The following is a 48,350-nucleotide window of genomic DNA, read 5'->3' on the forward strand; positions in this document are numbered from 1 at the left end:
GTATACGGTGTCGCGACAGAGTTATAGACGTTTAATTTCGAAGAAGTCGTCACGAACGCCCCCTTATACGCGTATCCACTTTTTCCATCATACGAAATCTTATACCAATCACCGATTTGACCGGAGACAGTAACGACGAGGTTTTTCGGAATCGTCTTGATGACATTATAGGAGCTACCAACGTAAGACCGTAAGGCAGCGTCTGATGTTGCCCGTACATACATTTTGTCCTTTGATTCATATTTGATCGATGACGTATTTTGTCCGGTACGGATATAACCCGTTTTCCCGTCGATCGTTACTTTATGCCACGACGTGTTCGTGTACGACGTGATCAAAGCAGAAGTGTAATAGACATTTCCGAACGCGAGTGTCGTGACATTCGATGCTTGATCGTCCGGTGCTTGTTTGACGACGAGCGATTCATTCGCCAAGAAGCGTGCACCTGTGATCTTTTTCGTTTCGGTATACGGTGTCAGTGTTGATTTTAAGACATAGCCGTTTTTCCCAGCATAGCTGATCTTTAACCACTGATCAAGACTGCCTGTTACTTGAACGACGGCTGCTTTTGGCAGCTTCGTCACTGTCGCATAGGCTGAACCGGCATCTGATTGGATGGTCGTATCCGTCGTTGCTTGATAGCGATGGTTATTAACGCTCTCATAGGTGACCGGTGAACCTTGATTGATTTGAACGTAGCCGGTCTTCCCATCGACTGTCAGGCGATGCCATTGCTCGGAATGACCATTCGTGACGACTTGATTCGTCGTGTAGACGTCTCCAGAAGAAAGGCGAACGACGGTTTCTGCTGTCGCATGGTGCGATGCTTTCACTTCGACGCTACGGCCAAGGCGATAATAAGAAGAAGGAATCGATTGCGTCGTGATTTTTTCCTTAGCATAGCGTGAAGCGATATAACCCGTCTTCCCGCTGTACGTCACACGATACCAGTCGTCGATCATTCCAGTGACGGTGATGCTTGTGCCAGAAGGAATCGTTTTAACGGTCGCGTAAGTGTTTCCGGCATACGAGCGAAGTGGAGTCGAAGTCGTCGTCTGCATGACGATTCGGTCCGATTGGTACTGCACACTCTTGCCTTGGTTGACAGGGATGTAGCCCGTCTTTCCATCCTTACTGACACGATGCCATTGCTGTCCGTTTGACGTGACGAGCTGTGTCGTGTAATAGATGTCACCGCTCTGTAGTGTTGCAAGTGTCGATGCTTGTGCGTCGGGTGAAGATTTGATGGAAACCGTGTTTTCCAGTTCGAAGCGGGCGCCTGAAATCGTTTGTTTCGTCGCAAGTGTCGTAAACGTATTTGATGCGGCATATCCCGTTTTACCGTTATAACTGACACGGTACCAATTCCCGATCCGTCCAGAAATTTTGATGACGGTATTGCTCGGAATCGTTTGTACTGTTGCATACGATGGACCAGCATACGAACGAATCGCCGTCGATGCCGTCGTTTTTAAAGAGAGGTTTGATTCAGTTTCGTATGCAATCGCTGTCCCTTGATTGGCTGGTACGAATCCGATTTTACCTTCCTTCGATACTTGATGCCATGTTTCGCCGAGCGGATTCGTCACACGTGTTTTCGTATAATAGACGTTTCCGGCACTCAGTGTCGCAAGTGCTTCTCCATTCGCAGCAGGTGTCGTTCTGATGACGAGTGGTGATGTCAACAAGAAGCGTGAAGACGGAAGCTTTGTTTTTTCTGTGTATTCTGCCAACGTAGCGGATAAGACATACCCTGTCTTTCCGGCATATGTGACTTGGTGATAGATTGCCGTCTTAGCATTCGAGGTGACGACCGTACCTTTTGGTAGACTCGCTAGACTTTGTTTTGCCTCGGCTTGACTGTAAAGTGGTGTCACACTTTTTGTCTGATACCGTGTTTGTGGAATTAATGTCACATTTTGCTTTTCAGAAGAGGCGAACGCATCTTGATGCATGTAGCCTGTCTTCCCGTCGTACTGGATACTGACCCATTTTTCGATCCGACCGACGACTTTGACGTCTTTTCCAGATGGAATGGTCTGAACTTTGGGATAACCTGTTCCAGCGTACTGACGCAAGATGTAAGCATCGATCGTTTTTAACGTCGTGTTCGTCACCTTTTTATACGCGACCGCTTTTGCGCCAGCTGCGACATAGCCTGTCTTGCCGTCATATTTGACGCGGTACCATGTCTCGCCATATGGATTCGTCACACGTTGTGACGTGTAGTACACATCCTCTTCGTTCAACGTGCCGATCGTCGTTGCAGTATCCACTGCTGTCTTTTTGATCGGTGTCTTTTTGAGGACGAGGTAGCGCTGTCCTGAAACGGTTTGTTTCTTTTCATACAGCGTGAGGTATTTCGACGCGACATATCCCGTTTTTCCAGCATATGTGACCCTTCTGAACGAGCCAGAAGCATACGTGGATGAAACGACAGTTCCGGTCTTGATCGTCAACAAGCGTTTCCGAGAAGATGCCGTCTTATCGTACAGATAACTATCGGTAGACAGACGGTAGGTCGTCGCTTTCGTCGTTGCTGCTTCAGCCATCGGAAGAGATGTCAAAACGATGCTAAAAACGATGAGAAAGCTTGCGAACACCTTCAAGGTCTTCGAGAATGATGTCGTGTTCAAAGTATCTTTCCTCCTAGTAGATATTCGTCCGGATGGACGGAATCGGCTTCTAGGATGTCTAAGTCTAAGTTGTAAAATCTATTGCCTATCCTTACTATCGACAATATCGGATTTTTATGAACAAAAGATTGAATAATTTTGAAAAAAGGGGTCTGGTTTTTTGAAAAACCCTCCTGTTTTTTTAAACAAGAGGGGATATGGTTAGATATTGAGACGTGCGAGGATTTCCGTTAAACGCGTCGTCGGACGTTCGCAGGAAAAATCATGACAGAGATAAGCCGTTGGTGCGTCTGGTTCTGGATACTCCGCAAGCAGTGGGACGTGCGGAAGAAGGTCGCGCTTCGTACCGATCAACAAAGCAACTTCCGGTAAGCGTAACTGTTGCAGTTGCTTGATTTCGAGCGGGATGTCTACTTCTTCCGGAAGCAAGATAATCAATTCCTTCGGTTCCATCTGCCGGTAGGTGAAGGTACTGACAAGTGAGGCGAATCCAGTCGGTTGTTGCTCGACTTCCTCTATTAAAGTTGCGAGAGCCCGTTCAGCACTCTCTTGATAAACGAGACGACCAGTAAGACGACTGAGCGTGATGAAGGCGTTTAAGGCAACGCTATTTCCGGCAGGTGTGACGCCATCATACAGATCGAGTGGACGAACAAGTAGTTTGTCGGAGCGTGACGACGTCAGATAAAAATAACCATTCGCGGTCTGGAATTGGTCCTGTAGCACATCTGCAAATGCTAAAGCTTCCTTTAGATGGAGAGCGTGGTGTGTAGACTGGAATAGTTCAAGATGTGCATCAATCATGTACGCATAGTCATCGAGGAAACCGTGACCGGTCACTTGGCCATTGCGGTAATGGACTGCAAGGTGCTGTTCGGTACGAACGAATCGCTCGAGTGACGTCATTGCACGCGTTGCGACACGTGTATAATACGGTTCGCCAAACACACGACCGGCTTTAGCGAACGTCGAGATCATCATCGCATTCCACGATGTCAACCGTTTATCATCACGGAATGGACGCATGCGTTCATTTCGCGCACGAAGAAGAATTTGGCGCTCGTGTTCGAGTTGCGATGCTGTTTCAGCAAGCGATAAGTGAATAGAACGTGCGAATGCCTCGAGTGTTCGTCCTGTCCGGTAAAAGACGTTCCGTCCCTCAAAGTTTCCCGATGATGAAGCATGATAGAAGCGGGGGAACAGCGCGTTTGGTCCGAGCAAGTCGGTCAGCTCACGCTCCGTGAACGTATAAAAATGTCCTTCGCCCCCTTCGCTATCTGCATCCAGTGCGGCATAAAAGGTGCCGTCCGGTGCGGTCAATTCCTGTTCTACAAACGTCAGCACTTCTTCTGCGTAGCGACGGAAGCGAGTTTGACCCGATGCTTGATACGTTTCGATGCATACTGTCGCAAACCAGGCATTGTCATAGAGCATCTTCTCGAAATGAGGAATTTCCCACTTGGCATCGACCGTGTAGCGGAATAGACCGTAGCCGACTTGATCCGTCATCCCGCCGTCACGCATCGCGATCAGCGATCGCATGACCATATGAAGTGCCGTCTCGTCTTCTGCGAACTGATAATAATCGAGCAAGAAACGGAGTAGAGCAGGCGATGGGAACTTCGGCGCCTCTCCGAATCCGCCATGTTGACGATCAAATTGTCGCATCGCTTGATCGAAAGTGTCATGAATGATCGATTCATCCCAAGTACGGGTAGACGTCGCAGGCTGCAATACGTCGCGAAGCGTCTGCGACATATTCTGACCGACTTGTGCGATTTTCTCTGGTGAACGGCGGAATTGTTCGCTGAGCTGGAGTGTCACTTGACGAAAACTCGGACGATTGAACTGAGGCGTTTTTGGAAAATACGTGCCGATATAAAATGGCTGTTGATCCGCTGTCATGAAGACGCTCAGCGGCCAGCCGCCTTGTCCGTTCATGACTTGAGCAGCCGTCATGTACAAATGATCGATGTCGGGACGTTCTTCTCGGTCGACTTTGATCGAGATATAGCGTTCATTTAAGAGTCGTGCCGTTTCTTCATCTTCGAAACTTTCGTGTGCCAGCACATGGCACCAGTGGCACGTCGAATACCCGATTGATAAAAAGATTGGCTTACCAGTCTCACGCGCGGCAGTGAAGGCATCCTCACCCCAGGGGTACCAATCGACAGGGTGGTGGGCATGTTGCAATAGATAGGGACTCGTTTCATGGATAAGTCGATTCGACATGATGGATTTCCCTCGTTTCTTCTATAGTAATGAGTCCTCTTCACGATACTCGGCTTTTGTAGCAGGTGCAACTCTGATTCCAAGACGAGGAAAAACGATTTTCCAAAAGAAAGATTGACTTTATAAAAGAAAGTATGATAAATTAATATAAGTCATGAATCGGGGATGATCACTCATGTGAGAATCTTCAATCCATATCATACAATTAAATCGACAGGTCAGGATTTTTAGACCGCTACTGACAAATGAGTCAGACATAAGTCATCGCTTTTATTTTGTCCTTCTTCATACTACGGGAAGAAGTCGACCCAGCAAGATAAACCTTCCAATCGATACTTTTCCGCTCATTCCCGAGCTATTTCTAAAAATCCCAGTATCATGCGTCCGTTGCAGACGCATCACGATTCTTGCTAAAATGCTTGATTCAGCTGGCGCGGCCAAGGAGCCGTAACAACGAAAGAGAGGTAGGGCTTTCGTCGTTTCAGGTGTTTTGATCACCTGTAATCCTCGATTCTCATGACAACCAAAAACAACGACACGCTGATGAGGCGTTTTTTTTATGCCTTTTTTCGGGTAAAGCGGAAAGAAGGGGGTGACGACATGCCATGGAATGAGAACAACTATCCGGATTCATTCAAGAACTTTGATCCACCGCTTCGAAAAAAAGCGATTGAGATCGCGAACGCTTTGTTAGAAGAAGGGTATGAAGAGGGACGCGCTATTCCGATTGCGACATCACAAGCTGAAAAATGGTACGAAAGTCACAAAGACGAACAATAAAATGTTGTAAGCGATACCATTTCTTTCATTTACGAAGGATGGTATCTTTTTTTACGAAAAATATACACTCTTTTGAATATAATCTGATATTATAAAGAAGTGTCAGAAAATTCAATAGGGGGTCACATCATGAAATACGGCAGTACGTTTGGAAAGTGGGCATTGGCCGGAGTATTGACTGCAGGAATCCTTCCACAAGCGGGTCTTGTCGGGGCAGAAGGCGAAGGCGTCATCTTGTCTGAATACATAGAAGGAACAAGTAACAACAAGGCAATCGAGCTATACAATGGATCGGGGCAAATCATTGATTTAGCAGACTATACACTTGTTCAATACACGAACGGTGGACCATCTGAGTCCAAAATCACATTATCGGGGAAAGTAGATCCAGGTAAAACATTCGTTATCGCGAATTCAAGTGCGAATGCAGACATCAAAGCAAAAGCGCAAATGACGACGGGTTCGTTGAACTTCAACGGAAATGATCCGGTTGCATTAAAAAAGGGCGACGTTGTCCTTGATATCATCGGACCGATCGGTTCATCAGTTGATTTCGCAAAAGACACGACACTTGTTCGGAAATCAGGTGTTACATCAGGTGTTAAGACGTATGAACCATCACAGTGGACGAGCTTTCCTGTCGATACACTGACGAATCTCGGTAGCCATCAAACGGAAGCCGGCGATATTCTCGTTGCACCAACGGCTACTCCAGTCGGTGAGGTCGAGCGTGGGGATCAAGTGACACTGTCAGGTGAAGGAACGATTCATTATACAGTTGATGGTACGACACCGACTGTTGACAGTCCGGTTTACACATCACCGATTACGATCAATGACGAAGTGACGATTCAAGCGGTTGCTGTCAAGGACGGGAAAACGTCAGCTGTCTCGACATTCAAGTACTACATCGCACCACCAATCACTAAAATCAGCAGTATCCAAGGCGTCGCGCACACATCACCATACGCAGATCAACTCGTCCGGACGACGGGTGTCGTCACGTATGTCGTTGACGCGAACAACTTCTATATGCAGGATCCAAATCCGGATAACGACAGCCGGACATCAGAAGGTATTCTCGTCTACGCGAAAAACCACGGTGCTGCCGTTGGACAAAAGGTCGCGACGACAGGTTACGTCAAGGAATGGATCCTTGGCGGATACAGCGATAAATTCGATACGGATCTAGCCGTTACGGAAATCAGTACAGTCAATCTCGTAAAGGGTGCGCTCAACGAAGGGTTACCAGCGAGCATCGTCCTTGGTGATAAAGGCGTCTTGATTCCGACTCAAGTCGTCGATAACGATTCCTTCACTCAGTTTGACCCGGAAGAAGATGCGATCGATTTATACGAAAGCTTAGAAGGCATGCGTGTTGCTTTACCGAACGCGATCGTCACAGGACCACAAGCGAACCGGACGATCCCAGTCCGTACACAAACAGACGCAAACAAGGTCTATACGAAACGTGGCACACCGATTCTGACGAAGGACAACGTCAATCCGGAGCGCTTGTTCGTGGAGATGGGAAGTTCATCGTATCGTGCGAAAGCCGGAGACACATTCGATGGAACGATTGAGGGTGTCATGAGCTACAACTATTCGGCTTACAAAGTACTCGCAAAAGCAGCAGACCTTCCGAAACTCGTTACGAGCGAAGCGGAACGTCAACCGACGAACATTGAAACGGGTGAATCACGCCTGACTGTCGCTTCATACAACGTCGAGAACTTCGCGTCGACAGCGGATGCCGGAAAAGTTGATCGTGTCTCGGAAGGCATCGCGACATTCCTGAAGACACCAGACATCGTTGGTTTGACAGAGATGCAGGATAACGACGGCGCAACGGATAGCGGCACAGTCGACGCTTCGAAATCATTTGAGACATTGATCACAGCGATCGAAGCAAAAACAGGTGTCCGGTATGCGTATACGGACATCGCACCAGAAGATAAAAAGGACGGCGGGCAACCAGGCGGAAACATCCGTGTCGGGTTCCTCTACAATCCAGCACGTGTATCACTCGCACCAGGAGAAAAAGGTGGAGCGACGGAAGCCGTGGCAGTTGAAAATGGCAAGCTGACGAAAAACCCGGGTCGCATTCAGCCGACGGATCCGAACTTCGCGAGTTCGCGGAAACCGCTCGTCGCGGAATTCCTCTTCAATGGTGATTCATATCATGTCATCGTTAACCACTTCAACTCAAAAGGTGGCGATGGAGCTGACTTCGGTAAAAACCAACCGGTCGTTCGTAAGAGTGAAGTCCAGCGTCATGCGATTGCGAACATCGTCCAAAACTTCGTTTCTGAATTGAAGACGGAAGTCAAAGATTCGAATGTCGTCGTTCTTGGTGACCTCAACGACTTCCAGTTCTCAGAAACGTTAGACATCCTGAAAGGGAAAAATCTCTGGAATACAGTCGATGATCTTCCGAAATCTGAGCGTTACTCATACGTCTACAACGGAAATGCGCAAGTGCTCGACCATATCTTAATTTCGAATAACTTGAAGTCGTATACATCGTCGGATATCGTCAACATCAACTCGGATTACATGGAAGCAGACGGTAGCGCGAGTGACCACGATCCAGCGATCATCTCGATTCAAGGTGCACAAACGGCAGTACCGGTCAAAGGAACAGCAGAAGTCGGTATCTGGCGTGCTGTTCAAAAAGGAAAACATATCTTCATTGAACGTAAATTGGGTCGCAACTGGGATAAAGCCAGTGAAACACACGCCGATCAACAAGGTGAATTGCTCGCACTTCGCGTGTCTCAAGGGCGTCCATATATTCAAGTGAAGACAATCAAAGGCAAAACGATCTGGCTTGAATTGTCGAACAAATACAAACTAGCTGAAACAACGAAATACCAATAAAATCAAAAAAAGCGGACTTAGCGGTCCGCTTTTTTGCGTGCTGGGATAAAGAGTAAAAGAAGTGAGAGTGTACTGATCGAGAGTGTGGAAATTAAGGCAACGGGTAACGGGATGGCACGGAACATATACGTGAAGTGAATGATGATCAATAATAGAATGATAGCGAGACCAGGAATGAATTGTTTTGAGAGCAACATACCGGAACCTGGAACGAGTATTTCAAATCCAAGTCGTTGATTGAGACGAACATCTTCGTGGGCATTGGCTAAGCTAAAGGATACAGTCAAGGCGACAAGGATCATCCAGCCGGAGAATAAGTATTGTTGAATGGGTAAAAAGGCAATGGATTCATAAATGAAATACAGTAAAACCATAGGTCAGCTCCTTCATATCATTATGTTATTTAGAAAAGCATTAAAAGTTTGGCTTACGAATTTTAATGATACCGAGTCAAGATTCGGAGAGCAACCAAAATTCGCTGAGAATGAAATAAAAGAATGTTCACACATTTTAAGAAAAGGGGAATATACTTTAGTATCTGTACTAAATGTTTTCAAGAATCGTTTAAAAGAAAGCATTTCACTAAAGGAAGAGCGTTCTCATGAAATGTGTCAGGTTTGTGGACAGAAGATGTGATTTAGACAAATGAGAGCCAATGACTGTTCGGGGGAAACAATTTCTTTTAAAATAAAGGTAATGAGATTAAAGGAGGCGAAACGACGACATGAAAAAATGGTTGATCATCGGAGTAGCAGCGGTAGCCTTTTTCGGCTACGAAAACATTCCAATGGAACAGGCAGAAGCCGATTACCCGAAAAGTGGCGGCAAGCTGATTGATCGATATAGCAGTGAGTATCCCGGATATGACTGGGAAGTCAGACGGACTTCAACGGAAGAATTCGTCGCCTTAACGAAGGATGGTAAGGACTACGGAAAATATCGTTTCAAAAACGGTGTGACGACACAAGGTGCAGTATTGAATAAGGATACGGAATCCTCTTTGAAGAAAAAGGGGTGGTCTGCAGTGAAGTCCTATCGTAAAGGCAACACAAACTACATGCTGAATCTGGACCATGCCGCCGTTTATGAGAAGAAAGGCAACTATGTGACGTACTTTTTCGATCAACATGACGGCAATAAAGTCAAAGCGACACTTGCGATTCCGAAAGACGTCGAAGCGAAGAAAAAAGGCTTCTACGGTACGTCGTCAAATGCGCTACGGACGACGGATGAGAAATTGATGCTTCGCTTGATGAACTGGGAACGCGCTGACTNNGAACGTGCTGATTATAAGTTGAATCCGTTAGCACCGTACACAGCATTGAAGCCGGTCACCCGTGGTCATAGCGAAAACATGGCGAAACATAATTTCTTCTCGCATACGGATCCACAAGGTCGTGATCCGTTCGACCGGATGAAACGCGGAGGAATCACGTTCAGCTATGCTGGCGAAAATCTCTCGATGGGGTATCCGAACGTCTTTGCCGCGCATTGGGGTCTAATGAATTCACAAGGACACCGAGAAAATATTTTGAAAAAAGAGTACAAGCAAGCCGATGTCGGTGTGGCATTCCGAGACAACGCACCGTACTTCACGATTAATTTCCGAACACCTTAAGTATGTAAAAAAGAGGATGACATTTCACGATGTCGTTTTCTTTTTCATGAGATTGTTTGTTTTATACTAAAGGCAGGAGGTGGGGAGATTGGAAATCCGTCGATTGAATCCAGAAGATGCAGTACTCTATAAAGCATTGCGATTAGAAGCATTGCAGAATCACCCGGAAGCGTTCGGCTCCGATTATGAAGCGGAAAAAGATCGACCAGTCGACCAGTATGCTACGCGATTTCAGAGCGAACAGGCAGCGACGTTCGGTGCGTTTCATGAAGCGCAACTCGTTGGGGTCGTCACCGTTGTCTGCTCCGAGCTGGACAAGATGCGACATCGAGCCAATTTATTTGCGATGTACGTCACTCCAAGCATCAGAAAACAGCAGGTCGGACGGCAATTGGTACAAGAGGCATTACGGGCATTAGAGGAGCGTCCTTGGATCGAGCAGGTTCATCTCTCGGTCGTTCGGACGAATGAAGCCGCTAAAGCCTTGTATCGGTCGCTTGGCTTCGAATCGTACGCGATTGAACCGCGGGCGTTGAAAATCGATGGTACCTATCATGATGAAGAACTCATGTGGTATCGGTTCTAACACAAAACGACCGAAATTCAATGAGAGATGATCTCTTTTGAATTCCGGTCGTTTTTAAAATCAGTTTGCCCAATTTGGTTTGCTGAAACCTTTGAATGATTTTTCGATGACTGTGTTGAAGGCATCGGATTCGACAGCTGTCTTCAGGTCTTTTGCGACTTGTGAGTCTGCATCTTTCGTTTGGACAGCAATGAGGTTCCGGTATTGCTCGTCCATCGTCTCAAGTGCTAGCGCATCGAGTAAATCGAATTTCGCAGCAAGCGCGAAGTTCCCTGGAACTGCTGAGACATCAACGCTTTCGATGGCACGTGGCAGTTGCGCTGCTTCAAGCGGCTTGATGACGAGTTTCTTCGGATTTTTGACGATATCTTTCTCTGAGACGGTCAGTGGATCGACATCTGGCTTCAGTTCGATCCAGCCTTGTTCTGCCAAGAGGTTCAGCGCGCGTGCCTGGTTCGTTGGATCGTTCGGTGTCGCGACTTCAGCGCCCGTCTTGACGTCGTCAAGTGTCTTCGCCGTTTTACTATATAGTCCCATCGGTGCCGTCGGGACAGTGATGAGTCCTTTAAGGTCGAGGTTCTTTTCTTTAGAGAACGTCTTCAGGTAAATCGAGTGTTGGAACAAGTTAGCATCGATATTGCCGCTACCGAGTGCGATGTTCGGTTGGATATAATCGCTGAACTCGACGATTTCGACTTTATAGCCTTTCTTTTCGAGTTGCGGTTGAATCGCTTGTTTGACCATGTCACTATAAGGACCGCTTGTCGCCCCAATTTTGATCGTCTTGTCTTTTTCATCAGCACTGCTGTCTCCGCATCCTGCGAGGATTCCTGCACCGAGTAAGGCTGTAGCTAAAAAGGCATATCGTTTTTTCATGATTCAACTCTCCCTTTATATGTATGATTAGCGCTTGTCTGTTTTTCGCGCCAGTTGATTGCCAAGTGCTTGAATGCTTTGGACGATGACGATGAGGACGACGATCGTCACGATCATGATGAGATTATCATAGCGATAATAGCCGAAGCGGATTGCAAGGTCACCGACACCTCCACCGCCGACGATCCCAGCCATCGCCGAGAAGCCGATCAAACTGATCGTCGTTAGCGTGATGCCCTGAATGATGCCAGGGAGTGCTTCTGGTAAAAGGATACTGACGATGATCCGTAACGGTTTCGCTCCGCACGCTTCCGCTGCTTCGATCAAACCAGGTGGAATCTCACGCAGTGATGTTTCGACGAGTCGTGCGAGAAACGGAATCGCTGCGACACTGAGGCTGACGGATGCTGCTGTCGGACCAATCGTATTATCAAGCAAGAATTTCGTTAATGGAATGAGGGCAACAAGCAAGATGATGAACGGCAAGGAGCGGACGATGTTGACGACGAAGTCAAGGACACGTCGGACGGCAATGTTTTGAAAGAATAAACCGCGGTCGGTGACGAACAGGAGAATCCCGAGTGGAATCCCGACGACCAATGCGAAGGCAAGCGAAATGCCAACCATCCACGCCGTCTCACCAAGTGCCTTCAACAACTCGGGTAACATCGTTTGTATACGATCAAGCCACATCCTGAATCACCTCGAGTGTATGAAGTTCCGCCGCAAGCCAGTCGAGGGCAGGTGCGATTTGATCGGAGGATCCCGTCAAGCTGACGATTAGGACACCAAAAGCGACGTCTTGGATGTAATCGACTTTTCCGTGCAGGATGCTGACCGAGATATCGTATCGACGGATGGCTTCCGACAACGTACTTTCACCGGTCTTCTCGCCCGTGAACTGCAGGCGGATGATTTTTCCCGGTGTCGCTTGCAAAATGCGTTCCGGTAGTTCGATCTGGAGTGCCGTGTCGACGTAATGTTGTGTCACCGGATGTTTGGCTTGACTGAACAAATCGTATGTAGAGGCGACTTCGACGACTTCCCCTTGAGACATGACCGCGACACGATGGCAAATCTGTTTGACGACATCGATCTCATGCGTGATGAGGACGATCGTCAATCCAAGTCGTTCATTCAAACCTTTCAACAAATCTAAAATCTGCAGCGTCGTGACCGGATCAAGGGCAGAGGTCGCTTCGTCACATAACAAGACGGTTGGATCATTCGCGAGTGCCCGGGCAATCCCAACGCGCTGTTTCTGTCCGCCGCTCAACTGACTCGGGAAGTTCGTCTCGAATCCTTCGAGTCCGACGAGCGAGACGAGTTCACGGATCCGTTCCGGAAAATCTGCTCGTTTGACGCCAGCAGCTTTCAGTGCGAAAGCAATGTTATCTGCGACATTACGCGACTGGATCAATTGGAAATGCTGAAAGATCATTCCTGTCCGCAAGCGAAGTTGACGCAAATCTGCTTTTGACATTCCGCCGAGCGAGACACCGTCGACCTTTACCGTTCCTTGTGTCGGATGCTCGAGACCGTTGATCAGACGAAGCAACGTACTCTTACCGGCACCGGATTCACCGATGATCCCAAAGATTTCTCCTTTTTGAATCGTCAAATCGACATCTCGTAATGCAAAAATCGGGGTCCGGTCTCGGACGAACCGTTTCGTAATCTGTTTGAATTCAATCATCTGCTCATCTCCTTGTACAAAAAAAGTCGCTTTTTCCTAGTAGCAGAGCAACCAGAAAAAAGCGACGAAAGTGTAAGATTTCGTAACTTATCTCTCAGAATGAATCCATTCTGTAGGATGTGGCACCGTTCCTGATAGGTGGTTGCCGGACGTCGTTGGGCCTAATCCCTCGGTCGCTCTCGATAAGTAGTTATGCTGTTGGGATTTACTTTAACGGAAATGATTCCCATCTGTCAAATGTTTTTTCAGAATTATTCCGCAACAGGTGTCCGGAACAGGTTGAGCGTTCCGATTCGCCCGACGGCTTCTTCTAGACGTTCGACGTCAGCAATTAAGCTGATCCGTACGTAGCCTTCGCCGTATTCGCCGAAGAATGATCCAGGAGTAACGGCGACGTATGCTTCATCAAGCAGATGATCCGTGAAGCTTTGGGACGTGTATCCTTCAGGCACCGGAAGCCAGACGAAGAAGGAACCGCCCGGTCGTGGTCCGCTCCAACCGATTGCATCGAGTTTCGCGAACAAGGCATTACGTCGTGTTTCGTATAAGCTACTTAACTCACGGACACATGTTTGGTCACTCATCAGGGCAACGGTCGCTGCATGTTGGATCGGTGTGAAGGCACTGACGTAGAGATGTTCCTGATACGTCTCGATGCTTGAGATGACGGACGGATTTCCGATCGCGAAAGCGATTCGGAAGCCAGACATGTTGAAGCGTTTCGAGAGTGAGAACAACTCGATTCCGACATCTTTCGCCCCTTCCGTCTGCAAGAAGCTTCGTGTGGGACCATCAAAGCTGATGCCACCGTAGGCTAAATCATGGACGACACAAATATCATGGGCATCCGCGAAGGCAACTGTCTGTTCGAAGGCTTCTGCTGTCGCTGTCGCACCTGTCGGATTACTCGGGTAATTGAGGAACAACATCCGGGCGCGCTCGACATCTGTCGTATCAAGTAAATCGTAATCCGGCAGGAAGTTATTTTTCTCAAGCAATGGAAGTGTAATCGGGTAAGCACCAGCAAGTGCTGCTCCAGACAGGTAATCCGGATACCCCGGATCCGGGACGATGACACCTTCTCCAGGATTGACGATCGTTTGTGGTAAGGCAACGATTCCGGCTTTACTACCGAGAAGAATTGCGACCTCGGTTGCCGGATCGATCGTGACGCCGAATTCGTTCGCATAAAAGCTCGCGACGGCGTGCTTTAGAAAATCATGTCCACGAAATGGTGGATATTGAAGGTTTGTTGGCTCATCGATCGCCTGTTTCAAGGCGTCGAGAATATGTACGGGCGTGGTTTGATCGGGTGTTCCTTGACCAAGGGTAATGACATCATGTCCGGCAGCTTTCACAGCACCGATCCGGTTCGCAAGTTCAGCGAAAACGGGAGCAGGAAGCCGATCGATGGCGATGGATGGAGCGAAATGTTTCATGGATGTGTGCCTCCTTCGTAGTATTGTCGTCAAGGATAACGAATATTCAGTCAAAAGAAAAGAACTTTTTTGAAATTCAAAAAAATCGTCCAATAAACAGGTACAGATATGTGGAGCGGGAATAGAGAGTAGGGAGAGGAGTGAGGAGATGAAGCGAGCTAGCTGGAAAGAAGCGGTCGTCTATCAAGTCTATTGGCGCAGTTTTAAGGATTCGAATGGGGACGGCATCGGTGATTTGCGAGGTGTCATCGACAAGCTAGATTACATCGCATCGCTTGGTGTCGATATCGTCTGGTTAAATCCATGTTACCGTTCTCCAGACATCGATAATGGCTATGATATTGCCGATTATTACACGATCATGGACAAGGCGGGGACGATGGGCGATCTACAAGAGTTGATCACAGCGGCTCACGCACGCGGCTTAAAGATAATTCTTGATTTGGTCGTCAATCATACGAGTGACGAGCATGACTGGTTCCGTCAGTCGCGGGACCGAATCCACGACAAGGATGATTGGTACATCTGGAAAGATGGAACGAAAGAGACGCCCCCGAACAATTGGCGGTCGTACTTTGCGCCGAGCCCTTGGACGTGGAGTGAAGAGCGCGAACAATATTATTTCCATTCTTTTGCGAAAGAACAACCCGATTTGAACTGGGAACAACCGGCTGTCCGGCAAGCGATCTACGACATGATGAACTGGTGGATCGCTCAAGGGATTGACGGTTTCCGGATGGACGTCATCAACTTGATCAAAAAACGTTCGCTTGAGGATGTCGTCAATCCGTTTGATCTATCGTATCTCGGAAATCAACCAGGTGTGCACGACTTCCTTCAGGAAATGCATGCGAACGTCCTTGCCGGGAAAGACTTGTTCACGGTCGGTGAGATTCCGTTCGTTGGTCCGGAAGACGGTCTGTTATATGTCAGTGAAGAACGTGAAGAACTTCGGACGCTGTTTCACTTCGAAATCGCGGACGACATGGAGGCGATGGATCTTTTACGTTTCAAGGAAATTCAGAAACGATGGTATGACGTCTTGTATCCGTTAGGCGTCAATTCACAGTTTCTCAACAACCACGATCATACGCGACAAGTGACCCGCTTCGGCAGTGAACGATACCGAGTCGAGAGTGCGAAACTACTCGGTTTGATGTTGCATACATTACCTGGCATTCCATACGTGTATCAAGGAGAAGAGATTGGGATGACGGGGATTCGCTTCTCGGATCCGTCGCTCTATCAAGACGTCGCCTTTCGCAATCGATATGAAGAGCGCGTCGCTGGCGGCGAGGATCCGGAGGTCGTACTCTCGTCAATGCAGTTACTCGCACGCGATAACTCCCGCACGCCGATGCAGTGGGACGGTACGTACGCGGCAGGCTTTACGAGTGGGAAACCGTGGTTAGCGGTCAATCCGAATTACACGGACATCAACGTCGCGCAAGCAGAAGCCGATCCATCATCCGTACTTGCCTTCTACCGAGCATTGATTCAGATGCGAAAGGATCATCCAATCATGGTCTATGGTACGTATCGCGACTTAGCTCTTCATGATCCGTATCTCTACATCTATGAGCGGGAACTAGAGGGAGAAGTGTGGCGGATCGTTCTCAACGTGCATGACGAACCGATGCAAACTGCCTTCGTTTTATCACAAGATAAGTTGCTTGTGTCGAACTATCCAGATATCTCGGATGAACTACGTCCTTATGAAGCACGTGTATATCGATATACTGTTACAGAACAGAATTGAACTGCTGGACGAAAAAACATCCGCGACGTGTCAGGAACGCGTCGCGGATGTTTTTTCGTGTGTTATTTGAAAGGTGACGATTTTTTCGTCTGTAAGACTTGCGTGAATCGATCGACGGCTTGGCGCATCTCGTAACTTGGTCCAAGGATGAGGGGACCATGTCCGACGGCAAGAATATCTGGAGACAGTTCCGTTAATTGATCGGCGGAGCGAAGAGCAACGTCCGGATCCCATGTCGCAAGTGCTGGGAACGGAAATTGCCAACGGACGTCACCGGAGACAGCGAGTCCCCCTTGTGTCTGAAAGGCATCTCCGGCGATTAGCATCCGACTACCTTCATGCCAAAGAGAAATCGAACCAGGTGTATGACCTGGCGAGGCGATGACGCTGAGGCTACCGACTTGTTGACCACTTTCGAGCAAACGATCTGGACGTGTTTTGATGTTTTTCGGAATACCGCCTTTTAAAGGAGTCGTTTCGCCTTCGCGTAGCGTCTCGTCCCCACTGAGCAATGCGGCATCACGGTAACTGATGCAGACTTGAGCGAGAGGAAAGGCATTCGCAAGGAAATCGAGCGAGCCGACATGATCGGCATGTGCGTGTGTCAGGATAATCGCGCCGAGCGGTTTTTCTTGCTTTCGAATATAGTGATAAAGCGCCTTTGCGTTGATTCCGAGTCCGGCGTCAATCAATGTCAAACTGTCTGCTTCTTCAAACAGGTAGCAATTGACCGGGAAAAAGGATGGGGTCGTCTGCAATTGGTGTAAACGTTCGATGATCGTGACACGCATCGGCTTCACTCCTTCAAAAAGTAAATAGACTTCTTCTTTAGTATCGTCTGTTTTTGAATAGGCGTCTAGACGGATTATGTGTAAAAAGAGGCACCATCTATTACTAGATGATCCCTCCCATGCTAATTATTCAAATGTCACAGCGAAGACAGCACCGGCATGTGGTGCATCATCTCCGTTGGCAGCTGTCGTGACGAGTAATCGATCTTCGTAAAAAATCGGACATGTCGGATTCGAGACAGGGAAGTCGACATGATCCAGTTTTTCGCCCGTCGTAAGATTCCAACGTGTGATACATGATCCGGCGTAATGTGCGATCCAAGCATGACCTTCAGCATCCTTCGTCATACCATCCGGGAATCCTTCTTCCTCTTCGAGATCAACGGCGACGCGTTTATTCGAAAGTGGGGCATCGGGAGCGTAGTCGAAGGCATAGACTTTTTTTGTTGGTGTATCGATATGATAGAGCGTCTTGCCATCTTCTGACCAGACGAGTCCATTGGAGTTCGTCAAGTCTTCGTGTAAAACATCGATGGAACCGTCATGACGCAGACGGAACAGCCCAGCTGTTTTACCGTCTTCTTCATTAATGCTACCAGCGACATATTGTCCGGTCGGATCGAGCTTACCATCGTTCATCCGATCAGAATCCGGTAATGACAATTGATGTTCGAGAGACAGATGACCTTCCTTGAGATCGAACGTGCCAAAGCCATGTGCTGATGTGACACGCAATAAGTCCGGAGCGTCCGTCAAGGCAATCGATGTAATAGCGCTTGGCAACGTATATGGTTTAAGTGCTTCTGTAACAAGATCATATGAAAAGAGCAGTTGATTCGGAATATCGACGAAATAAAAGCGTTTTGTTTTTGCGTCGTAAACAGGAGATTCACCTGTCTTACACGTGATATCAATGAATAGGGAAACGGTCATGAGTACTCTTCCTCCTAAGCGGACGGCTCTACATGCTGTCCAAGTAATAACAATTTAGTATACCTGTTTTGATACGCAATCAAACCTAAGTCAAGGTGTACACTCGCATCGACTTTGGGAAAAGAAACGTTTAAAAAATAGCCTGCTTCCAAAGCAGACTATCGGTATGAACGTGACGTCAGCGGCTTTTCACCAGTAGGTTGACCGCTTCCTTCACGAGTTCTTCTGTTTGTCCATCGCCGTTTTGTTCTGCTTCCTTGACACACTCGATCAAATTCGAGCTAACGACGACGCCGATCGTCCGGTCAATCGCAGAACGGGCAGCGGAGAGCTGGGTGATGACATCGCGGCAATCTTGCCCTTCTTCCATCATCCGTAAAATACCTCGTAGCTGTCCTTCAATCCGACTAACACGGTTTTTCATCTTCCGATCATAATCCATCTTTATTCCTCCGATTCCCGTTGACCTGACGTCATGTAGTATCTTTATGCTATGCCCATTACGGTATCGCTGTCAATTCAGCAGAATTTTAAGCTATACTTTTAATAGAATGAGGGAATATGGATGTGGTGAAGTTTTTTACTTAGAAAATGGATGAAATCGAAAACGATTTGGTGTCAGCTTGCGTATACTATATGATAGGGCTGACGTCAGAAGGAGGAGAAGGATGCACACTCAATCCGATGAATCGCTTTATCATCTGATGCGTAGCGGTGACGAGCAAGCTCTCGAGACATTATACGATAAGTACGAGAGGTTATTGTTTTCATTCGCCCATCGCTTTACGAATAATGACCGGTTGTCCGAAGAAGTCATACAGGAAGTATGGATGAAGATTTGGAATGGTCGTGTTGATTTTGATACACAAAAAGGAAAGTTTTCATCGTGGATTTTAACGATTACACGTAACGCGGCACTCGATTGTCTCCGTCGTGAAAAGCGACAACCGACGATCGAAGTCGAAGAGCGGGATGGTGGATACGACGAGCCGGTCGAGCGGACGGTCATGCAGCGTGAAACGGCTGCTGAAGTACGCGGCGCGGTCAGTGAATTGAAGCCAGAACAGCAAGAGCTGATTGAACTCGTTTACTTCCAGGGGATGACGCAACAACAGATTTCAGAGCAGCTCGATTTACCTCTTGGAACGGTCAAGACGCGAATCAGGAGCGCGATTCAAGCATTACGAAAACGAATGGATGGGAGGGAACGAGATGGAAGAACGTTGTCATGACTTAATCGATTATTTTAATGGAACATTATCCGCAGCTGATCGCGACGCGTTCGAAGCGCATCTTTCGACGTGCGAAGAATGTCGTGAAGCGCTTTTAGAAATGGAAGAACTCATGCTTCCCATCGCTGAATCGCTTCCGGAGCGACCCGTTCCTGCAGGTATGAAAGCACGAATTCTTGGAGAAGTCCTTGGTTCAGCAGAGGCAGCGTCTCCGAAGGAAGCACCGATGACTACTCCGGTAGACATTAAACAAGCACGTCAGCAACAAACGAAGAAGAAGAGTGTGCCACTCGGTTGGTTGATGAGTATCGCCGCTGCCTTGATTCTCTCGCTTGGTGCGAATGCCTACTTCCTGTCACAGGAAGAGAGCACAGATACACCAGAGACGTTAGCCATGGATGAGATCAAAGGGATGGGGAACTTTGAAAGTACCGAGTCCATTAAAGGATCGAGCATGATTTTCACGCAAAACGATAAATCGTATATGCTCGTTCAACTGAAAGATTTACCACCGCTTCAAAAAGGTCAGCTCTATCAATTGTGGACGCTCGAAGGAGAGACACCTACTGCGAACGGTGTCATCGAAAAAGATGGAGAGGCAGCAGCTGTCTTCCCGCTTAAAGGAGACGGAAAAGTTGATGCCGTCGCCATCACGGTCGAACCCGAACCGGATTTAGAAAAACCGACGGGTGAAATCGTCGCATCGGTAGCACTCTAAAAATGATGTTTAACGGATCCGTCTCGAGCGGATCCGTTTTTGTGTAAGATGTCGAGTGGATTAGGTAAAAAAGTGATGGAATGATAAGAAATCAAACGAATTTCTAAATTTCACTGAAAAAAAGAGTCAGAGCAGACGATAGTTAGGAGAATGACATTTCATAAGGAGAGACCTCATACAATGAATGAATGGATCATCTTAACGAAACACTACGAAGTGACATTGGTCGTGTTATCGGTGCTCGTTGCCATCCTCGGCTCATATGGTTCACTGGAGTTAAATCGTCGTCTAGCGAAAGCGACTTCCTTAAAGAAGCGTGCCTTGTTCCTCTCGTCGTTGACGATGGGGTTATCGATCTGGGGAATGCATTTCGTCGGGATGGGAGCATTCGCTCTGTCCGTCACGGTTCGCTATGATTGGTTTTTAATGTTCTTATCCGTCATTCCCGCTATTTTGGCTGCTTTCATTGCCTTTCATTTGTTGTACTCGTCGACGATTACGCGAAAGAAGGTCATTTTAGCAGGGTCCCTGATGGGGAGCGGAATCGCTACGATGCATTACCTTGGCATGATGGCGATGGAGTTCGGTGGAGCCGTTCGGTATGAGAAGAGTTTATTTTTTTTATCCGTCCTGATTGCAGTCACTGTCGCCTATATCGCCTTGCTACTGCTTCATCGCTTGAGACATGTCGCTAAGAAACGGATCTTGATTCCCATCGCAGTCGTGATGGGGTTTGCCATCTCTTCGATGCATTATGTCGGAATGCTCGGCACATCGTTCTGTATTCCAGCCTCAGATGCCGGACTTATCGGTGATGCTCCAATCACGTCGAACATCTTGAATGAAGTCGCGATACCGGTCTTCTTGATTCTCGTGTTGATTGCAGGTCTCTACATTCACCTCGAACGTCGTGCACTGCAGATGATGGCGTATACCGATCATCTGACGGGATTACACAACCGACGATGGCTCGATCATCACATGACGAAAGTCGATGCCCAGTATGGTCGTGCTAAGCAGGAGATGGCGATGGCGTTACTTGATCTCGATGGATACAAATGGGTCAATGACACATTCGGATTCGATAAGGGAGATGCGGTCATCCGCCAATTCGCAGAACGGATGTTACAGACGTTGAAGGAAGATGAAGCGTGTATTCGTTATAACGGGACGCAGTTCTTCCTCATCAAACGTGTCTCACAAGAAGACATGACAGATGTCTTCGAACAAATTTTAGACGATGTACGTCTTCCGATTGATCTCGAAGATCAACCGGTTCATTTGACAGCAACGATGGGCGTGATCCTCCCGAATGCGAAGGAATCACTTGAGATGCGAATCGGTCAGATGGAGAGTGCGCTTCGGGCTGGCAAAAATGAGGGGCGTGATCGCTTCATCGTGTATGATGACTCACTACACTCGGATCGTAGAGAGCAATTGATTGTCGGATCCTTACGCCGGGCGATGACGGATTTCAAGGAGTTCGCCCTCGTCTATCAACCGAAGATCGCCCTTGCGACGGGAAAAGTTGATCAAGCGGAAGTCTTGATCCGCTGGAATCATCCGAAGTTTGGTTTCATCTCACCGGCGGAGTTCATCCCGCTTGCAGAAAAATACAGTTTGATTCACCGTTTAACTGAGTGGGTACTCAAAGAGACCGTCGCCCAGATGGAGATTTGGAAGAAGGAAGATTATTTCATTCGCCAAGTCTCGGTGAACTTATCGGCGATGCATTTCCGGTCCGAGTCACACAACTTAATGATTAAGGAAATCGTCCACCATTCATTGAAGAATGGGAGCGAACTACAGCTACAGCTTGAAATCACGGAAACATCCGTCATGGAGAACCTCGACCGGGCAATGATGATGCTCGGTGAACTGAAACAACTCAGTCTGACGATCGCACTTGATGATTTCGGAACGGGTCTATCATCATTGACACACCTGAAGCATCTCCCGATTGATATCCTGAAGATCGATAAATCGTTCATCGATGAAGTCCCGCATGACGAACGCGGAACGGCAATCACGGAAATGATCATCCAGCTTGCGAAGAGTCTCGGGATCGAAGTCGTCGCGGAAGGCGTCGAGACACTCGAACAGCATCTTTTCCTGAAACGTCTCGGTTGTGATTATGGACAAGGTTATTATTACAGTAAGCCGATGCATGTGAAGGATCTGAATCAGCGGACGATTGAAGAGACCGTTCTAAATGTCGGATAAAGCAATCCAAACACGACTTTCGTTCGTATACTAGATAAGCATGCGAGGATGATGCATGCGACGTCTGGGGGGACGCAAAGCGCTGGATTTTCTCACCAGCTTGTGCACGACGCAGACAGACATCTAGTACATTCAATCATACTCAGACCATCCAAGCTTTTAACGTAGCACCTGTCTGTTCGAACACAAACAAAGGCAACTTCCATCGCGGAAGTTGCCTTTTTCGTCTGTGCTTATGAACGAACTGTCAGGACACAGCCTGTCTGATCCGTAACGAGCACGTTCGTATTGAAGTATTGTCCATCGCTTTTAAGGATCAACGCTTTTTTCTCCGCGTTGTAATCGAGCGTCATGTCTTGATCGAGGAAATGACTCGACCATCGTTTGACAAGAACGGGTCCGACATTCGAGTCGATCGTCATGTCTTCCGGTGTCGCTTCATCGACGAGACGAATACTGAAAATACCAGAGTTTCCGCAACCGCAACCTTCTGTATCGTAGTAGAGGTGTAGTTGACCGGATACTTCACCGCGTAATTGATTGATTCGTTCCTGAGCAGATGGTGTAAATGTGATGTTCATGGTCATTCACTCCTTTTCTCTAGTATACGCCGTTCGAATGAGAAAGGAACGTCACTTGCTCACGCTGACTCGACGGCGCATCCGTACAAGAAGGAAGATATACCCGGCTAACAATAAGACGACGCTACCGAGAACCGCCGTATCGACGAGACCGTTATCCGACTCGAAATTGATTGCGATGTACGCCCAGACGAAGACGAGCGGATAAATCGGATCGCGGTTTGCGAACATGAAGAGAAGGGCGACGATGACACCGACGACAAGCATAATCATCGTCCAACCGGCATCTCCGATTCCAAGCCACGACGTCACGCCCTCTGCGTTGATCGTTAGGAAGATGTCGGCGATCGTTGCGACCGATACCCAGCCGAGATAAAGCGAGAAAGGTAGCTTGAAGCGTAAGCCTTTCGTCTCGCGGTCGATTTTCGAGTAGATGACGATCAATGACAGCAAGAGACCAACGATGACGACGACAGAGACGACGAACAATTCGAAGGTGAATGAGACAATCCAGCCAGCATTGAATAAACAGCTGATCAGGAACCATGGTCCGATTTTTTTCGCCAGTTCATGTTCCTTGAATTTTGGGATCGTTTGGAGAATCAACCAAATGAGTAAAATCGTATAGATCAATCCCCAAATCGAGAACGCATAACCAGCCGGTTTGAATAACGTAAAGATGGAGTCAGAAATCCGTCCTGTCTTTCCACCATCGAGGGCGTTCACAGCAATCGTAAAGATGAAGCCGACCCAGTTAAGCCAAATCCATTTATTTTTCAAACAAAAAACCTCCTTTATTCTCTAAAGAAGGTTTACCCAAAAATCATTTTCATTAGTCATCATGGTCGACGCGTCGGGTTCAAAAAGGACATGCCGATGGCAGGGTTTCCGGTATGTGAACCGAGAACCGGCGTTAAATCATCGATTCGGACCCGGACGTCGAACTGTGCTTCGAGTCGATTTTTCCAATCGAGCGCCAGTTCATACGCTGTCGCGTGGAACAACGAGATGTCCGTCACTTGACCGCGCTCGAGAATCAAAACAAGGTGATCAAAAATCTTCGAATGGGCTTTCTTGAACGTCCGAACGGTTTGGTATGGAACGATCTTTCCTTCTTCGAAGTGGAACAACGGACGCAGTTGCAACAAGTTACCGACGAATGCCTTCGTCGAGGAGATCCGTCCACCGGCTTGCAATTGATCGAGGTTCGCGACAGTGAATTCGATATGGTGGTCGAAACGACGCTCCAGAATGAACTGTTCGACGGATTCAATCGAATGTCCCGCTTCAACGAGCTCCATTGCCTCTGCTAAGAGCTGACCAGCCGGATAAATCCCACAACGAGAATCAATCGCGATCAAGCGGAAGCCGGCAATTTCTGCGCCTTGGACGGACGCGTTATACGTTCCGCTCAGTTCACTCGACAGGTGGACAGCAAAACCGATGTCATAATCTTCTTTTAGTCGTTCGTAGTGTTCGGTAAAACTACCGATGGAAGGTTGACTCGTCGTCACTTTATGTTTTGCATCAATCCAGCTATAGACGGTTTCCGCATTTACATCGGCCCCATCGATGAAACTTTCGCCATCCTTCATGACGAGTAAAGGGACAACCGAGAGATCGTCGCGCTTTGCAATCGTATCCGGTAAAATCGTCGTACTATCAGTGATCCAAGCAATCCGCATTACAAGTTCCTCCTCAAATTAGTACCTGATAATAATTGTAGGTGTAAGCGTTCTCGCTGTCAAATGAACATTAAAAAATATCAAACGTTTTAGTTGATTAAATAATGAAATACGCTATAATCGGTACGTGATTAGTAAACTTTTAGTCATCTTATACTAAACTAAGCCGATGAGAGGAGGACGTCGATTGTACTCAATCGGACAAAAAATCAAGAACCTCCGTCTTCAAAAGGGATTGACGCAAGAGGAACTCGGGGAAAGAACAGACCTGAGTAAAGGGTACATCTCGCAACTCGAACGGGAAATCAGTTCCCCATCGATCGAGACACTGTTTCATCTCCTTGAAGTCCTTGGCATCTCACCGAAGGATTTCTTTGATGAGGACGCACTTAATCAAAAAGTCGTCTATGGAGAAGAAGATGTCACAACATATGCGGACGAAGAACAAGGGTATCATGTCACATGGCTCATCCCGGAATCAAATGAAAAAGAGATGGAACCGGTCCTGCTGACACTTGCGCCAGGGGGAGCCTTCAAGACGTATGAACCGTCGGGGGCGGAGACATTTGTCTATGTGCTCGCGGGGAACGTCACGTTGACGCTCGGACGTCAGTCTTTTTTAGCGAAGCAAGGGGAGACACTTTACTATAAGGCTTCAGAAATTCATCAATTACGCAATGAGTCAATGCAAGAGACAAAGGTCCTCGTGACCGCAACCGACTCATACCTATAAAGGAGGAACTAGATTGGCAGATACTACGATCATTCAATTCAAGGACGTCACGAAACGTTATGACGATCAGACCGTTCTTGATCAAGTCAGCTTTGAAATCGAACGCGGAAAGTTCTATACGTTACTCGGACCATCGGGTTGCGGGAAAACGACGATCTTACGACTTATCGCCGGTTTTTCGGAAGCGACAGAGGGAGACATTATCTTTGACGGGAAACGGATCAATGATGTGCCGGCGAACAAACGTCAAGTTAATACCGTTTTCCAAGATTACGCACTGTTCCCACACTTAAACGTCTTCGAAAACATTGCTTTTGGTCTTCGGATCAAGAAGGTGAAGGAAGCGGAAATCGCACAACGTGTGACCGATGCATTGAAGTTCGTCAACTTGTCCGGTTATGAGAAACGGGAAATCACCGAGATGTCGGGTGGACAACGGCAGCGTGTCGCGATTGCCCGGGCAATCGTCAATGAACCGGAAGTCATCTTGCTTGATGAGCCGCTCTCAGCACTCGACTTGAAATTGCGGACAGAGATGCAATATGAGCTCCGCGACTTACAACGTCGTCTTGGGATCACGTTCATCTTCGTCACACACGACCAAGAAGAGGCACTCGCGATGTCAGATGAAATCTTCGTTCTCAATCACGGCGTCATTCAACAATCGGGAACGCCGACAGATATTTATGATGAACCGATCAACCGCTTCGTCGCGGACTTCATCGGCGAGTCGAATATCATTCCTGGACGTATGATCGAAGATTATCGAGTTTGGTTCGCAGAAAAAGAATTCGAATGTGTTGACCGCGGTCTTGAGCTGAACGAACCGGTCGAAATCGTCATTCGTCCCGAGGATCTTGAAATTACGAACGTGACACAAGGAAAACTAAAGGTTACGGTCGACTCACAGTTGTTCCGTGGGGTGCACTATGAAATCGCCTGTATGGATGAAGTCGGAAACGAATGGCTCGTCCACAGTACCAAAAAAGCGACGGTTGGTGAACAAATCGGTCTGACGTTTGATCCGGAAGCGATCCACGTCATGCGATTGAACGAGACGGAAGAAGAATTTGATAAGCGTCTGGAATCCTACGACGGGGTGTTATGATGCAGAAATCACGTAACTGGTATCTCATCCCGTATCTATTCTGGATTGCCTTATTCGTCATCGCACCAATTGTGCTCGTCGTCTATTATTCGTTCCTTGATCTTGATGGCAATTTTTCATTTGAGAACTACCGGAACTTCTTCACATCGACGTATCTAACGATGACGCTTAGTTCGTTCTGGTATGCCTTTTTGATCACCTTGTTTTCACTCTTGATCGGTTATCCGACGGCTTATTTGCTGACGAAGACGAAACATAAACAACTTTGGCTGTTGCTCGTCATCTTGCCGACGTGGATCAACTTATTGTTAAAAACCTACGCTTTCATCGGATTATTCAGTACGTATGGTCTCGCAAATCAAACGCTTGAAGCGATCGGAATCGGACGGAAGCAAATCCTGTTTACCGATTTCAGTTTTGTCTTCGTCTCGGTTTACATTTTCATTCCGTTCATGATCCTACCGATCTTTAACGCGATAGAAAAACTGAGCCCATCGCTCGTCTTCGCGGCACGTGATCTCGGAGCTTCAAATTTCACGACATTCCGTCGTGTCGTCTTTCCGTTGACACTTGACGGTGTGAAATCAGGCTGTCAGCTTGTCTTCATTCCGGCATTGTCACTGTTCATGATCACGCGTTTGATTGCCGGGAACCGCGTCATTACGCTCGGTACGGCGATTGAACAGCAATTCCTCGTGACACAGAACTGGGGCATGGGCGCTACGATTGCCGTCTTCCTCATCATCGCGATGGCAATCATCCTTGCCTTGACAAGTACGAAACGGAAGAAAGGAGCGACGACTTGATGAAACGACTGAAACTAGCAAATCTTTATTTGATCGGTGTCTTCATCATTTTGTATGCTCCGATTTTTTATCTCGCATTCTATTCGTTCAACAGCGCTGATAACATGACGAACTTCGATTCGTTCACGTGGGATTGGTACAAAGAAGTCTTCCAAGATTCACGCTTGTTAATCATCGTCTTGAACACACTCGTCATCGCGTTGTTGTCAGCTGCAATCTCGACGATTCTCGGAGTATTCGGAGCGATCGGGATCCAGGCGGTCCGCAAGAAACGTGTCGAGACGTCGTTGTTGACGCTCAACAGTATCTTGATCGTCAGCCCCGATGTCATCATCGGAGCATCGTTTTTGATCTTCTTTACGATGCTTGGAATCCAGCTTGGCTTTACGTCAGTCTTACTCTCTCATATCGCATTTTCGGTACCGATCGTCGTCATTCTCGTCTTGCCGAAATTACAGGAGATGAGTCCAACGCTCGTCGATGCGGCGCGTGACTTAGGCGCGAGTCGCTGGGATGTCTTAACGAAGGTCGTCCTGCCGTACATCACACCCGGTATCTTTGCTGGATTCTTTACGGCATTGACGTATTCACTTGACGATTTTGCGGTGACATTCTTCGTGACAGGAAACGGCTTTACGACGTTATCTGTCGAAATCTACTCACTTGCCCGCCAAGGGATTTCAATGAAGATCAATGCGTTATCAACCGTCATCTTCTTGTTTACATTCTTGCTCGTCATCGGCTACTACTTCTTGAACCAACGAGCTGCTACGAAGCTTTCGCGACCGGAGGTGAAATGACCGTTGAAAAAATTGATTCAATTATTCGTCGCGATTTTCTTGATCTCGGGTGTCATCCTCTTCACCTTGAATCAGTTAAACGAGACACAAGGGTATTCAGGTAAGAATGTCCTGAACATTTATAACTGGGGCGATTATATCGACCCGGCACTGATCAAACAGTTTGAAAAAGAGAGTGGCATCAAGGTCGTCTATCAGACATTCGACTCGAACGAAGCGATGTTGACGAAAATCGAACAGGGAGGAACGACGTACGATATCGCCGTTCCATCCGACTATGCGATCGCAAAGATGATCGATGAGAAGCTCGTCCTGCCGATTGATCATCAAAAAATCCCGAATCTCAAAAATATCGATTCACGTTTCTTGGATCTATCCTTTGATCCGAAAAATAAATATTCGATTCCGTATTTCTGGGGAACGGTCGGTATCGTCTACAACAAAGACTTGATCGGAAAAAAACCGACGAGCTGGAAGGATCTATGGGATCCGAAGCTGAAGAACCAGATTCTACTTGCCGATGGTGCGCGTGAAGTGATAGGTATGAGTTTGAACAGTCTCGGTTATTCCTTGAATGAGACGAATGAGTCGAAGCTACAGGAAGCAAAAGCGAACCTGATGCGTTTGACGCCAAATGTCAAAGCGATCGTCGGGGACGAAATCAAGTTATTGCTTGCGAACGAAGAAGCAGGACTTGGTGTCGTCTGGTCTGGAGATGCAAACGAGATCATGAGTGAAAACGACAAACTTGACTATGTCATTCCAAAAGAAGGCTCGAACGTCTGGTTCGATAATATCGTCATTCCAAAGACAGCTAAAAACGTCAAGGGAGCACATCAGTTTATCAACTTCATGTTACGCCCAGATATTTCAGCGAAAAATGCGGACTACGTCGGTTATTCGACACCGAACAAAGAAGGCTTAAAGTTACTCGACAAATCGGTTCGGACAGATAAACGATTCTATCCTGATAAACAAGTCACTGATACGCTTGAAGTCTATGAGAACCTCGGGAAGAAGATGCTCGCGCATTACAATGAGTTGTTCTTAGAGTTTAAGATGCATAAGAAATGAGGAAAAACCTAGTGCTAGGGGCACTAGGTTCTTTTTTTTATTTCTCTTCATAAAAATAAATATAAGTTCCCAAAAAAAAACTGTAAAAACTGAATAATTTTTTGAAATAGGGGAATCAGTTTATTATCAACGCCTTTTTACAGGCACCGGGGAGGACATCATCATGAAACAAGTTCTAGGAATCATCTTAACTGCCGCTCTCACTGTCAGCATCGTGTCAGGCACTTCATATAAACAGCAACCGGTCGAGGCGTCAAAACAATCAGACGTCAAATGGCTTCAAGAAATTCAAACACAAGCGAAACAAGCGCGCTCACTCGATGGAAAAGTCGTACTTGAAAAAACGACACTTGCACAAGTACATAAAGCGTACAAAGGGGAAAAGAACTCCAATTGGTGTCAAAGTGGAAATGGTCTTGCTTCAGCAGATCGCTCCCTTCATTACTGTTCAACGTATGGCGTGAAGGACACAAAAGCTAAAGTTAGCGCCATCGTCTATGATCCAAAGCAAATCAAACGGACGGTGACGGTCAAAGAAGCTAAAAAAGCATATCCGACAGCGAAACTCGATAAAACATTCAACGTCATGACTGTTTCCTTGAAACAGGTCAACATTTATCTAAATTTAAATTCCGACCGTACACAAGTCATGTCAATTCTAGTAAAATATAACTAACGAAAAAGGATGACCGATTCGGCCATCCTTTTTATTTAATCGTTTTATAGAGTGGTACGAGATGCGAATAGGTATTTCGAATCATTTCGAGTAATTCTTCGCGTGACAATTGATGAACTTGTTCTGCCGGAATATGGCGACCGACAAGGAACTCTGCTTTTTTGACGTCGTGGAAACGTTGTAAACCTTTTTGAAGATCCGTCGCGTGAACAGGAACCGCGTCTTTTTTCATATGGTCATAAGAAACGACGAAATCATCCGGAAGAGTCGTCAGCAGTTCCGTATGCTGTAACAGTTTTGATGCATATTGTTGTTTGTTCGGTAACTCATAAATATAAGCGAGCCAAATGAACAAGTGATCATCAAATAGACCGATTTGAAAGTGCGGATGTTTTTTATATCCACGTTTATCGGGTGAGAATGCCATCCATGTATCTTTCGGAGGATTGACCTTCCGCCGAGCATGTTGCGCGATGTGGACATGGACATCTTCTGCTGTTGCGACCGTCAAGTCAGGTGCGACTTCTTGACCGATGTCGCGGAAGACAGGCTGAATCCGTTCACGAATCGCTTCCATCCGGGGTTCTAATCCATCAATCTGAAATGTATCGAATGCATGTTGCGTGAATGTGTTTGTCATGAAAAATATCACCTCACATCAATTGTATCAAAGGATACTATCGAAGTTCGACATTTTGCTTGAAAAGTAGAATAATGGACATGTCTATTTCCAGTAATATACAAATACATACTTAAGAGGAAGGGGAATGTTTTGTGCGTCGTTTTCAACAATATCTCCTCCGAAGCTGGGTCGTTTTTTTCGTAATCGTCATTGGCATCGATCTTTTTGCGAAGTCAAAGGATTATAATCTCAGCATCGATTTGTTTACGTTCTTATTGATTGCCGCCTTGTCGACGATTTTCGTCATCGATCCTGTCCGCCGTCGTCATATGAGTTTTACCTTTCATTTTGGATTTGTTCTCTTTACGTTCTTATCATATGGTTTGTTATCAGCGATTTTCGTCGGTCAACTGACGATGCTCATCTATCAGTTGCGGACGATCCATACGCCGATCGGACGTCGTCGGATGTTGCACAACTATCCGTTCAATGTCGCGCTCGAGTTGTTTCTGATCGTGCCAGCAGGTCTTGCCTATAATGCCCTAGGTGGAACACACGGAGACGCATTCCTGTTGACAGAAAACATCGTTCCGTTACTAGCGATGGTCGCGATCCTTTGGATCGTACTCTTGTTACAATACCAGTTATCTCGATTTCTTCTCGGAGAAAACATTCCGAGTGACGTCATGTTCCAGCTCTTACGTTTTGAAGCAGTCGTCATCACGGCAGAACTGTTATATGGGATCTTCAGTACACTCGTCGTCCAAGGGAATGGGAATAGTGGACTCGTCATGGCAGCATTTGCATTGTTCATCATCAAACGAGCACTCGGGAGTTCGGTCGAAGCGTCTGATCGTATCGAACATTGGGAGCAGATCGAGCGATTGAAAGAAGCAGCTTGGAAGGACGGCGATGCACAGTTCATCATCGAGCGATATCTGCGACAGCTCAATCAATTCGTCAAACCGGATATCGCTTGGATTAAGTTTGATTTTGAAGAAGGCAAGCAGACTGTCTACTATTCGTTGAAGGATGGACGAAAGTTAAAAGCAGATCATGTCGAAGGACGAATCATTGAAGATATCATCGAAAAAGAAGAAGTCCTTCTTTACGGCATGCAACAGGAATGGGATATTCGTCTGTACGATTGTCTGCCAGAAGAAACACAATCTGTCCTCTTCATCCAACCGGAGGCGACGGAGACGATTAACTGCTCCTTATTCCTTGCGTCCCATGCGAGTGGAGAGTTCACGAAGGATTTCGGATACGAGTTATACCGCGCTTTACGTGTTCTATCATGGGCCGTTGAACGAGCGCACGAGCGAGAGCGGTTATTGACGGATAGTCGAACAGATGCGATGACAAAATTGCCAAACTATCGTGCGCTACAAGAGTGGGGCGATCGTCGTATTAAACAACGCGATCTGTATCCGTTCTCTGCATTGATGATTGATTTGGATCACTTTAAACAAATCAATGATACGTATGGTCATGAAGTCGGAGATGTCGTTTTATTTGAAGTCGCGAAGTTATTGATGCAAGCAACACGTATCACGGATCTCGTTGCGCGTTACGGGGGAGAGGAATTCGTCATTTTGCTACCAAATACGGATATTGATTCCGCACAAATCGTTGCAGAACGGATTCGTGAGACGTTACATGCGCATCCTATTTTAGTTGAAGGTCACACCCTTCAGATCACAGCAAGTATCGGAATCGATACGTTAAAGGAACTTGGGGATCTCGCGAGTCTGATTCGAAATGCGGACCGGGCGATGTACGTCGGTGCCAAGTTCCAAGGACGCGATCGTGTCGCATCGTATCAGGAGTGGAAAGAGAAGGTCATTTAAAGAAGCGAATAGAAGGTGGCGGATGCGTCACCTTCTTTTTTGATGTAAAAAATCCTTCCAGTTCAAATGAACGAGAAGGATTGAAGAAGGTATAAGTTCATTGGGCTTGTTTTTTACTAAGGCGAATCTCGTTTTCGATCGCATGGATCGCGGCTGACCAAGACCCATAGCGATGAAGTAAGGCTTTCGTCGATGGTTTGTTGTTTCGCTTTGCCCATTCTCGATATGCTTCAAAGGAGAGGGAGAAGCCAACTTCTTCGATTGCTTGACGCAGGGAAGCAGCAAGTTCTGCTTTTGAATAGGTGACACTTGCTTCAAGTCCTGCTGCGGTACAGGCGTCATGCCATGAACCGAACATCTTGACGATATGATAGTGACTCGGGGCATGATGGACGGATTTACGCCACATTTGATACTTTTTGAGCGTGATCGTCGAGCCGACGTCTTGTGCATACCGTTCGAATGACTTTAAGATCTCGTCTTTCGTGTATTTAGGTGCACGCTCGAGTTCCTCCGGCTGTTGATCGACATTCCACTCGTATCCAGCAGCAGATAAGGCTTCTGGCCATGAACCGAATTGACGAATGATGTTTTCTGGCTGAGGCCAGTCATTCACGAGAGCATAACGGCGATAGACAGTGCGGCGTGGACGATCCTGGATGAGTTCACCGACCGCGCGGATGGCTTCAATCATCTCAAGTTGCTCTTCTGTATAACTCTGTTGACTCGTAAGTACACGTTGCTTCATGAGTGAGTCCTCCTTCCTAGTTCGATGTAATATTGAGGCAAAAGTCCTCTGTATTAGATATATCGGTACATTTCCATTAATTATGAATAATTCCCGCAAAATATTGTAAATAAAGTGAATCGGATTCTTTGCTTAGTATAAATGGAAGTCATGGAAATGAAAACAGAATGACACGAAATTTTAATTCTATTCAGAAAAATAGGACAAACGGCTCATATGGAAAAAAAGACCAGACACGCTCGTCAGCGAATCTGGTCTTCGGATATAACTTATTTTCCTTCAATGGAAGCCCATTTGTACGAAGTATCCGCACCAACTTTGTGGTTGACGACTCCTTTGACATACGGTTTACGTAGGAAGGATGCTCCACGTTGGTACATGACTGAGATGGCTTGATCATCCTCAAGGAGTGTTTTCTCAGCATCTTTCAGTGACTGCCAACGTTTTGCTGCATCGACTTCTTTTTGAGCCGATTTGATGAGTGAATCATACTTATCGCTTGTGTACTTACCACGGTTGTATGGTCCACCTGTTACCCACATATCGAGGAACGTCATCGGATCCTGATAGTCAGGTCCCCATCCTGCGAATGACAGTTCGAACTCACCTTTTGATTCAAGATCCAATTTGTTCTTGAACGGTTGTTGTTTGATCGTGACTTCAAGACCTGGAAGGTTTTTCTCCCACTCGCCTTTGAGGTACTCAGAGATTTTCTTCGAGTTGTCATCATCGTACGAAAGAAGCTCGAGTTTCACCGATTTCTTACCGACTTCTTTGAGACCTTTTTCGAACGATGCTTTGGCTGAAGAAGCGTCGTATGAACCGAAGCCTTCGTTGCCGTCACGGAAGTCTTTACCGTCTGGACCTTTTGCGAAGTCTTTTGGTACATAGTAGTACGCAGGGATCGAACCGTTGTTCAAGAGGACTTTCGCCATCTGCGCTTTATCGTATCCCGAATCGATCGCTTTACGGATATCCTTGTTTTTCAAGAGTTCATTCTTGAAGTTCATTTGGATGTAGTACATTGACGCATCAAGACGCGTATCGAACTCTTTGCTATCTTTGTACTGATCAACGAACTCACTCGTCAGACCGACTTGGTCGACATCACCTTTTTCGTAAAGGTTGACGCTCGTTGAGACTTCCTTAACGATCTTGAAGTTGATGTCATCGAGCTTGACGTTGTCTTTATCCCAGTACTGGTCGTTCTTCTTAAAGCTCCAGCCGACTTCCGTCTTCCAATCCGAGAGGGTGAATGGTCCGTTGTAGAGGAATGTATCCGGCTTCGTCGCAAAGTTTTTCCCTTGTTTTTCGACGAATTCTTGCTTGAGCGGCATGAATGAACCAAAACCAGTCAATGATTTGAAGTATTCAGCCGGTTGCGTCAACTTGACTTCGAGTGTTTTGTCGTCGACCGCTTTAACTGCAACGTCATCTGCTTTCCCTTTACCCGTGTTGTACGCTTCCGCACCGTCGATGATATACATGATATACGCATATTGCGAACCGCTCTTCGGATCGAGGACGCGTTTCCACGCATATTCGAAGTCTTTTGCTGTGACATCGCTGCCATCCGACCATTTTGAATCACGAAGTTTGAACGTGTATGTAAGTCCATCTTCCGAAACATCTACACTCTCAGCAACACCTGGTGTTGCTTCTTGTTTGTCGTCAAGACGGAACAGACCTTCTTGAACGTTGTTCAATACCGTGAAGGATACAGAGTCCGTTGCGACTGTCGGGCTAAGAGCCGGAATGTCTGAACCGCTCGTTAAGTTCAAGACTTGTTTGTCTGAAGTTTTGTCGCCTGACGTCGAGCCGCCTTCTTTTTTACCTTCATCTGTCGTCGAACATGCCGCAAGACTTGATCCAGCGATTGTCAGTGCTCCGACGAGTGCGAGTGCCTTTTTCTTCTTCATAAAGTAAATCCCTCCCAAAAGAAATAGATATATATGGTGAAACGAAAAGAACCGATAGGATAGCGATCCGGTGTCCGACTAAAAATAAGAGGGGTCATCGCCTTTTATTCTTAAGCTATGGAAAGCACCGGATCAACTTGTTATCAATAATAAATACAATATTCAGAAAAATCAATAGAATATTTTCAGATTATTTCAAAATCATTAAATTTGTGTGTGATACCAACGTTTCCTTACATGAAATTATTTTTATGTAAGGATAAAATTAGGAATATTAATAATCTGCACATACAAAAAGAACCAGTTGAATGATTCAACTGGTTCTTCGAATTATTTCTGTTCTTGTACGTATTGAAGTGCTTCTGCGACGTGATCTTTTACTTTCACACTACGCCATTCCTTGACGATTTCACCGGATTCATCGATTAAGAAAGTCGAGCGTACGATTCCATAATATTCCTTACCGTAGTTCTTCTTTAATTGCCAGACGCCATATTGTTCACAGACTTCGTGATTGACATCTGATAACAATTGAAACGGTAATTCGTATTTCGCGATAAAGTTCTGATGACGCTTCTGGCTATCGGCGGAGACGCCGAGAATGACGGTGTTGTTCTCTTCAAAAGCTTGCGTCGCATCTCGGAAATCACATGCCTCGGTCGTACAACCCGGCGTTGAATCCTTTGGATAGAAATAAAGTACGACTTTTTTTCCGCGATAATCCTCAAGGGAGATTGGTTCTCCTTGTGCATTTGGAAGGGTGAATGTTGGTGCTTGCATGAAAAATTCCTCCTTATCCTAATTCCATGTTTAATTGATCCGCATATTTTTCAAGCTTCTTTTGAAGACTTTCTTTTAATGGATCGAGTGCGATCAAGTACTTCTCATAATCCGTACCGGCTTTCGCTGTCTTCATGAGGAGAGGCTGTTCTTCCTCATACCAATCCGCATAGTCTTGATAGTAATCAACAAGCGTCTCAGGGTTTCCTTCATTCTTCAGCGCCTCACCGTAAATCATCAGAATGTTACTGTTCATCTCAAGCGCCATATAATCCGTTTGTGCATTGACGCGAGAGAAGACGGCATCCTGTTCTTTTTCATCCGTTTTCCCGATTTTGTCTGCTGCTTTCGCATTGACACCATACTCATCGGCGTTAAACCCAGTGAACAGATCACCAAGCGTCGAGAAGACGGCCGGGTCGAACGTCGTCGGTGTCAGAACGATCTTCCACTCATCGTCTTTCTTCAATAACAGCTTCGATCCGCGGTTCGGGAGAATTGCTCCCTTCGCATCCTTGAATTCATGGATGATATAAGCGACGTCACCCTTTTGGAACGACCTGACGATTTTACCAGGAATGACGTTCAAGTTCTTCGCACCAACGGCGAGGGGTTCAAGTTGTTTTGCGTCACCTGTATATTCAATCGATGCGAGGTCTTTCGCATCTGCTCGTCCCGATTGACCGAGCGTTTTTTCATAGGTTTGATAGATATCGAGAACGGCTTGTTCAGCCTTCTGTTGTTTCGTTTCCGTCGTCTTCGGGGATTTGGTATTTGTAGAAGACGGGGAATCGTTTCCGCAACCGACGAGTACGAGACTGGTCGCAAGCAGCACTACGAGCGATCGTTTCATTCGAATTCCTCCTAGATGGGTGTTCCTTGATGATTTCATAGCTAATCTTGTCTCTACCATACAGGAAATTCGCTTTTTTGAGTAGGATATCGGTACACTAAACGAAAGGGGAGTGATAGATATGAAAATTCATATTACAGACGAGGCATTGCAATACTTTAAAAATGAGATGGAAGCACAATCGGGCGATACGATTCGCTTTTTCGCAAAATATGGTGGATCAACGGATTTAACGCAAGGTTTCTCCGTCGGCGTTCATATGGAAGAAGTCGAACGGGCAGCGGTCGAGGAAGTCGTCGACGGTATTCATTTCGTCGTATCTGACCAAGATGACTGGTTATTCCAAGGACAAGACGTCAAAGTCTCGATCGAAAACGAAGAGATTGTTTTTTCACAAGCGAAGGAATGATAGAGGAACGAGGAGAGACCGAATCGGTCGCTCCTTTATTTTTTTGACTAGAATAATTGTAAGCGGACTCATGCTTCTGTACAATGGAGAATGTAAGCGATTTAAAGTAGAGATTAAAGGGGGAATAGAGATGATTCCGTACAAACACGAACCATTCACGGACTTCTCACAAGAAGCAAACAAGAAAGCGTTCGAAGAGGCACTTGCACTCGTCACGCAAGAACTCGGCAAAGATTATCCGCTCGTCATCGGTGGAAAACATGTGACGACGGAAGATAAAATCGTCTCCGTCAATCCGGCCAACAAAGAAGAGATCGTCGGACGTGTCTCAAAAGCGACACAGGAACATGCAGAAGAAGCGATGCAAGCAGCAGTCACAGCCTTCGAAACATGGAAATTCGTCAATCCGTCTGTACGTGCGGACGTCCTATTCAAAGCAGCGAACATCATCCGTAAGCGGAAGCATGAGTTCTCTGCCTACCTCGTCAAAGAAGCAGGGAAGCCTTGGAATGAAGCGGATGCGGATACAGCAGAAGCAATCGACTTCCTCGAATACTACGCACGTCAGATGCTCGTCTTAAAAGACGGTAAGAAAGTCGAGAGTCGTCCAGGCGAATACAACCGTTACGATTACATTCCACTCGGTGTCGGTGTCATCATCTCACCATGGAACTTCCCACTCGCGATCATGGCTGGAACAGCCGTCGCAGCAATCGTGGCAGGGAACCCGATCCTCTTGAAACCAGCATCGACGACACCGGTCGTCGCAGCGAAATTCGTTGAAGTGATGGAGCAAGCTGGTCTTCCGGCAGGCGTCTTGAACTTCGTACCCGGTTCAGGAGCAGAAGTCGGCGACTACCTCGTCGATCACCCAAAAACACGTTTCATCAGCTTCACGGGATCACGTGATGTCGGTCTTCGCATCAATGAGCGAGCATCAAAACTGAACGAAGGTCAAATCTGGCTCAAACGTGTCATCGCGGAAATGGGCGGAAAAGATACGATGGTCATCGATGAGTCGGCTGACCTCGATTACGCAGCGGACATGATCACGAAAGCGGCATTCGGATTCTCAGGTCAAAAATGTTCAGCTTGTTCACGTGTCGTCGCACTCGACTCTGTCTATGACGAGTTGCTCGAAAAAGTCGTCGCGAACACAAACAAACTCAGCATCGGTAACCCGACGGATGTCTCAAACAATGTCGGACCAGTCATCGATGCAGCAGCCTTCAAGAAAATCACGTCGTACTTCGACGTCGCAAAAGAAGAAGGACGCATCGTCGCAGGTGGTACGGCTGACGATTCAACAGGATTCTTCGTCTCACCGACAGTCGTCGCGGACGTTCAACCAACGGATCGTTTGATGCAAGAAGAAATCTTCGGACCAGTTGTCGCCTTCACGAAAGCGAAAGATTTCAAAGAAGCAATCGATATCGCAAACAACACGGAATACGGATTGACAGGTGCTGTCATCACGCAAGACCGGACGAATCAAGAGTACGCACGTGCGAACTTCCACGTCGGTAACCTCTACTTCAACCGGGGTTGCACAGGCGCAATCGTTGGCTACCAACCATTTGGTGGGTTCAACATGTCAGGTACGGATTCGAAAGCGGGCGGACCGGATTACTTGACTTTACATCTTCAAGCAAAAACTACTTCAGAAATGTTCTGAAATGGTGTTTAATAGATGAAACGGGTGTGCGACCTGCACACCCGTTTTTCTTATATCACGGAAAAAGGGGGAGCAAGGATGAACGGAATGTGGTTCGCGATTTTGCTATATCTCGGCCTGATGGTCGCACTTGGCGTCATTGCGTATTATCGGACGAAGAACATGAATGACTATATGCTTGGAGGACGTACGATCGGTCCCGTCGTCACGGCGCTCTCTGCAGGAGCAAGTGACATGAGTGGGTGGCTGTTGATGGGTTTACCGGGTGCGATGTATGCAACTGGTCTGTCCAGTGGATGGATTGTCGTCGGATTATTACTTGGCGCTTATGCCAACTGGTTACTCGTCGCGCCTCGTCTGCGTGCGTATACGGCACATGCAGGGGATGCAATCACGATTCCCGATTACTTTGAAAAACGATTCCACGATAAAAGTGGTGTTTTGCGTACCGTTTCAGCTGGAGTTATTTTAATATTCTTTATAATGTACGCATCAAGTGGTTTTGTCGCAGGTGGTCGTTTATTCGAAGCTGTCTTTGGTCTTGAATATACAACAGGTCTTTGGATTCTCGCAGGCGTCGTCATTGCGTATGTCTTCCTCGGTGGTTTCCTTGCCGTCAGTTGGACGGACGTCGTGCAAGGGATGATCATGGTCATCGCATTGCTGATCGTACCAGCTGTCGCGCTGACTTTAAGTGGTGGGATTAATGATACACTGGAGACGATCCGGTCGACAGGCGGCTCGAAACTGGAACTGTTCAAAGGGACGACGACGATCGGTATCATCTCGCTTCTCGCGTGGGGACTCGGCTATTTTGGACAGCCGCATATCATCGTTCGTTTCATGGCGATTCGTAACTTACATGAGATGAAGTCGGCGCGTCGTGTCGGGATGATTTGGATGACGTTCTCGATCGTTGGTGCAATGGTGACGGGCTTGATCGGATATGCCTATTACACGCAACAAAGTGCGGGATTAAAAAATCCAGAGAATGTCTTCATTCAATTATCACGTGACCTTTTCCCAGGGTTCATTACAGGGTTGTTGCTTGCAGCCTTACTTGCTGCGATCATGTCGACGATTTCAACGCAGCTGCTCGTTTCTTCAAGTGCGGCAACGAATGATTTCTATCACCGTTTCTTTAAACGTGATGCTTCAGACCGTGAATTGATGTTGATGGGGCGTGCTATGGTTCTTGTCGTAGCATTACTTGCAATTCTCTTATCGTTCGGAGCACAGAAGTCGATCTTGACGCTTGTCGGATACGCGTGGGCTGGTTTTGGTTCAGCATTCGGTCCGGTCGTGCTGTTCAGCTTACTGTGGCGCCGGATGAACAAGACGGGAGCACTTGCTTCAATGATTACGGGATCTGTCGTCGTTATCGCTTGGATCCTCATTAACCAAAATGTAGATGGATTACCATCGTATATTTCGGAAATGTACGAGATGATTCCAGCATTCATCGCTTCGACGATCGCGCTCGTTATCGGTAGTCTCGTGACGAAGGAACCAAGTCAAGCAATCTATGATGAGTTCGATCAAGTACAAGCACAACTAAAAGGTGCAGAGCCTGAGCGAAAAATCGTCTAAATAACGGAAAGGGGTGTTTCCTGAGTAAAGGAGACACTCCTTTTTTTGTTTACTTGATACGTTATTATTTACCATAAACATATTTGTTGCGCTTACGCAAAATGAGCGTATAATAAAAACAAAAAGTGAGGTGAATGAGATGGTGACACAGCCACTTACACAAGACGTACCCAAAAAACGGACATATATCGGACCGGCGTTCGTTGCTGCCGTCGCGTACCTCGATCCGGGAAACTTTGCAACGAACATGACGGCAGGTGCTCAATATGGCTATTTACTGCTCTGGGTCATCGTTGCCTCGAACTTGATGGCCGTCGTCATTCAGTTCCTATCAGCCAAACTTGGAATCGTCAGCAATCTTAGTTTAGCGGAGGTGATTCGAGAAGAGTTATCGCCGGTCTATCGCTTCTTTTACTGGGTACAAGCGGAACTCGTCGCAATGGCGACCGATCTCGCGGAGTTCGTCGGAGCCGCACTCGGATTTCATTTACTGTTTGCGATCGACTTACGCATGGCGGCGCTGTTGACGGCAGTTTTATCATTCGTCATCCTCGGATTCGAGCAAAAGGGACTTCGACATTTCGAAGCCGTCATCGCGGTGCTCGTTTTAATCATCGCTGCTGCTTTTGCAATTGAAGTATTTGAAGTCCATCCGGTCTTTCGCGATCTATCGGCAGGATTGGTACCGGGATTTGAAGGTACGTCGAGTATCGTGCTTGCTGCCGGGATGCTCGGAGCAACCGTCATGCCACATGCGATCTATCTCCATTCCGATTTAACGAAGCGACGGATGGGACATGTTGCAAACAAAATACCGCTGTTACGAATCCAACGCTTCGATATTTGGGGAGCGATGCTGATCGCCGGAGCGGTCAACGGAGCAATGCTCGTCATCGCGGCCAGTGTATTTTACGGTACGAAATATCAAGCTGGTTCACTTGAAGCGATCTATGAGGGACTTCATGTCACGCTTGGTGGCATCGCGCCGTATCTGTTTGCAATTGCCTTACTCGTTTCAGGTCTTGCATCATCGAGTGTCGGTACGATGTCAGGTGACGCGATCATGCGCGGATTCCTCCATCTTCAATTGCCGTTGTTCGTTCGACGGACTGTGACGATGTTACCGGCGATTTTGTTGCTCTTCTCCGGTTTTGATCCGACACGAGCACTTGTCCTGAGTCAGGTCGCTTTATCGTTCGGGATTCCGTTCGCGCTAATCCCTTTGATTCGGGCGACAGCGAGTGAACGGTACATGGGGGAATATCGAAACAGTCATTTCATGAACGCGTTGGCATGGATCATCGTCTCGATCGTCATCGTCTTCAATATCTATTTACTCTTCGATGTCTTAGTATGAATATTCAGTATTTTTGTTTCGTCTGATTTAAACCGGGTATTTCATAACTAGAAGCTTTCCGCCCGGAAGCTTTGCTACCCCTATAAGGACGATGGTGCGGACCTCCCCCCGATGCACCATCGTCTTTTTTGTCTGGACAAAAAGTGCTATGATTAGAAATAGTGTAAAATATATCGCAAAAGTTCCGGAGGTGGAATGACATGGCAAAGATTAATGAGGAGCAAGTCCGCCACGTGGCGCATTTGGCACGCCTTGCCGTGACAGATGAAGAAGTAGCACAATTCACAGGACAACTCGAGAAGATTCTTGGGTTCGCTGAACAATTAAATGAACTCGATACGACAGGCGTCGAACCGACGACTCATGTCCTCGATTTAAAGAACGTCCTACGTAAGGACGAAGTACGTCCATCACTTCCGCGTACGGAAGTAGAACGACTCGCACCCGATTGGGAAGACGGACAAGTCCGCGTCCCAGCGGTGTTCGAATAAGGAGGAAATGACCCGATGTCACTTTTTGAACATGGTGTCAAAACATTACACACACTCATTCAGGATGGCGAAGTCAAAGCTTCTGAACTCGTCAAGGAATCCTTTGATCAAATCGACCGCGTCGACGGAAAAATCGGTGCGTTTCTCTCATTGAATGAAGAAGCGTTCGAGCAAGCGAAACGAATGGATGATGTCGCGAAACACGAAGCGAACCCACTGTTTGGTCTTCCAATCGGCGTCAAGGATAACATCGTCACGAAAGGAATGACGACGACATGTGGTTCGAAATTCCTTGAGAACTTCGTACCAGCACATGATGCGACGGTCGTCGAGCGTCTGCATGAAGCAGGGGCAATCACAATCGGGAAGTTGAACATGGATGAGTTCGCAATGGGTTCTTCAAACGAGAACTCAGCGTACAAACCGGTTCGCAATCCATGGAATACAAAACACGTTCCAGGCGGTTCTTCGGGTGGTTCAGCAGCTGCTGTCGCAGCAGGCGAAGTCTTGTTCAGCCTCGGTTCGGATACAGGTGGTTCGATTCGTCAACCGGCTGCCTATTGTGGTGTCGTTGGGTTGAAACCGACTTACGGTCTCGTCTCACGTTTTGGTCTCGTTGCGTTCGCGTCGTCCCTTGACCAAATTGGTCCGTTGACACGAACAGTCGAAGATAACGCGTATCTTTTGAGCGCGATCGCAGGACACTGTGAGATGGATTCGACGTCTGCGAACGTTGCAGCAACGGATTATACACAAGCGTTGACTGGTGATATCAAAGGTTTGAAGATCGCTGTTCCGAAAGAATACTTCGGCGAGGGTGTCAGTGAAGGCGTCAAAGCCAACATCCGTGAAGCGATCCAAAAACTCGAAGCACTCGGTGCAACGGTTGACGAAGTCTCACTTCCGAACTCGAAATATGCGCTTGCGACGTACTACTTACTCGCTTCATCAGAAGCATCTTCGAACCTCGCACGCTTTGACGGCATTCGTTACGGTGTCCGCGCGGAAGCGGACGCACTTGAAGATGTCTTCAAGTATTCCCGTTCACAAGGATTCGGAGACGAAGTCAAACGCCGGATCATGCTCGGAACGTATGCACTCAGCTCTGGTTACTACGATGCCTACTATAAAAAAGCACAACAAGCTCGGACGTTAATCAAAAAAGATTTCGAAGATGTCCTTGCGAACTATGACGTCATCATCGGACCAACAGCACCGACACCAGCATTCGAACTCGGTGCACAGCTCGATGACCCGGTCACGATGTATGCGAATGACATCTTGACGATTCCGATTAACTTAGCAGGTGTCCCAGCGATCTCGGTTCCAGCTGGATTCGTCGACGGTCTTCCGGTCGGCTTACAAATCATTGGAAAACATTTCGATGAGGCGACGATCTATCGCGCTGCGCATGCGTTTGAGCTTGCGACAGGTGGATTCGCGCTTCCGAAGTTATAAGGAGCGAATGTATCATGAACTTTGAAACAATCATCGGGATCGAGGTCCACGCCGAACTGAGCACGAACACGAAGATGTTCTGTGGTTGTGCGCGGGAATATGGCGCAGAGACGAACACGAAAACGTGTCCGATTTGTCTTGGACACCCGGGCGTCTTGCCGAAAATCAACGAAAAAGCCGTCGAACTCGCCGTTCGTGCAGCGATGGCACTCAACTGTCAAGTAGCCGATCAAACAAAATTCGACCGGAAGAACTATTTCTATCCGGATACGCCAAAAGCGTATCAAATCTCGCAGTTTGATCAACCAATCGGCTTTGATGGCTACATCGATGCGGAAGTCGATGGCGAAACGAAACGCTTCCGAATCGAACGTGTCCATCTGGAAGAAGATGCCGGTAAGATGAACCACACGGGTGCCAACCACTCGGTCGTCGACTTCAACCGGACAGGCGCACCGCTAATTGAGATCGTCAGTGAAGCGGATATGCGTTCACCGAAAGACGCAGTCGCCTACCTCGAACGTCTCAAAGAAGTCTTGCAATATGCAGGCGTCTCAGACGTCAAGATGGAAGAAGGATCACTCCGTTGCGACTGTAACATCTCGGTGCGTCCATACGGACAAGAGAAGTTCGGTACGAAAACAGAGCTCAAGAACTTAAACTCATTCGGAAACGTCTTAAAAGGGCTTGAGTTTGAAGAAGATCGTCACCGTAAACTATTGCTTGCGGGTGGTGTGATGCGTCAAGAAACACTCCGTTTCGATGAGACGAAAAAACAAACCGTCCTCATGCGTGTCAAGGAAGGGGCGTCGGACTATCGTTATTTCCCAGAGCCTGACCTCGTCAAGCTCGTACTGGATCACGATTGGAAAGAAGCGATTCGTGCCGGTATCCCGGAACTTCCAGATGCACGCCGTGTTCGTTATCAAGAAGAACTCGGTCTTTCAGCGTATGATGCGAAACAATTGACGGTCACACGTGAAATGGCAGAGTACTTCGAAGCGACACTTGCAGCTGGTGCAGAGCCAAAAGCAGCAGCCAACTGGACAGTCGGTGAGATCCAAGGTCACTTGAATAAATCGACGGAAACGTTCGAAACAGTCAAGATGACACCAGCGCGTTTGGCAGAGATGATCGACTTGATCGCAAGCGGCACGATTTCTTCGAAAATCGCCAAACAAGTCTTCACGGCAGTCATCGAAGAAGGTGTCGAGCCGCGTGCATACGTTGAAGCAAACGGTCTTGCACAAATTTCGGATGAAGGATTGTTGCGTGGTCTCATCGTCGAGATGTTCGAAGCGAACCCAGCCGTCGTCGAGGAGTTACTCGGTGGACGTGATCGGAAGAAAGGCTTCGTCATCGGTCAGATCATGAAGAAAACAAAAGGAATGGCAAACCCTGCTCTCCTTGATCAACTCTTCTACGAAGAGCTCGAAAAACTGAAATAAGTTCCACTTAAGATAGCGTCCGTCTCTCCCTCGCTGAGGTGAAGAAACGGACGCTGTCTTTTTTGGCTTTGTAATGTCTCGAGAGTTCATGTAGAATAAAACAGTTATGTATCAAATGAACGGTTGAGTCAAAAAGGAGAAAATCTTATGAGACCTAGAGCGCGCGTGATTTATAACCCGACTTCCGGGAAAGAGATGGTTAAACGAAATTTACCGTATATCCTCGACCGACTCGAAGCAGCGGGTTATGAGACATCTGTCTACTCGACGAAAGCGGTCGGCGATGCGACGTATGAAGCAGCACGAGCATGCGAAGCAGACTTTGATCTTGTCGTCGCTGCAGGCGGCGATGGTACGTTGAATGAAGTGATCAGCGGAATGGCAGCTTATAGCAAACGTCCAAAGCTTGGTGTACTACCTGTTGGAACGACGAATGACTTTGGTCGAGCGATGCGTATTCCATTGACGATCGAAGGGGCGATGGATGTCATCTGCACAGGACATACGATGCCGGTCGATATCGGTAAGATCGAAGGGTCGACAGGCGTCCATTACTTCATCAACATCGCTGGTGGCGGCATCATGACAGAACTGTCGTACGAAGTGCCTTCAAAGCTGAAGACGGCACTTGGACAGCTCGCGTACTATGTCAAAGGGATGGAGAAACTTCCGCAAATCCGACCAACATATGTCGAACTGGAGCATGAAAAGGGTATATTCAAAGGAGAAGTCATGTTGTTCTTGACATCCAATACGAACTCTGTCGGTGGATTCGAGAAGTTGTCACCGAACGCGTCACTTAACGATGGTCGGTTTGATCTCTTCATCCTGAAGAAATGTAACCTCGTCGAATTAATTCGTGTCATGCGTCTTGCCTTGAAAGGGGATCATTTCTCGGACCCTTGCATCGAGCATGTCACGACCTCATTCGTCCGTATGAAGAATACATCAGAGATGAGTTTGAACATTGATGGTGAGTTTGGCGGCATCTGCGAAGGTGAGATGACGAATCTTCGCTCTCATTTCGAAGTCATGACACCAAAGTTCCGGATCGAAGAAATGGAACAGATCAATACACAACTACAAGAAGCAGAAATGAACCTCGCGTGAAGCGAGGTTTTTAAGGAGGATATTCATGATTCCAGTACAAAAGAACGATGAACACGTCGTCGAGATCGTCGACCTGACACATGAAGGGTCAGGGGTCGCGCGCATCGATGGATATACGGTCTTCATCCCAGGCGCATTGCCAACGGAGCAGGTCAAGATCAAGATCACGAAAACGACGAAGTCTTACGGATTCGGTCGCATCATCCGTCAAAAGACGAAGAGTGCCGATCGTGTCGAGCCACCTTGCCCAGTTTACAACCAGTGTGGCGGTTGCCAATTGCAACATTTGTCATACGACGCAGAACTCAAGTTCAAGCACAACCGCGTTCGTGACGCTTTCGCGCGCCTAGCAGGCCTCGAGATTCCGGTCCACGAGACGATGGGTATGGAAGATCCATGGGGTTACCGCAACAAGGCACAAGTACCGGTCGCGTTCCAATCGAACAAATTGATGGCTGGCTTCTATCAAAAACGGAGCCACCGGATCATCGATATGGACTACTGCTTGATCCAAAACAAAGAAAACGATGAAGCTGTCCAAGCGGTTCGTAAAGTCCTCGCTGACTTAAAAGTCCCAGCATACGACGAGAAGAAAAAAGCAGGTGTCATTCGTCATATCATGGCACGTCATGGCTATCATACGAACGAGTTGATGGTCGTTCTCGTCACGAAGGTCAAACAACTTCGCGGTATCGATAAAATCGTCGAAGGAATCTTAAAGGCGTTACCGAACGTCACTTCGATCCAGCACAACATCAACCCGGATGATACGAACGTCATTCTTGGGAAAAAGAACGTCGTCTTGTACGGACCGTCCGTCATTCGCGATCAAATCGCTGGTTTGACATATGAGATCTCACCGCATTCGTTCTTCCAAGTCAACCCGTTGCAAACAGAGAAACTCTACGCGAAAGCGCTCGAGTATGCTCAGTTGACAGGAGATGAGACAGTCGTTGATGCATACTGTGGAATCGGTTCGATTTCATTGTCACTCGCAAAACAAGCGAAGCACGTCTACGGTATCGAAATCGTACCGCAAGCAATCGATGACGCACGCCGGAACGCACAAGCGAACGGGATCGAGAACGTGACGTTCGAGTACGGTGCAGCTGAGAAGGTCATGCCTGATCTCGTTAAAGCAGGTATCCAACCGGACGTCATCGTCGTCGACCCACCACGTAAAGGCTGTGACGAAGAGTTCTTACGTGCTGCAGCAGATGTCGCACCGAAGCGGATCGTCTACGTCTCATGTAATGCGTCGACACAAGCACGTGACGCGAAGTTGTTGACGGAGCTCGGTTATACACTCGTTGAAGTGACACCAGTCGATATGTTCCCACATACGACACACGTTGAGAGCGTTGCCTTGTTCGTCCGTAACTAAATCGTTTTGAATGCCTCTTTCCATTAAGGAAGGAGGCTTTTTTGTCTTTACGCTTAGCAATTAATGGGTGGGAACAAAAAATGAGAAACGGCTTTATTAAGCCATTTCTCATTTTGATAATCGTCATTCTGTTTCTGTTGTTTCATCCTCAATCGTTGACTGTGCTGTGCTCGGGAACAACTCAGCAAGAACACGTTCACTTGCTGTGCCGTCATCCAAGCTACAGAACCGTTCGAGGAAGCGATCATATTTTTCTTGGTAAGCGACAGACTTCGTATCAATCTGTTCGATATAATCGATGACTTGATCCGTTTCTTTTAGGAGTGGTCCCGGAACGACTGCTTCGAAATCGAAGTAGAATCCACGTAACGTCGATGCATATTTCTCTAAGTCATACGTAAAGAAGATCATCGGACGTTGTAAGTGCGCATAATCGAAGAAGACAGACGAATAGTCGGTGATTAGCACGTCACTGACTAAATACAACTCTGCGATATCACCGTATGACGACACGTCATAGGCAAATCCTTCATGTCCACTGATGTCCATGTTTTGTGCAATCAAGTAATGCATCCGGAGTAAGACGACGTAGTCGTCACCGAGTCGGGCTTGCATCTCGTTCAAGTCGAGTTGGAGATCAAAGCGGTATTTTCCACGCGCAATGAACTCGTCATCCCGCCATGTCGGTGCGTACAAAACGACTTTCTTGTCGGCTGGAATATCCAGACGCGCTTTGATTTCGCTGATTAAACCAGCTTGATCGTCCGCATACAAGAGATCGTTTCGCGGATAAC

At 47.3% G+C, this 48,350-nt stretch carries 43 protein-coding genes and 1 riboswitch; of the genes, 24 read left to right on the plus strand and 19 right to left on the minus strand.

The window, feature by feature from the left end; all coding sequences use genetic code 11:
* Together B2751_RS10510 and B2751_RS15325 are read right to left on the minus strand one after the other, a co-directional pair.
* The coding region (locus B2751_RS10510) for an SH3 domain-containing protein (protein ID WP_290774672.1) at positions 1 to 2,636 on the minus strand (2,636 nt) is incomplete at its 3' end.
* Between the two features lie 201 nt (positions 2,637 to 2,837).
* A complete protein-coding gene (locus tag B2751_RS15325) occupies positions 2,838 to 4,868 on the minus strand; it encodes a thioredoxin domain-containing protein (RefSeq protein ID WP_290774674.1) in 2,031 nt (676 codons plus the stop codon).
* Positions 4,869 to 5,468: 600 nt separating this feature from the next.
* On the opposite strand from B2751_RS15325, the gene B2751_RS10520 reads away from it, so the two are divergent.
* On the plus strand, positions 5,469 to 5,648 hold the full coding sequence (locus B2751_RS10520; RefSeq protein ID WP_035410333.1) for a hypothetical protein: 180 nt from the start codon (positions 5,469 to 5,471) through the stop codon (positions 5,646 to 5,648).
* A gap of 129 nt (positions 5,649 to 5,777) precedes the next feature.
* Complete coding sequence (locus tag B2751_RS10525) at positions 5,778 to 8,528, plus strand: FN3 associated domain-containing protein (protein ID WP_290774676.1); 2,751 nt, start codon at positions 5,778 to 5,780, stop codon at positions 8,526 to 8,528.
* A gap of 17 nt (positions 8,529 to 8,545) precedes the next feature.
* Here the strand turns inward: B2751_RS10525 and B2751_RS10530 are convergent, their stop codons facing one another.
* Positions 8,546 to 8,902 (minus strand): hypothetical protein, encoded by a 357-nt coding sequence (locus tag B2751_RS10530; protein WP_035410328.1) that lies wholly within the window; start codon positions 8,900 to 8,902, stop codon positions 8,546 to 8,548.
* Between the two features lie 878 nt (positions 8,903 to 9,780).
* Between B2751_RS10530 and B2751_RS15330 the strand changes: the two genes are divergently transcribed.
* Together B2751_RS15330 and B2751_RS10540 are read left to right on the plus strand one after the other, a co-directional pair.
* Entirely contained in the window at positions 9,781 to 10,146 is a 366-nt protein-coding gene (locus B2751_RS15330) for a CAP domain-containing protein (RefSeq protein ID WP_422653600.1), read from the plus strand.
* Positions 10,147 to 10,234: 88 nt separating this feature from the next.
* Positions 10,235 to 10,732 carry a GNAT family N-acetyltransferase gene (locus tag B2751_RS10540; protein ID WP_290774680.1) on the plus strand — a complete coding sequence of 166 codons (498 nt, stop codon included), beginning with the start codon at positions 10,235 to 10,237 and terminating at the stop codon, positions 10,730 to 10,732.
* Positions 10,733 to 10,792: 60 nt separating this feature from the next.
* Here the strand turns inward: B2751_RS10540 and B2751_RS10545 are convergent, their stop codons facing one another.
* The 4 genes from B2751_RS10545 to B2751_RS10560 all read right to left on the minus strand — a co-directional run bounded on the left by B2751_RS10545 (position 10,793) and on the right by B2751_RS10560 (position 14,743).
* Entirely contained in the window at positions 10,793 to 11,608 is an 816-nt protein-coding gene (locus tag B2751_RS10545; protein WP_290752652.1) for a MetQ/NlpA family ABC transporter substrate-binding protein, read from the minus strand.
* A gap of 27 nt (positions 11,609 to 11,635) precedes the next feature.
* Positions 11,636 to 12,301 carry a methionine ABC transporter permease gene (locus B2751_RS10550; protein WP_290774682.1) on the minus strand — a complete coding sequence of 222 codons (666 nt, stop codon included), beginning with the start codon at positions 12,299 to 12,301 and terminating at the stop codon, positions 11,636 to 11,638.
* The gene (locus B2751_RS10555; RefSeq protein ID WP_290774684.1) at positions 12,291 to 13,304 is read right to left on the minus strand and encodes a methionine ABC transporter ATP-binding protein; all 1,014 of its coding nucleotides are present in this window, start codon (positions 13,302 to 13,304) and stop codon (positions 12,291 to 12,293) included. The genes B2751_RS10550 and B2751_RS10555 overlap by 11 nt, the downstream gene beginning before the upstream one ends.
* An 84-nt stretch (positions 13,305 to 13,388) precedes the next feature.
* A riboswitch (SAM riboswitch) is annotated at positions 13,389 to 13,493 on the minus strand.
* 62 nt (positions 13,494 to 13,555) lie between these two features.
* Positions 13,556 to 14,743, minus strand: coding sequence for an aminotransferase class I/II-fold pyridoxal phosphate-dependent enzyme (locus tag B2751_RS10560; protein WP_290774686.1), 1,188 nt, complete (start codon positions 14,741 to 14,743; stop codon positions 13,556 to 13,558).
* 148 nt (positions 14,744 to 14,891) lie between these two features.
* Between B2751_RS10560 and B2751_RS10565 the strand changes: the two genes are divergently transcribed.
* Positions 14,892 to 16,502 carry an alpha-glucosidase gene (locus B2751_RS10565; protein WP_290774688.1) on the plus strand — a complete coding sequence of 537 codons (1,611 nt, stop codon included), beginning with the start codon at positions 14,892 to 14,894 and terminating at the stop codon, positions 16,500 to 16,502.
* 62 nt (positions 16,503 to 16,564) lie between these two features.
* Here the strand turns inward: B2751_RS10565 and B2751_RS10570 are convergent, their stop codons facing one another.
* The 3 genes from B2751_RS10570 to B2751_RS10580 all read right to left on the minus strand — a co-directional run bounded on the left by B2751_RS10570 (position 16,565) and on the right by B2751_RS10580 (position 18,668).
* Positions 16,565 to 17,293, minus strand: coding sequence for an MBL fold metallo-hydrolase (locus B2751_RS10570; RefSeq protein ID WP_035410300.1), 729 nt, complete (start codon positions 17,291 to 17,293; stop codon positions 16,565 to 16,567).
* Between the two features lie 126 nt (positions 17,294 to 17,419).
* Positions 17,420 to 18,226, minus strand: coding sequence for an SMP-30/gluconolactonase/LRE family protein (locus B2751_RS10575; protein WP_056063188.1), 807 nt, complete (start codon positions 18,224 to 18,226; stop codon positions 17,420 to 17,422).
* A gap of 178 nt (positions 18,227 to 18,404) precedes the next feature.
* A complete protein-coding gene (locus tag B2751_RS10580) occupies positions 18,405 to 18,668 on the minus strand; it encodes a metal-sensitive transcriptional regulator (protein WP_035410294.1) in 264 nt (87 codons plus the stop codon).
* A 226-nt stretch (positions 18,669 to 18,894) separates the two neighbouring features.
* On the opposite strand from B2751_RS10580, the gene B2751_RS10585 reads away from it, so the two are divergent.
* The 3 genes from B2751_RS10585 (at position 18,895) to B2751_RS10595 (ending at position 22,399) form a co-directional block, all read left to right on the plus strand.
* Complete coding sequence (locus tag B2751_RS10585) at positions 18,895 to 19,458, plus strand: RNA polymerase sigma factor (RefSeq protein WP_029342596.1); 564 nt, start codon at positions 18,895 to 18,897, stop codon at positions 19,456 to 19,458.
* Positions 19,439 to 20,176: an anti-sigma factor gene (locus B2751_RS10590; RefSeq protein ID WP_290752633.1), complete on the plus strand. Its 738-nt coding sequence runs from the start codon at positions 19,439 to 19,441 to the stop codon at positions 20,174 to 20,176. Before B2751_RS10585 ends, B2751_RS10590 begins: the two co-directional genes overlap by 20 nt.
* Before the next feature lie 180 nt (positions 20,177 to 20,356).
* Positions 20,357 to 22,399: a bifunctional diguanylate cyclase/phosphodiesterase gene (locus B2751_RS10595; RefSeq protein ID WP_290774690.1), complete on the plus strand. Its 2,043-nt coding sequence runs from the start codon at positions 20,357 to 20,359 to the stop codon at positions 22,397 to 22,399.
* Between the two features lie 233 nt (positions 22,400 to 22,632).
* On the opposite strand, the gene B2751_RS10600 is transcribed toward B2751_RS10595, so the two are convergent.
* Genes B2751_RS10600 through B2751_RS10610 form a run of 3 tightly spaced genes read right to left on the minus strand, consistent with a single transcriptional unit; the run spans position 22,633 to position 24,665 of the window.
* Positions 22,633 to 22,980: an iron-sulfur cluster biosynthesis family protein gene (locus B2751_RS10600; RefSeq protein ID WP_035410282.1), complete on the minus strand. Its 348-nt coding sequence runs from the start codon at positions 22,978 to 22,980 to the stop codon at positions 22,633 to 22,635.
* Positions 22,981 to 23,031: 51 nt separating this feature from the next.
* A complete protein-coding gene (locus B2751_RS10605) occupies positions 23,032 to 23,760 on the minus strand; it encodes a tryptophan-rich sensory protein (RefSeq protein ID WP_214852355.1) in 729 nt (242 codons plus the stop codon).
* A gap of 59 nt (positions 23,761 to 23,819) precedes the next feature.
* On the minus strand, positions 23,820 to 24,665 hold the full coding sequence (locus tag B2751_RS10610; protein ID WP_290774692.1) for a DegV family protein: 846 nt from the start codon (positions 24,663 to 24,665) through the stop codon (positions 23,820 to 23,822).
* Positions 24,666 to 24,834: 169 nt separating this feature from the next.
* On the opposite strand from B2751_RS10610, the gene B2751_RS10615 reads away from it, so the two are divergent.
* From B2751_RS10615 to B2751_RS10640, 6 genes are all read left to right on the plus strand, one after another.
* Positions 24,835 to 25,398 carry a helix-turn-helix domain-containing protein gene (locus B2751_RS10615; RefSeq protein WP_035410275.1) on the plus strand — a complete coding sequence of 188 codons (564 nt, stop codon included), beginning with the start codon at positions 24,835 to 24,837 and terminating at the stop codon, positions 25,396 to 25,398.
* 13 nt (positions 25,399 to 25,411) lie between these two features.
* Positions 25,412 to 26,506, plus strand: coding sequence for an ABC transporter ATP-binding protein (locus B2751_RS10620; protein WP_035410273.1), 1,095 nt, complete (start codon positions 25,412 to 25,414; stop codon positions 26,504 to 26,506).
* Positions 26,506 to 27,312, plus strand: coding sequence for an ABC transporter permease (locus B2751_RS10625; protein ID WP_081780411.1), 807 nt, complete (start codon positions 26,506 to 26,508; stop codon positions 27,310 to 27,312). The genes B2751_RS10620 and B2751_RS10625 overlap by 1 nt, the downstream gene beginning before the upstream one ends.
* Positions 27,312 to 28,112 carry an ABC transporter permease gene (locus tag B2751_RS10630; protein ID WP_035410268.1) on the plus strand — a complete coding sequence of 267 codons (801 nt, stop codon included), beginning with the start codon at positions 27,312 to 27,314 and terminating at the stop codon, positions 28,110 to 28,112. Before B2751_RS10625 ends, B2751_RS10630 begins: the two co-directional genes overlap by 1 nt.
* A gap of 3 nt (positions 28,113 to 28,115) precedes the next feature.
* Entirely contained in the window at positions 28,116 to 29,186 is a 1,071-nt protein-coding gene (locus B2751_RS10635; RefSeq protein WP_035410265.1) for an ABC transporter substrate-binding protein, read from the plus strand.
* Positions 29,187 to 29,349: 163 nt separating this feature from the next.
* Positions 29,350 to 29,862, plus strand: coding sequence for a hypothetical protein (locus B2751_RS10640; protein ID WP_290774695.1), 513 nt, complete (start codon positions 29,350 to 29,352; stop codon positions 29,860 to 29,862).
* A 31-nt stretch (positions 29,863 to 29,893) separates the two neighbouring features.
* Here the strand turns inward: B2751_RS10640 and B2751_RS10645 are convergent, their stop codons facing one another.
* Complete coding sequence (locus tag B2751_RS10645; RefSeq protein WP_290774697.1) at positions 29,894 to 30,502, minus strand: YktB family protein; 609 nt, start codon at positions 30,500 to 30,502, stop codon at positions 29,894 to 29,896.
* Positions 30,503 to 30,636: 134 nt separating this feature from the next.
* On the opposite strand from B2751_RS10645, the gene B2751_RS10650 reads away from it, so the two are divergent.
* Positions 30,637 to 32,334, plus strand: coding sequence for a GGDEF domain-containing protein (locus B2751_RS10650; RefSeq protein WP_290774699.1), 1,698 nt, complete (start codon positions 30,637 to 30,639; stop codon positions 32,332 to 32,334).
* A gap of 97 nt (positions 32,335 to 32,431) precedes the next feature.
* On the opposite strand, the gene B2751_RS10655 is transcribed toward B2751_RS10650, so the two are convergent.
* The 4 genes from B2751_RS10655 to B2751_RS10670 form a co-directional block, all read right to left on the minus strand.
* Positions 32,432 to 33,082, minus strand: a complete 651-nt coding sequence (locus tag B2751_RS10655) for a homing endonuclease associated repeat-containing protein (RefSeq protein ID WP_290774701.1) — start codon at positions 33,080 to 33,082, stop codon at positions 32,432 to 32,434.
* Between the two features lie 269 nt (positions 33,083 to 33,351).
* A complete protein-coding gene (locus tag B2751_RS10660; RefSeq protein WP_056063166.1) occupies positions 33,352 to 35,001 on the minus strand; it encodes a peptide ABC transporter substrate-binding protein in 1,650 nt (549 codons plus the stop codon).
* A 330-nt stretch (positions 35,002 to 35,331) separates the two neighbouring features.
* On the minus strand, positions 35,332 to 35,781 hold the full coding sequence (gene bcp, locus B2751_RS10665) for a thioredoxin-dependent thiol peroxidase (RefSeq protein WP_290774703.1): 450 nt from the start codon (positions 35,779 to 35,781) through the stop codon (positions 35,332 to 35,334).
* A 13-nt stretch (positions 35,782 to 35,794) separates the two neighbouring features.
* Complete coding sequence (locus tag B2751_RS10670) at positions 35,795 to 36,634, minus strand: hypothetical protein (protein ID WP_290774705.1); 840 nt, start codon at positions 36,632 to 36,634, stop codon at positions 35,795 to 35,797.
* A 121-nt stretch (positions 36,635 to 36,755) separates the two neighbouring features.
* On the opposite strand from B2751_RS10670, the gene B2751_RS10675 reads away from it, so the two are divergent.
* The 9 genes from B2751_RS10675 to rlmD all read left to right on the plus strand — a co-directional run bounded on the left by B2751_RS10675 (position 36,756) and on the right by rlmD (position 47,556).
* Positions 36,756 to 37,043 (plus strand): HesB/YadR/YfhF family protein, encoded by a 288-nt coding sequence (locus B2751_RS10675; protein WP_035410238.1) that lies wholly within the window; start codon positions 36,756 to 36,758, stop codon positions 37,041 to 37,043.
* Between the two features lie 130 nt (positions 37,044 to 37,173).
* Positions 37,174 to 38,718, plus strand: coding sequence for an L-glutamate gamma-semialdehyde dehydrogenase (pruA, locus tag B2751_RS10680; protein WP_029342578.1), 1,545 nt, complete (start codon positions 37,174 to 37,176; stop codon positions 38,716 to 38,718).
* Between the two features lie 78 nt (positions 38,719 to 38,796).
* Positions 38,797 to 40,308: a sodium/proline symporter PutP gene (gene putP, locus B2751_RS10685; protein ID WP_290774707.1), complete on the plus strand. Its 1,512-nt coding sequence runs from the start codon at positions 38,797 to 38,799 to the stop codon at positions 40,306 to 40,308.
* Positions 40,309 to 40,438: 130 nt separating this feature from the next.
* On the plus strand, positions 40,439 to 41,665 hold the full coding sequence (locus B2751_RS10690; RefSeq protein ID WP_290752594.1) for an Nramp family divalent metal transporter: 1,227 nt from the start codon (positions 40,439 to 40,441) through the stop codon (positions 41,663 to 41,665).
* 200 nt (positions 41,666 to 41,865) lie between these two features.
* Complete coding sequence (gatC, locus tag B2751_RS10695; RefSeq protein ID WP_023469336.1) at positions 41,866 to 42,156, plus strand: Asp-tRNA(Asn)/Glu-tRNA(Gln) amidotransferase subunit GatC; 291 nt, start codon at positions 41,866 to 41,868, stop codon at positions 42,154 to 42,156.
* Positions 42,157 to 42,171: 15 nt separating this feature from the next.
* A complete protein-coding gene (gene gatA / locus B2751_RS10700; protein ID WP_035410229.1) occupies positions 42,172 to 43,614 on the plus strand; it encodes an Asp-tRNA(Asn)/Glu-tRNA(Gln) amidotransferase subunit GatA in 1,443 nt (480 codons plus the stop codon).
* Between the two features lie 14 nt (positions 43,615 to 43,628).
* The gene (gene gatB, locus B2751_RS10705; protein WP_035410227.1) at positions 43,629 to 45,062 is read left to right on the plus strand and encodes an Asp-tRNA(Asn)/Glu-tRNA(Gln) amidotransferase subunit GatB; all 1,434 of its coding nucleotides are present in this window, start codon (positions 43,629 to 43,631) and stop codon (positions 45,060 to 45,062) included.
* Positions 45,063 to 45,209: 147 nt separating this feature from the next.
* Positions 45,210 to 46,172 (plus strand): diacylglycerol kinase, encoded by a 963-nt coding sequence (locus B2751_RS10710; protein ID WP_035410224.1) that lies wholly within the window; start codon positions 45,210 to 45,212, stop codon positions 46,170 to 46,172.
* A 25-nt stretch (positions 46,173 to 46,197) separates the two neighbouring features.
* Complete coding sequence (gene rlmD / locus B2751_RS10715; RefSeq protein WP_056063144.1) at positions 46,198 to 47,556, plus strand: 23S rRNA (uracil(1939)-C(5))-methyltransferase RlmD; 1,359 nt, start codon at positions 46,198 to 46,200, stop codon at positions 47,554 to 47,556.
* Between the two features lie 123 nt (positions 47,557 to 47,679).
* On the opposite strand, the gene B2751_RS10720 is transcribed toward rlmD, so the two are convergent.
* Positions 47,680 to 48,350 (minus strand): CDP-glycerol glycerophosphotransferase family protein (locus B2751_RS10720; protein ID WP_290774709.1); only part of this gene is annotated, 671 nt, incomplete at its 5' end.

The sequence above is a fragment of the Exiguobacterium sp. UBA6282 genome (assembly GCF_002440475.1).
Taxonomy (GTDB): domain Bacteria; phylum Bacillota; class Bacilli; order Exiguobacteriales; family Exiguobacteriaceae; genus Exiguobacterium_A.

Bases quoted from the DNA above. Each gene is read 5' to 3' on its own strand.
- B2751_RS15325 (WP_290774674.1), bottom strand. From the start codon at position 4,868: ATGTCGAATCGACTTATCCATGAAACGAGTCCCTATCTATTGCAACAT.
- B2751_RS10520 (WP_035410333.1), top strand. From the start codon at position 5,469: ATGCCATGGAATGAGAACAACTATCCGGATTCATTCAAGAACTTTGAT.
- B2751_RS10525 (WP_290774676.1), top strand. From the start codon at position 5,778: ATGAAATACGGCAGTACGTTTGGAAAGTGGGCATTGGCCGGAGTATTG.
- B2751_RS10530 (WP_035410328.1), bottom strand. From the start codon at position 8,902: ATGGTTTTACTGTATTTCATTTATGAATCCATTGCCTTTTTACCCATT.
- B2751_RS10545 (WP_290752652.1), bottom strand. From the start codon at position 11,608: ATGAAAAAACGATATGCCTTTTTAGCTACAGCCTTACTCGGTGCAGGA.
- B2751_RS10550 (WP_290774682.1), bottom strand. From the start codon at position 12,301: ATGTGGCTTGATCGTATACAAACGATGTTACCCGAGTTGTTGAAGGCA.
- B2751_RS10555 (WP_290774684.1), bottom strand. From the start codon at position 13,304: ATGATTGAATTCAAACAGATTACGAAACGGTTCGTCCGAGACCGGACC.
- B2751_RS10560 (WP_290774686.1), bottom strand. From the start codon at position 14,743: ATGAAACATTTCGCTCCATCCATCGCCATCGATCGGCTTCCTGCTCCC.
- B2751_RS10565 (WP_290774688.1), top strand. From the start codon at position 14,892: ATGAAGCGAGCTAGCTGGAAAGAAGCGGTCGTCTATCAAGTCTATTGG.
- B2751_RS10570 (WP_035410300.1), bottom strand. From the start codon at position 17,293: ATGCGTGTCACGATCATCGAACGTTTACACCAATTGCAGACGACCCCA.
- B2751_RS10575 (WP_056063188.1), bottom strand. From the start codon at position 18,226: ATGACCGTTTCCCTATTCATTGATATCACGTGTAAGACAGGTGAATCT.
- B2751_RS10580 (WP_035410294.1), bottom strand. From the start codon at position 18,668: ATGGATTATGATCGGAAGATGAAAAACCGTGTTAGTCGGATTGAAGGA.
- B2751_RS10585 (WP_029342596.1), top strand. From the start codon at position 18,895: ATGCACACTCAATCCGATGAATCGCTTTATCATCTGATGCGTAGCGGT.
- B2751_RS10590 (WP_290752633.1), top strand. From the start codon at position 19,439: ATGGAAGAACGTTGTCATGACTTAATCGATTATTTTAATGGAACATTA.
- B2751_RS10595 (WP_290774690.1), top strand. From the start codon at position 20,357: ATGAATGAATGGATCATCTTAACGAAACACTACGAAGTGACATTGGTC.
- B2751_RS10600 (WP_035410282.1), bottom strand. From the start codon at position 22,980: ATGAACATCACATTTACACCATCTGCTCAGGAACGAATCAATCAATTA.
- B2751_RS10610 (WP_290774692.1), bottom strand. From the start codon at position 24,665: ATGCGGATTGCTTGGATCACTGATAGTACGACGATTTTACCGGATACG.
- B2751_RS10615 (WP_035410275.1), top strand. From the start codon at position 24,835: ATGAGAGGAGGACGTCGATTGTACTCAATCGGACAAAAAATCAAGAAC.
- B2751_RS10625 (WP_081780411.1), top strand. From the start codon at position 26,506: ATGCAGAAATCACGTAACTGGTATCTCATCCCGTATCTATTCTGGATT.
- B2751_RS10630 (WP_035410268.1), top strand. From the start codon at position 27,312: ATGAAACGACTGAAACTAGCAAATCTTTATTTGATCGGTGTCTTCATC.
- B2751_RS10640 (WP_290774695.1), top strand. From the start codon at position 29,350: ATGAAACAAGTTCTAGGAATCATCTTAACTGCCGCTCTCACTGTCAGC.
- B2751_RS10645 (WP_290774697.1), bottom strand. From the start codon at position 30,502: ATGACAAACACATTCACGCAACATGCATTCGATACATTTCAGATTGAT.
- B2751_RS10655 (WP_290774701.1), bottom strand. From the start codon at position 33,082: ATGAAGCAACGTGTACTTACGAGTCAACAGAGTTATACAGAAGAGCAA.
- B2751_RS10660 (WP_056063166.1), bottom strand. From the start codon at position 35,001: ATGAAGAAGAAAAAGGCACTCGCACTCGTCGGAGCACTGACAATCGCT.
- bcp (WP_290774703.1), bottom strand. From the start codon at position 35,781: ATGCAAGCACCAACATTCACCCTTCCAAATGCACAAGGAGAACCAATC.
- B2751_RS10670 (WP_290774705.1), bottom strand. From the start codon at position 36,634: ATGAAACGATCGCTCGTAGTGCTGCTTGCGACCAGTCTCGTACTCGTC.
- B2751_RS10675 (WP_035410238.1), top strand. From the start codon at position 36,756: ATGAAAATTCATATTACAGACGAGGCATTGCAATACTTTAAAAATGAG.
- pruA (WP_029342578.1), top strand. From the start codon at position 37,174: ATGATTCCGTACAAACACGAACCATTCACGGACTTCTCACAAGAAGCA.
- putP (WP_290774707.1), top strand. From the start codon at position 38,797: ATGAACGGAATGTGGTTCGCGATTTTGCTATATCTCGGCCTGATGGTC.
- gatC (WP_023469336.1), top strand. From the start codon at position 41,866: ATGGCAAAGATTAATGAGGAGCAAGTCCGCCACGTGGCGCATTTGGCA.
- gatA (WP_035410229.1), top strand. From the start codon at position 42,172: ATGTCACTTTTTGAACATGGTGTCAAAACATTACACACACTCATTCAG.
- gatB (WP_035410227.1), top strand. From the start codon at position 43,629: ATGAACTTTGAAACAATCATCGGGATCGAGGTCCACGCCGAACTGAGC.
- B2751_RS10710 (WP_035410224.1), top strand. From the start codon at position 45,210: ATGAGACCTAGAGCGCGCGTGATTTATAACCCGACTTCCGGGAAAGAG.
- rlmD (WP_056063144.1), top strand. From the start codon at position 46,198: ATGATTCCAGTACAAAAGAACGATGAACACGTCGTCGAGATCGTCGAC.